Source organism: Meridianimarinicoccus aquatilis (assembly GCF_004358675.1).
Taxonomy (GTDB): domain Bacteria; phylum Pseudomonadota; class Alphaproteobacteria; order Rhodobacterales; family Rhodobacteraceae; genus Meridianimarinicoccus; species Meridianimarinicoccus aquatilis.
This window is the reverse complement of record NZ_SMZO01000027.1, coordinates 1-51,047: the sequence shown is the minus strand read 5'-3', so window position 1 is coordinate 51,047 and position 51,047 is coordinate 1. Positions and strand designations below refer to the sequence as shown.

Here is a 51,047-nt window from a genome sequence, read left to right as displayed (position 1 = left end):
CACCCGCTGCGCGATGTGGAGGCTGCGCGTGCGGCCATAACCTGTCGGCAGCGCTTCTTCCCGGCGTGCTACGGCAGTGAGTTTATCTCCCGCGACCTCGATCTCTGGGCCTATGCGAACGACGTCACGCTCGACTTCTCACGGCCCGGAAAACCCACCGACAACGGCTTCATCGAGGCGTTCAACAGTAAGCTAAGGGCCGAATGTCTGAACGCACACTGGTTCATGAGCCTTGCAGATGCCCAAGAAAAGCTGGAGGATTGGCGTAGACACTACTCCGAGGACAGACCTCACAGCGCGATTGGATACAACGCCCCGATCGCCATGCACTATCCCGATGGCGTCACCAGCCCGTCATCGTGAGACAGCCGGGAAATTCCAGCTTTCGGCGGTCCAAGGTTGGGGACCAGTGCAGAACCTCTTGTACGCGGCAGAACGAGGCCATCGGCGCGACGATATTCGCCCAGGCCTGCGCATAATAGGATTTGAGCGTCGCGTGACCATTGCCTTTATGGTGCAAGACCAGCGCGCAACCTTCCTTCGGATTTTCTACGGTGGGCGTAACTGGGAAGAGGTCATGTCATGATCTTAGGATATGCGCGTGTCTCTACAGATCAGCAAAACCCTGCAGCTCAAACAGATGCTTTAAAGGCTGTTGGTGCAGAGCGCATATTCACGGATAAAATCAGTGGGGCAAAACGAATGCGTCCAGACCTGGACCGCATGTTGGACCAACTCCGCCCTGGTGATGTTGTTGTTGTCACCAAATATGACCGGCTGGCTCGGTCATTGCGTGACCTACTCGACCTGGTTGAAATGATCAAAGAGCGTGAGGCCGGCTTTCGTTCTTTGGCTGAAGATATTGACACAACGACCCCCGCCGGCAGGCTCGCATTTCACGTCTTTGCATCAATAGCCCAGTTCGAACGTGAGCGGATCGCAGAGCGTACAAAAGAGGGGTTACAAGCGGCAAGAGCACGTGGACGGGTTGGCGGACGCCCTCCCGCCCTCACACAAGCTCAAAAAACTGAAGTTCGACATATGCGCGACTAAGAGCAACGCTCTGTCTCAGAGATTGCTCAGCTTTTCAAAGTCAGTACGCAGACTATACGGCGGGCATAGCTCCTGCCCGTTTCCGGCGAGTTAGGCCCAAAGCGGCCAAGCCACCCAAAAGTAAAGGTAAGCCTGCCGGAAGCGGAACTGGTGCAACGCTAATAGTTCCCGAGCTATCCAAAAAAACTCCCGGTCGAAGTGATGTAAGAGGTCGAACCTAGATCGCCAAAAGAGAATACGCCTGTGTTAAAGAAATCAGCTTCTGCTCCCGAAAAAACACCCGTATTTCGAATTTCCGCCCCTTGTGCTAACCTTAGCAAGTACGTGTGTCCAGCTTCCGCATAGAACGATCCATTTATCGAGAACTCTACACTTTGTGAGGTGCCCTGAGCATTGTCGATTACGTCAACTTCGGGCAGAAAACCTATCATACCTGGCGAAGATGCTGTTGACCCGCGCGCCTCTATACCGCGAAAAAACGAAGCTACTTCTTCCGCTTCTGTAAATAGGGACGTCTCATAGACATCGCCTTCAAATGATCTTTCACCAATTGGTTTAATAACGGAATCTAAGCCTGTTACATCCCAAATGTTTAATGCACCTGTTGCATTTGCCCAGTCTGCAGAACTTCGGACCGACAAAATTCCGTCAATTGCGTATGTAAAGTCGATATTGCCACTTTCTGAAAATTGAAATGCTTCGTTTATAACTGCTGTACCAACCGCGAATGCATTTGCAGTTCGACCATCATTAGTGTGTCCTGCGCGGGTCTTTAAAGTTGCGGTCGACGTATCTACGCTAGCGCCAGCCTCAATAGTGAGCCTTTTGGCAGCCGCACTTGCTACCTCAGAACCGGCATCGTTAGAAACATCTTCACTTCCATCAATAACGCGAACCGCTGAAGCAGAAGCTATCGCCTGCCAATCCTCTTGCAACAAGTCAAAGGTCGCCGCTTGACCAGCCGCAGCACTCAAGGCCAATAGAACAGGTACAATCGCACCTGACCCAGCCCCCTGATCCGGGCCGATCAGGTGTAGAATCCGTTCCTGTTTCTTTCTGTTGATATGGTTGCGGTCAAGGCCTGCTGAGCGGAGCCTTTGCGGAGCTCAAGCGAGGCAGGCCGAGTGCGACGGTTGAGATTGGCGTAGACGGCTGGAGCCAGCCCGCCAAGCGATGTGTGTGGCCTCTGTGTGTTGTAGTCGATCCTCCAATTCTCGATGATCTTTCTGGCTTCGGCGAGGTTGCCGAAGATGTGCTCATTTAGACATTCGTCGCGCAGCCTGCCGTTGAAGCTTTCCACGAAGGCGTTCTGCATCGGTTTGCCTGGTGCGATGTAATGCCAGCCAACACCAGTGTCCTGGCACCATCGCAGCACAGCGTGAGATGTCATTTCTGTCCCATTGTCGCTGACAATCATGTCGGGCTGGCCGCGCACGCGGATCAACTCATACAGTTCGCGGGTCATGCGGGCCCCAGACAGGGAGCGATCAACGACGGTTGCCAGCGCCTCGCGCGTACAATCATCCACGATACACAACACCCGGAACCGCTGGCCGTCTGCAAACGCGTCGGACACGAAGTCCAGTGACCAGCGCTGATTGGCGCGATCCGGCACCAGGATTGGCCTGCGCGTGCCCAAAGCTCGCTTACGCGACCGTCTACAGCGCACCGCCAACCCTTCTTCACGGTAGAGACGGAACAACTTCTTGTGGTTCACCTCAAAGCCTTCTCTGGCCAGCAATATACCCAGACGGCGATACCCGAACCGGCGTCGTTCGTTCGCAAGTTCACGCAGTCGCTTGCGCAAGGCATCATCACCCTGATCCTGTTTCTGATATTGAAAGACAGACCTATGCAGATCAGCCAACTCGCACGCCCGACGCTCCGACAAGCCATGTCGATCCATCACGTCCGACACGGCCCTGCGCTTCACATCAGGCGTCAATAATTTTTTGTCGCGAGATCCTTCAGTGCCGCATTGTCGAGCATCGCATCTGCCAACATCCGCTTCAAACGATTGTTCTCGTCCTCAAGCGCCCGCAGCTTCTTGGCGTCCGATACGTTCATCCCGCCAAACTTCGCTTTGTATTTGTAAAACGTGGCATCGCTGATCCCGTACTTCCGGCACAGTTCCTGCGCCTTCACGCCAGCCTCGTATTCCTTGATCATCCCAATGATCTGTTCGTCGCTAAATCTGCGTTTCATAGTCCATCCTTTGCTTGGACGGATTACTAACACCTCAGTGGCCCGATTTCAGGGGGCTGGGTCACACCCGGTTTATACATGCTTAAAATACTCACGGTTCTGCACCCATCCAAAGTCCACACTCTCTTACCGACGGGATCACGGATTAGAGACGATTGTCAATCGGCATTGAACATTGACCCCTGATCGGCGTCCAACTTTGACCCCTCTGGTTCACGAGGACTGTTGCATTAATTAGCTCTGGCTAGATTGGAAGTCTAACAGATTGATTTCATGCGGCTAAGCCAAACAGTTGATAGATGAAGCCGATTTCGCCTTGGACGCCAGATTTCTTGTTGTGGATATGTCCGCGTTTGATGGTTCGGATAGTTTCTATACCGCCGAGGGTTACCTTGGCCGTTCGCAATGATCGGAAACTTTGCCGATACCCTAGGCTCCAGACTCATTGATTTACAGCCAGAACAAAACAGTAGCCGCGAGCGCGATTGCTGAGAGGAATACCGTCGGGATCTGTCGTAGCGGGTGGCAACGCGACGCCAATCCTTCAGTCGCCCGAACATAATCTCGATCCGGTTCCGTCGCTTGTATCGCCGCTTGTCGTATTTGACAGGTTTGTCCCGTGACTTTCGTCCGGGGATGCAAGGCTTGATCCCCTTTTCTACCAGGGCTTCCCGGAACCAATCCGCATCATATCCTCGGTCTCCCAGTAGCCAGTCCGCCGATGGCAGGCTACTCACCAGCGCCCTGGCACCGGTGTAATCGCTGACTTGACCAGCGGTGATGAAGAACCGGATCGGGCGTCCCGAAGCGTCGGTGACGGCATGCAGCTTCGTGTTCATGCCGCCTTTGGTGCGCCCGATCAGCCTTCCACGCCCCCCTTTTTCAACCGCAGGCTGGAGGCCGTGCGATGCGCCTTGAGGTAGGTCGCGTCGATCATGATCGTCTTCCGATCCGTTCCCTCCGAAGCCAACCCCACCATGATCCGGGCGAACACGCCCATGTCGCTCCACCGCTTCCAACGGTTGTAGAGTGTCTTCGGTGGGCCGTATTCCTTCGGCGCATCAGACCATCGCAAGCCATTGCGATTGATGAAGATAATGCCACTCAGAACACGCCTGTCATCGACACGTGGCTTGCCATGGCTCTTCGGAAAGTAAGGTCGGAGCCGCACCATTTGTTCGTCAGTCAGCCAGAAAAGATTGCTCATCACGCCCCCTGAAGTTTGGGAGCTTGAATCAAGATCACGCGGAGACCGCAACCAAATCAATGGGTCCAGAGCCTAACGAAACACGTCCGCATTCGGCGCTTGGTTATGAGACCCCAAAGGAATTTGCAGAACACCGCACAATCGCAACCGACACCCGCGAAGCGCTATTTAAGAGCTCCGCACGGATGCCGGTTGCTCCATCTGCGCCAATCGGCATATCAACTCAAAGGACTCCCGTTCTGGTTGGATGAATGTTCTGTGGCAGGTCAACGGGTGGAAGAGTAATCGTGTGAGGGAACGAATGGGCTTTACGGGATACGCAGTGCGCGGCGTAGTGGTGGCGTTATCACTTTCAGCGGCCACATCAGCCCAGGCTGATTTGCTTGTGACATTTACAGAAGGGGCTCCAAAAGACTCTTTTCGGATTCTGAACACCGGAAATTGCACTCTAAAGGACGTGAAAATCGTAGTTGATCTGTCGACGTCGGTGGGTGGTTTGATTTTTGATGTGACAGAGCAAGGTGAAGGTGTCGAAGTCTTTCAACCTTTTGATCTCACCCAAGGTGCCGACGCGTTGGTTTCAACGCCGACAGTTTCGGATGGGCAATCAGTCGTTGAATTTGACGTGTCCGAATTTCGTGAGGGCAGGGCTATAGCCTTCACAATTGATGTCGACGACACAATTGGAACGCGTCAAATCACCGTTTTAGGGTCTGAAATCGAAGGCGGCATGGTTTCACTGGTCAAGGGAAACACTGTCCAGTCAGGCACTTTTTCGGCAAACGCCAAAGCCGAGCTGCAACTCTCGGGTTGCTAGGCGACTTTCGGAGCGGTCGCTCCACCTGCCGAGATGACAACAACGGCAGGTGGAACGAAAACTTGTTTGAACTGTCGCGTCTGTCAGGGACGTCTAGTCAGCAGGCACCCAATCCGGACCGGGGTCAAATGCGTCAATCCGGGCAGCGATGGCCAGAGTTTCTTCTCCCAAATCCGTTTGAAGCAGAACCCCGTTTTCAGAGATCAGAAAAGTGTTGATCCCAGTTTGGCCATAGGCGGCTGGAACAGCCATCATGGCGTGACCTGAAACCTGGTTGCCGTTAACCAGATACGTCATCTCGCCGCCGGGCGCATTTGAACCCTGCGCATTTAGCATCTGGAAATAGTACCCGTGCAGCGGTTCGGGCGGGAAATCGGTGTTTCCGTCGCTGTACCCTTCGAATGCCGCGCGGGCGATCCGTGCGCCCATTGGGCTTTGTGCGCCCATCCAGAACAGCCCATCTCTTTTACCGGGTTCGGTGGAAAGGATATGGCTGGCGAATTCCATCACACCATCGCCGTCATGGTCGACGCTTCGGTAATCCGCTTGAACAGCCACGTAAGCGCGAAGCAAATCCATGACCTCTAGTTCGTTCAGGCCAATTTCGCGGGCGGCAAGCTCTTCACGACCGGCATCGACGTCAAAGTGCCATACGCCTTCACTGCGCACGATCGGGATTGGAAATGGCCAGCTTTCCGCGCCAAAAAGGATTGTCACGCGCCCGTCGCCATCGGGCAGAAAACGATAGCCTTCCGCGTAGAGCTCCAACATTTCTGCTCTGTTCGCGGCGTTTTGATTTTTGTCGCCCGTGTCCACGATATCGCGGGCATCCTCGCCTAGCACTGCCAGAATCCCGCCACCCCCGATCGGGGTGTTGAGCGCGGCAACGAACCCCTCAAGTGCGTCTTGCGGTGTGGGGAAGTTGGCAGGCTCTGCAAAGGCGCTGGTCGTGGTTAGGACCGTAGACGCGCAAACAAGGCGCACAACTTGGAAAATACCAGTCATCGTTTCAACCTTTTCTTGGCGCCGCCGCCGCGTTTCGATGCAAGAGACGCTTTTCCGCCGCCAGATCGTTTCTTGAGCGCATTTTGCCGATTGGCACCGCCAACGTTCGCCGTGGGTTTGCGCGCCACGGTTGCCTTCTTGACTGCTGCGGGCTTTTTGATGGCATTTCCGCCACCGGTTTTGCGAAGCGCCTCTGCCTTTGCGGCTGCCTCAGGTCGGTTTCCATTCCCAACAGATCTCAAATCACGCCCGGCGGACCCCGCTCCTGCGCGGTTGATTGCGGCGGCGCCAAGCCCGGCGGCGGCGCCACCCTTTGCAATGTCTTGTACGTTGGCTTTGTCCGACAGGCGGTCGCGCAGGGCGTCGGTTCCAGTGTCGGGTTTCTTGATCGGCAGCTTCGTCGCCCCTGCGTCGTCCCGGCGGTTTGCGATCTTGTCGCGCGCTTCAGTTGATTTATCAGGGTCGGGCTTCCATTCGATCTTGTCGCGGTCGATGGACCCGGCGATTGATCCGTTGCCGACGGAGTTTCCGACGTTGACGTTACCGTCCACATCAAGGTCGATATTCGGGTTGCGGATAATCGGCCCACCACCCCAGCCGCCGCAATTTCGGCAGCCCCAATAGTCGTTCCAATCGTCATCATCATCAAAGATTGCGTCGATCAAAGCGAAGGTGCCAAAGCCAATTGCCCCGGCGATAAGCACATCGCTGACGTCAGTCCCGCCATACACCACGTCGGGTTCGTATTGCGGAACGTACACAACTTCGGGGTCAGTAGGTTGAATAACCACGGTTTCATCTTCGACGACTTCAACGGTTTGCGCATCACCGCTGATCAATGCGCCGGAATCGATGGCTTGCTGACGCATCACCTGAATAGCTGCCAGCACATCATCGTCTTGGGCCAGCATCGCGTCGCCCATGGTTTCGGTCCATTCGATATGATCCGCCATATCGACAATTACATCTGGAAACGCGGTGGCAAGTACGGCGACACTGGGGTCCCAGCCCTGATCTTCGATATCGTCCTTCAGACTTTCTGGAGCCACATCTGGATTGGCATCTAGAAAACGCTCGCTTTTGACAATGTCGAGTGGAACGGTCGCTGCCACAAGTATCTGTATAAGCAATGTATCTGGATAGAGCGCAACAGGGGCGACCAGCGTTTGTAACTCTGCATCGGTGAGCAATGCCGCGTCGTCAGCAGGAGCTTCGGTTTCTTCCGGTAGCGCCTCATCTTGAGCGAATGCAGGACCATATGTTGCGGTTACTGCCACCAAGATTAGGGGCCATACGTGTGGCCGCTTTTTCAACTTCCGTCCCTCCCTGATTTATAGGGACGATACTCGTGCGGCAGGGACATTCAATGAAATTTGTGCCTCAGCGTCCGGCAAGATGCATCGGCGACAGACCCCACACCCGTATTGGCGTGGGGTTGGAGTGGCTTTTTAGGCGGCGACGCTGGTTGCGGCCGGACGGGCCGTTTCAGACGGCTTGGCTTCTTTTGCGGGCTGTGTGGCTGTCGTTGGCCGGTCGAGCATATTGGTCACTTCGCGCCCGACAACGCGCTGCGCTTCGGCGCGGCGCATCATTTCGGCGACAGTTTCAAAAAGATCGTCACGCCGGATACCCACAAGGTGCAACTGGTGATCTGACAAGCGATCCAGCGCTGACATGATTGCAGTGATATCGCGCGAAAAGCGCCAGTCATCATATGCAGCCCGGACACGCCCGATAACAGGGGTATTTTTGGACACAGTCGCTGAAATGAGTGTCTTGAACATGAGTGAAGTCCTCCGTTGGGGTGGTGGGTGTGAGATGGTAAGTCAGACGGCCAGAACACTGACCGCTTCTTCAAGCTGCAAGATCGCTCGTTTCATGTAGAAACCTTGCAAAGCCAGATGGTTGGCAAAGATCGACTGGTCGAGGTTGCCGTTCAAAACGACCGTTGGCCGGAGCTGTGATCCCTGGCGCAGACTATCCAGAGCCTGAGCCCAGATCGTGCCAAGATTGCGTTCTCGGATGACCGGGGCGAAGTCCTCCCCCAGTGCTGACAAAGTTATGTAGTAGCCGTAAAGCATGCCTTTGTTCTGATAAAAGGCGTCGTCAGCCTTTGGGCTGAAGATCCACCAACCGGTCCTTTGCGCGCGTTCAAGTTGCGCGGTTTGCGACCCCAGATCAGCAGATATCCGTGCCAACGCGCCCGCAAACGTGTCAGCGCGGCGTTCGAACACAGCCTGACCTTGTGCAAGCCGCGCATTATAGCGCTCAAGCGCTGCCAGTCCTTCGCGGTACTGGCTTTCAGACGAGGCTGTTGGCAACAGCGACCGCGAAGGTTCAAAGACCCAGACATCCGGCGGGAACTGCAAGAAACCAGATGCGCGTTCCAGGTCCGGGTCCGCGCTGGATGACCCACGCGTCCGGGCAATCTGGTCCAGCATTTCAAAGCTGAACCGTCCTACAGCCTTGACGACGCCTGTTTGAAAATTGGGCATGTTGTCCAGTACGGCAGATGGCGAGATCACCGGGTCATTCGGGGTCCAACCGTTCAAATTGACCTCACGGTCGATCAGGGTTGCAGCCACCGCCACGGCAGCACTTGCGCCATCAGGAACAACAGCTGCACGAAGGTCGGGATCGGTATCGATCGAGTGGGTCATCGGCCCGAGAACGCCATAATTCAGAAGTGCCGCAACACTGCCGCCCAGAGCCACATTGCGAAGCATCTTTCGCGTGAACCATCGGCGGGTTTTGCGCGGCCGGACTGGCTGTTGGTCTTGCTCGGCTTCTGCGGGCAAAGGCACTGGTACAAGTATGCCTTCTGTCAGCACTGGTGGATCTGCGGTGTTTGTCAACGACCTTGCTCCCTGCTTGGTTACAACACAAACGCAGGGGAGGGCGGTTTCATCCCAAGATTTTTCTAAACCCGATGATAAATTTTTTACAGCTCGACGGATGAAATTCGCCGGCGGCGCGTATGTAGTGTAATGTCGAAAGGGGAATTGATGGACACACGTCGGGAACTAGAAAGTCGGATACACGAATACGTCGTCAGCTTAAGGCGATATGCCATGGTGCTGACGCGAAATCCAGATGCCGCTGAGGATTTGGTTCAGGAAACTCTGACAAAGGCCATCGCCGCAGCCGAGCAGTGGCAACCGGGAACAGAGTTACGTGTTTGGCTCTTCCGGATTCTCCATAACACGCATGTAAGTGAGCGGCGGCGTCACAAGGTGCGCGAAGATGCGCGGATCATGCTTCCAGAACCGGTGGACACCTCTGACCCGACCGAAAGGATTGAGTTGCAGCAGGTTCTTGATGCTTTGAGCGAATTGCCGGAAGCACAGCGCCTTCCCATCGTCCTCGTGGCATTGAAAGAGATGAGCTACGCCGACGCGGCACGCACGCTCGATTTGCCATTGGGCACATTCTACAGCCGGCTTGGGCGGGGACGTGCGGCACTCAGAAAGATCTTTGACACGGTAAAAACAACCCGGCTGAAGCTGGTAGTGTAACGGAGGGACTGTGATGAGCAATTCCAACACATTGGATTTGAATGCCTATCTTGACGGAGAGATCGGGCCAGACGAGGCGGCCGAGATCGAAGCACAGCTTGAAACCGACAGCGAGGCGCGAAAGCAGTTCGATGCGGATGCCCGGCACAAGAACAAGCTTGGCGAAGCGCTTGCTGCGCTGGACAGGCCCACAACCAACCTGCGCACAGCGCGGCTTGAACGGCGGCTTGCCCATGTGATCGCGCGGCAGATGAATCCGGCGCAACCCTTCAAGATCAGTAACTTTATGCGCTCAGGCGCACGGGTTGCTGCAGTGTGTGCGCTGGTGTCATTCGGCTGGATCGGTCATGCCGTCATCGCGCCGTCAGGGCAGGGTGTACCGGAATACGTATCAGAAGCCGTTGGTGCACATCAGGTTTTTGCAGAAGACATGCTGCACCCGGCAGAATTCACCGGGGCCGCCGTAACAGAAGCCGCAGTTTGGTTTTCCAATAAAATTGGTGTGCCGGTGGCCGCGCCGGATCTGGGCGCACGCGGATTGACTCTGGTTGGCGCACGTCTGTTGGGAACAAAAGAAGGGCCGCTTGCACAATTTATCTACGAAGATGACAGGGGGGATCGCTTGTCTTTGACGTTGGCCAAGCACCCAGACCATCGGCCGATACAACCGCTTCAGGTTGTGGATTATCCGAACCGGGCAGTCGGGTATTGGAGCACGCCCAACCTTGATTATGCGATCGTCGGACATGGCAATTCCGATGCGGTGCAGCTTATCGCGCAGGATGTCGCCAAGAACATCTAAAACGGCACCTGATTGGTGTTTTGTGAAGGGCATCTCTTTGGGGTGCCTTTTTCATTTGTGGCCCGAAGATTTCACCGCCTCCGTGACAGAATGCAGACGCAGAAAAATTTTTAAAAACTCGGGATGAAGTTTCCCCTTCATGCGTTCTTGTCAGGACTGTGGTGCGCAGGTCGCGCCGCTTCAAACATGCAAGGAGAGCACAGGGTCCGGGCCCCTCTGGCAACCGCAAGGCAGCAGGTTGTGATGTCGGAACCTTCTATCAGCGCCAATTGACGCTGCCAAAGGAGATCCGATGAAGGTACGACACGACTTCCCCCATCCCTATGGGCACACTTTGGCTGACAAAGGCGCGACAACCTCGGTTGCCGGGGTAAGTTCCCCTTCAAAATCCGGGCGTCTGCGTGGCGCATTGGGTACGACCCTTGCGTTGACCGCGATTTGGGCCGGATTGCATTGGGATGATCCAAGCAGTTGGGCTGTCGGTGTGCCGACCGTGATCGGTGGTGGTGCGGTGGCCTTGCTCTTGCCAGCATCGTGCCCCCCGCGCCTGTCGTTTTTTGCGGCCGCAGGGTTGGCTACTTTTGCGGCTCTGGGTGTTTTGCGCGGTGCGGTTGATGTCAGCTTTCGCAGCCTGAATCCAAGTGCGCTTCAACCCGGGTGCCTTGAATGGCGCACAACCCTTCCTGAGGGTCGCGCCCGGCGCCTTTTTGCGTTGCTGATCACGCTTATGCCCGGAACGCTGACAGCCAGGTTAAAGGATGATCTTCTTGTGGTTCACGCGCTGAATCCGCCTGAAACCGTGACCGCAGAACTGGCCGAGCTCGAAGCGCGCATCGCGCGGCTGTTTAGAAACCCCAAAGTTGGAGAGGCGTCATGATCATGGAAATGTTGGCATTTTGCACATTGCTCGCCACCTTGGGCGCTGTGCCGCGTCTGATATCGGGACCAACCGGGGCTGACCGGATTGCAGCGGCGCAACTTGCGGGGACCGGCACAGTGGCGACGCTCGTGTTGTTGGGAACTGCGAACGGCGTGCCGGGTTATTTTGATATCGCCCTCGTGTTCGCCGCCCTTTCGGCCGTCGCTGGCGTTGCCTTCGTCGCGTTGCGGAGGCGTGGGTCATGAGCACAGTGCTTGATATTCTGGGCACGGCGATGATGACGGCAGGAACCGGGTTCCTGTTGATGGCGGCGTTCGCCTTTTGGCGTTTGCCTGATTTGCTGTCCCGACTGCACGCCCTGACCAAGGCAGACACAGCCGGGGTGGCGCTGATCGTGTGCGGTGCTGCGTGTATGACCAGCGGGATCGCGGCTGTGCTTTCCCTTGTTCTGTGCGGCGTGCTTGTTGCGCTTTCCGGCGCGACGACCGGCCATCTGATCGCACAAGCCTCCCTTGAAGACGAGGAACGGGCATGACCCAGCTTTTTGACGCGCTTCTTGCGGTTGGGATCGTTGGCGTTGCCGTTGCGGCTCTCTTCGCAAACGACAGGTTTGCGGCCGTCGGGGCCTTCATGGTGATGGGATTTTTGGTGGCCTTGTCCTGGGTGCGTCTTGGCGCGCCTGACGTGGCCTTGGCCGAGGCGGCCATTGGGGCCGGTTTGACCGGCGCATTGTTGCTGCGAAGTGCTCGGCGTTTGCGGGTTGAACCTAAGATGTGCCAATCGCGCTGGTCTGTTGCAGCTTCTGGCCTGATATCCATTGGCTTCGCCGGTCTGCTGTATGCAGCGATCACTTCGGTGCCGACGGTCCCTGCGTACCCGCCCTTGGTTGCCGAGCGCTTGGGCGAAAGCGGCGTGAGCAACCCGGTAACCGCTGTGCTGCTGAACTTTCGTGCCTGGGACACGTTGCTTGAGATCGCGGTGCTTTTCGTGGCCTTGGTTCTTGTGATTGTGGTGCCGGTTTCTCGCGTGCGTCCCGCGCCGTTGGGGGAAATGGTCGTGCCCTTTGCAAAAGTCGTGGTGCCCCTTTCGGTGCTGATCAGCGGCCACTTGTTATGGCAAGGCGCTGACGCGCCCGGCGGCGCCTTTCAGGCGGGCGCTGTTCTTGCTGGCGGTGGGCTTGCGCTTGTGCTTGCCGGAGCGATGCGTCTGAAAAAGCCCCTGCAGGGGGGGATCCTGCGCGCGACAGCCCTGAGCGGCCTCGCTGTGTTTGGCGCAGCGGCAGTCGCGACAGCTGCGCTGACCGGACATCTGCTTGGCTATCCCGACGGGCAGGCGAAGATTTGGATCCTCGGCATCGAAGCCGTGCTGACCCTCGCCATCGCCGCCACGCTTGTACTTCTCTTTCACGGCTCCGTCCGAAGGGTTCCGAAATGACCTCTGAAACCATGTATATTCTTGCGGGTGTGCTGCTGGCCGCGCTTGCGATGCACCGTCTGTGCACTGCGCGCGATGCTCTGGCGCGTATTCTTGCCCTGAATGTCCTGTCGGTTGGCATTGCCATGCTCATGCTGCTGGCCGGGCGGGTGGCTGGGGTCACCGATGCCGTGCCGCAAGCCTTCGTACTGACCGGGATTGTGGTTCTGGTAGCGGTCACAGCCGCCCTTTTGTCACTGGCCGAACGGATTTCCGGAGGCGATGATGACTGAAGCCTATGTTCTTGCATTGCTTCCTTTCCTTGCAGCGGTGGGGGCGGCTGCGACGCCGCGCATGGCGGCCATTTGGGGTCTTTGTGCGACCTTGATAAACCTTGGCGCGTCGATCTTGCTGGCGGCGCGTATCCTTTCGGGCGGCGACATGCGCGCTGATCTGGGGGATTGGCCCGCGCCGCTGGGAATATCGCTTGTGGCTGACGGTCTTGCGGCCGTGATGCTGTCGATGACCGCGATTGTTGCCACCGCTGTGGCGCTTCAGGCGATGTCCTGGGGTCTTGTTCAGCCGCGCGGCGGTCAGCAACGCTCGCGTTTGCAGGCTGGTTTCTGGCCTCTTTGGCTGGCGACGCTTGGGGCGTTGAACGCACTTTTCCTGTCTGGCGATTTGTTCAACATCTATGTCACGTTCGAAATCCTCGGACTTTCTGCAGTCGGTTTGACCGCGCTCACCGGATCCCGCAATTCCCTGCGTGCTGCTTTTGATTACCTGGCCGCCGGGCTTGCCGGGAGCCTTGTGTTTCTTTTGGGTGTTGCACTGGCTTATGCGGCCGTGGGCCGTGTCGATCTGGCGGCGGTCCCGGCGTTGGTGGACACCGCAACCGGGCGGCTGGCCCTCGGACTGATCTTCGCCGGTCTTGCGGTCAAGGCGGCGCTGTTTCCGCTGCACTTCTGGATGCCTGCGGCCCATTCCAGCGCGGCCCCCGCTGCAAGTGCGGTCTTGTCTGCATTGGTGGTAAAGGGCGCATTGTACCTTGCACTGCGGATCACGATTGAGGCCGGGGCGGGCATTGAGGTGCTTCGTATTGCGCTGGCCGTGTTGGGTGCTGCTGGAATGCTCTGGGGGTCATGGATGGCCTTGCGGGCCGAGCGCCTGAAACTTCTAGTGGCCTATTCGACGGTCGCGCAGATCGGGCTTATCACCTTGGCCATCGGCGTGGCGGATGATCCATCGACCAGTGCGATGTGGCAGGCGGCAGCCTTGTTAATGCTGTCTCATGCTCTGGCCAAAGCGGCCATGTTCCTGGCAGTCGGCCGCATTGCCGAAGAGTTGGGCCATGACCGCATTTCCGGCCTGAACAGAACAGATCTGCGTCCGGGTGTTGCGGAATTTGCCTTTGCGATTGCTGCGGTCAGTTTGATCGGTCTTCCGCCGACGGCGGGTTTCATCGGGAAATGGTTGCTGATTGATGGGCTTATCGATCGCGGGGCTTGGGTCTGGATTGCCCTGTTGCTGGGCGGCACGGCGCTCTCGGCTGCGTATCTGTCGCGGGTGGTTTCGCGCTGCTTGCGCGGGGGGCCACATGTTGCGCCCGGCGCGCGCCGACCTGAATGGCGCACGGGCGATGTGGCCGCCCTTGGGCTTGCCACAACTGCATTGGCGCTTGGCCTTGGCTCTGCGCTTCCTTTGACACTTCTAAACGGGACCGCCCTATGACCGAACTGTTGCCACTTGCCATTCTGATGACGTCGCTCTGTGCGGCGCCGATCATTCTGGCAATCCCGGAACGTGCCCGGACGCTGCGCACCACGATCAATCTGACAGCGGCGACGCTGAAGGTCGGGTTGGTTGCGTGGCTTTCCATTGCCGTTGCGGCTGGAGGCGAGTTCAACTTGCGCCTTGGCATCGCACCGGGTCTGGATCTGCATCTGCAGGCCGATGCGCTGTCCGTTCTGTTCCTTGCGCTGTCTGCCGTGCTTTGGTTTCTGACCACGATCTATGCAATTGGCTATCTAGAAGGTGGGGCCGACCGTAGCAGGTTCTTCGGCTTTTTCAGCCTGTGCGTCGCGGCGACAGTCGGCATTGCCATGGCCGGTAACCTGTTCACTTTTCTAATCTTCTTTGAACTACTCACGCTGGCGACCTGGCCGCTGGTCGTGCATCGGGGCACGGCGGAATCGCACCGCGCGGGCCGCATCTATCTAGCCTATACGCTGGGTGGCGGGCTTGCTCTGACATTGGGGACCGTTTGGCTTTATGCCTTGGCCGGAGACGTGCCCTTTGCCCCGCGCGGCGTTCTTGGGGACCTGCCGCAGACTGCGCCGTTGGCTTTGACTGCAATCTTCGTGCTGCTGATTGCCGGTGTCGGCGTCAAGGCGGCTCTTTTCCCGCTGCACGGCTGGTTGCCATTGTCCATGGTTGCTCCAGCTCCGGTAAGTGCGTTGTTGCATGCGGTCGCCGTGGTCAAGGCCGGGGCGTTCGGAATCATGCGGATCGTGTACGACGTCTATGGCGTTGAAACGGTGCAACTGCTTGGGTTGGCCGCGCCTTTGGCCGCCTTGGCTGCGGTAACGATCATCTGGGGGTCTGTGCGTGCGCTTACGCAGGACGATCTGAAAAAGCGGCTGGCCTATTCAACGATCAGCCAGGTCAGCTACATCACGCTGGGCGTCGCGTTGTTGTCACCTGTGGCAGCGGTGGGTGGGCTCGCACATTTGATCCATCAGGGAATTATGAAGATCACACTCTTTCTGGCCGCCGGTAATTTTGCCGAAGGCAGAGGGGTGAAGACCGTCAGCGCAATGGACGGCATGGGCCGGTTGATGCCCGGCGCGACCATCGCGTTCACCATCGGATCGCTTGGCATGATCGGGGTGCCACCGCTCGCGGGCTTCGTCAGCAAATGGTATCTCGGGTCAGGCGGGCTTGATGCAGGGCAACCCATGGTGATTGCGCTTCTGGCGGGGTCGAGCCTGCTGAATGCCGCCTATTTCCTGCCCATCCTCTATCGAGCGTGGTTTCGCGATCCTCCGGAAGGTGCGCCTGTCAAACGGCGTATTGGTTGGATGCTTGCCGTGCCACCCGCCGCGACAGCCGCGCTGATCCTTGCCGCGGGTCTGCTCGCCAATGCCCCGTTCAGCCCGCTCGGCTGGACCCGTTTCATCGTATCACTGGAATACCTATGATCTCGCTTCCTCTTTGGCTTATCCCCGCCGCACCATTGGCCTTGCTGATCCTTCTGTCTCTGAAGGGTGCGCGCGGCGCTGTTCGTGGTCTTGTGCCCTTTGCGCCGGTGCCGGCGCTGCTTGCCGCTCTGGCCGATCCATTGCCCCTGCCGATCACGCTTGATTGGCTGATGCTGGGCACGCAGTTCGCCCTGACAGACTTGGCGGCGACATTTTTGTTGTTCACATCGGTTTTATGGGGGCTTGCGGGTTGGTCCGCCATGCGGATGCTGGCTGCTGATCCTCAGCGCGACCGTTTTGCCGCTTTGTTCCTGTTGGCGATGGCGGGCAATCTGGGTCTGTTGATCGCGCAGGATATTGTGAGTTTCTATGCGTTCTTCGCGATGATGAGCCTTGCATCCTGGGGGCTTGTGTTGCACGGCGGCGGCGCTGCGCAGCGCCGGGCAGGGCTGGTCTACGTTGTCTTTGCCGTGGCGGGCGAAGTCGCCTTGTTTGCCGGGCTGGCGTTTGCTGCTCATGCTGCTGGCGGTATCACTCTGGCTGAATTGCGCGGCTCGGATGTGCCGACCGTCGCGGCGGTGCTGATCGCCGCGGGTCTGTTGGTTAAATTTGGCGCAGTGCCGCTTCACCTGTGGTTGCCGCTTGCCCACTCGGCTGCGCCTTCACCTGCAAGTGCTGTGCTGTCGGGCGCGATGCTGAAGGCTGGGCTTTTCGGGTTGATCGTCCTTTTGCCGCCGGGCCTTGATCCAACTCCGCAAGCCGCCACCCTGTTGGCTGCGATGGCGCTGGCCGGGCTGATTGTGGCGCCGGTTCTGGGTTTGATCCAAGGCGATCCAAAGGCCGTTTTGGCCTATTCCAGTATCGGACAAATGAGCCTGATGGCACTTGGCTATGCCGCAGGATTGGCAGCGCCGCAGGCTTGGCCGGTGATCGCTCCGGCCTTGGTTCTGCTGGCGACGCACCATGCCTTTTCCAAGGCCGCGTTGTTTTTGGGGGTGCCTGTCGTTTGGACGGCAAGGCCGGGTATGGCGCGTGCCGCGATCATTGCCGCACTGCTTCTTCCGGCGTTGGCTCTTGCCGGGATGCCGGGCACCAGTGGTTGGTTCGCAAAAGAAGCGTTGAAGTCGGGACTGTCGGCTGCCCCTGCCGGTTGGGCCGTATGGAGTGGCGCGGCATTGCTTGTAGGCAGCTTTGGGACGGCTCTGTTGATGGTCCGCGCCTTGACGTTGCTATCTGCTACGCCTCACAAATCCGACATTCCTGTTGATACGGCTCTGCCTTGGGGTGCCATGATGGCAGCTGTGATTGTCGGGCTGTCTGTCAGCGGGCTGCAACTACCGGCTCAAAAGCCTGTGCATGTGGGGGATATACTGCCAATTCTTGCGGCCGTTCTGTTGGCTTTTGCTGGTAGTGCTGCATTCCGCTATGGCCGGATCGCGTTTACCCCGCCGCGTCCTGGCGAAATTCTTGCCCTGTTTCAACGCGAACCTGCGCCGACACCCCTGCTTGCGCTTCCAGCGCCCCCAAGAAGCGGTCGTGCGTTGGCGCGGCGGCCCAAGCGGCGGATCGCAGCGCGCCCTGAACAGGGTGGTCTGGCGATCCTTACGCTTGCAGCAGGTTTGGCTCTTGTGGCGTTTCTGGCCGATGCGCCCCCACCAATCGAACTTGGCAATCCATCCGTCGACGTCGCCCCGAAATGAACAGTCAGCCCCTGTTGTGGCCACACGAATGTGGTGGCACTGTGTGACTTAGCCGATCTTGCGCCGGGATCGGACAACGAGACGTCATTGATGCCGAACCGAACACCTGCAGAAAACCGGTCCGAAATGATCTGCGCTGCAATGCGATCTGCCATTCTGGAACGAGCCTTGCTTCCGGGGATGAAGCTTCCCGAAGACTCTTTGGGAGAACGGTTTGGTGCAAGCCGCACATTGATCCGACAAGCTTTGGAACGGCTTGCCGCCGAAGGGTTGGTTGAGTTGCGCCGTAACCGGGGGGCGGCCGTGGCATCACCCAGTCTGGAAGAAGCGCGGGATTTGTTCGAATTGCGTGCCCAGATCGAAGATGTGGTGATTGCTCGGCTTACGGGGGCCCTGAGCGACGCGCAAAAAGCCGCTATCGAGGCGCATATCGAGCTTGAGGCGGCGGCCAGCGATGGGGCAGAGCCGATTTCTATTCGTCTGGCGACCGAATTTCATATCTTGCTTGCCGAGCTGACTGGCAGCCCTGTTCTGATCCGGTATGTCAGAGAGATCGGCTATCGCTGCGGGCTGACGCTGTCTTTGTTTTCGCGTCCGCATTCGACCCATTGTGGAATACAAGAACATCGCGAGATCCTCGCGGCGCTTTTGGCTGGCGATACCGAGGCTGCAAAGACAGTTGCCCGGTCGCATTTGGCCGCTGTATCAGAACGTGCCTTGTTCAAAAGCAGCGATCCGGGCGGTTTTTCGCATCTCGACGCGCTGGAGCCGTATGCCTCGCAGGTTCGCAAACGCTAGGCGATGATGCCCTTGCGAGTCAAAATACGCTCTGCGCTGTCGTTCCAGACATCCATTTTCACGATCTTGCCGTCCGTCACCACGAAACGGTCCACATAGCGGTTACCGTCAAATGGTGTGCCATCTGGCCATTCGCCATAGAGATAGCCGGTGGAATAGACCACGATCCCCTCTGCCCCTTGTGCCACATCGAATTGGCGCATGTCTTTTTTTACCCATGCATACCGCGCCGCGTTCACAGCGGCAGGGCCCGAGGGGTGATCAAAGACTTTGCCGCCGGTAAAAGTGATCAAAACCTTGTCCGCCATGAACGTCGCCGCGCGGACCGGATCGGGCACCATGGATGCTTCGAGAAAGTCATGCACGATCCGGGCTTCTTGGGGCAGGGCATCCAGATCGATTTCAGGGCGAGTGGCAGCAGTGTCGGTCATGGGGCAATCCTTGTCTTGTGCGATTCGTGTCTTGGGTAGCCGCAGGCGGCGGGCACATACTGCATACGATAATATTATACAAAAATTGCATGCAATTTGCGCGTTGGTCGTCAAAGCGGATGAATTTGGCGTCTTGGCAGGCAGTTTGCGTGGGTGAATGTTTGACTTGCGGGCATTTGGCTCACGGCATGGGACAAGACTTGACCCATGACCGCTCCAAAGGAGACCTCCATGACCGCACGCCTTCCTTTCACACGACGCGCCGTACTAGCGGCCGTGACCTCTGTTTTGCTTTCTGCGGGATTGCCTGCGCAGGCGCAGGATGACCCCATCAAAATCGGGCTGGTTGCCGCACTGAGTGGGCAGTCCGCGAAATCAGGCGAGTCTATCACGCGCGGAATTACGATGGCACTTGACAAGATCAACGGCGAAGGCGGCGTTTTGGGGCGACCGCTCGAACTGGTGAGCCGCGATGATGAAAGCAACCCGGGCAAGGGGCTTGTGGCTGCGCGCGAGCTTGTACAGCGCGAGAAGGTGGCCGCGCTGATTGGGGGGCTTGATACGCCCGTCTCGCTCGCGATTGTGCCATTCGTGAATGGCGCGAAGATGCCTTTCCTCGGGCCTTGGGCGGCCGGCACGCCGATCACGCAGAACGGGGCAGAAGAGAATTACGTATTCCGTGTGTCTGCCGTCGATGAAATCGTTGACGAAGCCATAGCCGAGTATCTTGTGGCTGAACGCGGTGTATCCAAACCGGGTATGATTCTGATCAACAACCCTTGGGGCGAGTCCAATGAGAAGGGACTGACCAAAGCGCTGGAGGCGCGGGGGATGGAACATGCCGGGATCGAAAAGTTCGAAAGCAACGATGTCGATGTGGTGCCGCAACTGACACGCTTGAAAGAGAACGGGGCCGACGGTTTGTTTCTTGTGGCGAATGTTGCGCCCTCTGCGCAGGTGGTCAAATCCCTTGACCGAATGGGCTGGGATGTTCCGATCGCGTCCCATTGGGGGCCAGCCGGTGGCCGCTTTACGGAGTTGGCTGGTCCAAGCGGGGAAAAGGTACACTTCATCCAGACCTTCATTTTTACAGACCCGGCGCATCCGCTGTTCATGAAGCTGCAAGAGTCGTTCCCCGAGATCGAAACCCTTGCCGACGTGACCCCGGCCACCGGCATCGCCAATGCGTATGACTCGACGCTTTTGTTGGCGGCTGCGATTGAAGCTGCGGGCAGCACGGATGGCCCGGCAATTCGTGAGGCCATGTATGGTCTGAGCGGCGTAGAGGGCGTGATCAAGACGTATGACACCCCGTTCACTCCTGACAATCAGGATGCGCTTGGGCCCGATGACTATGTGTTCACTCACTTCGTCGAAGGCGAGATTATTCCGCTGGCCAAGTGACTTGTGTCCCCAACTGCGTCCCGGCTCAGGCTGGGGCGCATTTTTAGATCCCTCACATCATTGGTCGGAGTAGCCATGACCCTTTTGATTGCCGCGCTTGTCAGCGGGCTTGGCCTTGGTGCCATGTACGGCCTTGTCGCCTTGGGCTTTCAGATCACATACTCGGTCTGCGGGCGCGTGAATTTTGCGCAAGGGTCTATGGTCATGTTGGGCGCGGTGCTGGGATATGTGCTGACCGTCCGCGCCGGGCTGCCGGTCATTGTTGCTTATCCACTGGCTTTGATCGGATGCGGTCTGATGGGCGTTGTGGTCGAAGCGTTGCTGGTGCGCCCGTTCGCCAATCGCGGGTCCGATGCTTGGCTCATGGCCACAGTCGCCGGAGGGATCCTGCTGGATAACGCGGTTCTGTTCACTTTCGGGAACGAGCCCCGAAGCCTGTCGTCGCCGTTGGTTGAAACAAGCTGGCAGATACTTGGAACCGGCGTGTACCCTCAGCAACTGCTGATCCCGGTTGTTGCTATTGGCGCGGCCTTGGCCTTGCAGCTTCTGTTCCGCCGCACCCGTCAGGGCCGGGCCTTGCTTGCTGTCGTGCAAAACCCGCAGGCGGCACGGCTTATGGGGATCAATACCGGGCTCATGATTTCCGGGTCTTTCGCGTTGTCCGCAATGCTGGCCGGGGCGGCTGGCCTTCTTATTGCGCCGCTGTTTTCAGTGCATTCTGACATGGGCACCCTGTTTGGCATCAAGGCGTTTGCCGTGGCCATCTTGGGGGGAATGACATCTGCTTGGGGGGTGATGCTGGCAGGCTTCCTGTATGGTTTGGTAGAGGCATTTGTGACCACATATCTTGGGTCTTCATATACTTACATCGTTGTTTTCGCGCTGTTGATTGCAGTGCTGGCCATAAAGCCAAGCGGTCTTTTTGGCACCGCTGCATTGCGGAAGGTCTGAGCAATGCGTGTTCCAGCCTCTGCTCTTTTGCTTGATGCGGTAATTGTCGCCCTGACGCTTTGTGCGGTGCTGCTTTTGGGTCTCACTGATGGATACACGCAGTTCGTGCTGGGCATGGTCGCAATCTGGACAATTCTGTGTGTCGGTTTGAACGTCTTGTTTGGGCTGACCGGGCTGGTGTCGTTGGGCCAGGTTGGGTTTTTTGCCATCGGGGCCTATGCCAGCGCAATCGGGTTACAGGCCGGGCTTGGGTTTACGCTGGCACTTCCACTGGCGGCGCTTGTTGCTGGCGCGGTTGGCTGTCTGTTGGCGATCCCTGCTGTGCGTATGGCGGGACCGTTTCTGGCGATGGTCACCATCGCGTTCGCTTTTATCGTCGAACACCTTGCCATTGAATGGCGCGGCCTGACCGGAGGGCAAAATGGGTTGATGGGGTTTCCGGCCCCAGGTTTGTTTGGCTTTCCTTTGGGCGAAAAAGGCCTGATCATTTTTGCAATTGTCTTGGCCGGTGCGATGTTGCTTGCCTACAGGCGCTTCGCATCGAGCGGATGGGGTACTGCCATGGCCGCGCTGCGTGACAGTGATGTCGCTGCGGCGTCATTGGGGTACAATCCCTTTGGGACTAAACTGGCTGCGTTTGCGATCGCCGCCGGCGCTGCCGGGTTGGCAGGCGGTCTGTTCGCACCGCTGATGATGTTCATCGCCCCGAGCAATTTCATCTTGTCGCAATCCATCTTGTTCTTGTTTGCAGTCATTCTTGGCGGCAGCGGGACCGTTCTGGGGCCAGTGGTCGGCGCGTCTGTTGCGGTGTTCCTGCCAGAGCTGCTGTCGGGCTTCGCCGAATATCGTTTGCTGTTCTTCGGGGCGCTGCTGATTGCGGTTCTGTTGGCAGCGCCGCGCGGGATCGTCGGCACAATCGCGGCCTTCCTGCCGCGCAGGCCGAACCGGGCCGCGCCTTCCGCCCGCGAGGATGTGTTGACTTGGCTCGCACCGCAGAAAGGCGGGAAAGGGCTGTCAGTGCACGAGCTTGGCATCGCCTTTGGTGGATTGAAGGCCGTCGATGGGGCGAGTTTCAATGCGAAAGCCGGGCAGGTGACCGCGATCATCGGGCCCAACGGGGCGGGCAAGACAACATTGCTGAACATGATCTCGGGTTTTTATGTGCCGGGAACAGGCCGGATAACATGCGGAACGACGGATGTAACCGGTATGGCGATGCATGTTGCGGCGCGCGTTGGTATCGCCCGGACATATCAGGCGACGCGCTTGTTTGGGGCCCTCACAGCCGAGCAAAACGTCATGGCGGCCTTTGCGCGGGGGGCATTTGGCAGGCCGTTTCGTCCTGTGGCAACATCTGAGGCAAGGGCGCTCGCCCGTGGGTTGTTGTCGTTTACCGGCTATGCCGGTGATGCTGAAACTCTGGCCAGCGACTTGCCCCATGTTGACCGGCGTTTGGTGGAAATTGCACGCGCGCTGGCTATGCGGCCGGATGTTCTGCTGCTGGATGAGCCTGCGGCGGGTTTGATGCATGCCGACAAGATGGCGCTGGCGCAATTGCTGCGCGAAGTCGCCGATCTAGGACTTGCCGTGGTTTTGGTCGAACATGACATGGAAATGGTCATGGGCATCTCGGATGGGATTTTTGCAATGGATGCGGGGCAGCCCATTGCCTTTGGAAGTCCCGAGCAAATCCGCGTCGATGCCCGCGTCATCGCCGCCTATCTGGGCGAGGGGGAGCCCGATGCGCCGACCCGTGCCTTGGGGCATGCTCCGGGAGAAATGGTGACGCTTGTCGCGCGGGGCTTGTGCGCGGGCTACGGTGCGGCGGACGTGCTGCACGATGTCGACCTGACCGTAAAGCGCGGTGAAATGGTGGCGTTGCTTGGCGCAAACGGCGCGGGCAAGTCAACTTTCCTCAATACCTTGTCTGGGTTGGTCGCGCCGGGTAGCGGACGCATCGTTCTGAACAATACCAATATCGAAGGCATCGCGCCTCACCGCATTGTCGAAGCAGGATTGATCCTTGTTCCTGAAGGGCGGCAGGTCTTTCCCGATCTCACAGTCGAGCAGAACATTGAACTGGGAGCCTACCGGCGAAAGTCCCGGCCTGCCGCTTCGGAGTTGGAAGCGTTGTTGACCCGGTTTCCGCGCCTTCGGGATCGATTGAAAAGTCCCGCAGGCTTGTTGTCGGGGGGAGAGCAGCAAATGATGGCGATCGCACGGGGGCTGATGGCACAGCCACAGGTGCTTGCGCTCGACGAGCCGTCGCTTGGTCTTGCCCCTGCGATGGTTGAAGAGCTGTACACCATTTTGGCCGAACTGCGCGACGAGGGCGTGACGATCCTGCTGGTGGATCAAATGGCAACCCTGGCGCTTGCGGTTGCGGATCGCGGCTATGTTTTGGAACAGGGCCGCATCGTCGCAGAAGGTAAGGCAGACGCTTTGAAACAAAACGACGCTTTGATCAAAGCGTATCTCGGCGGGTCGACTGAAAGTCGGGAGGCGGCACAGTGAGCTTTGAATTCGTCGTGCGAAACGCGGTGCTGCAGGATGGGGCCGCACCTGTGGATATTGGCATAAGCAACGGAAAGATTGAAGCAATCGCGCCGGAACTCGTAACTTGCGCGAAGACACTTGATGCGGGGGGTAATCGCGTAATCCGGGGTTTTGCCGACAGCCATCTTCATCTGGACAAGGCGTGCCTGTTGGATCGGGTCAGTAACCCGGCGGGAACTTTGGCAGGGGCGATCGCAGCAGTTACAGTCGCCAAACGTGACTTCACGCAAGAAGACATCTACGCCCGTGGGCGCAAAGTTCTTGAAAAAGCCATTGGTCAGGGCACGACGCTGATCCGTACGCAGGTCGAGATTGATCCCGGCGTCGGGCTTGCAGGGTTCGAAGCGGTTCGTCAGCTCAAAGTGGACTTCGCATGGGCGCTGGACTTGCAGATTTGTGTGTTCCCTCAAGAGGGGCTGCTGAACTATCCCGGTACTGAAGAGTTGCTTAGGGCGGCGTTGGATGGCGGCGCGGACCTGTTGGGCGGATGCCCCTACACCGATACGGACCCGGCGGGGCATATCGCGCGCATTTTCGATATGGCCCGTGCCTATGACGTGGATTTGGATTTTCATCTGGATTTTGATCTTGATCCCAACTGGCGGCACTTGGACGAGGTCGCGCGCCAAACAATTGCCTATGGTATGCAAGGGCGTGTCGCGATTGGCCACGTGACCAAGCTGTCGACTTTGCCGCCCGCGCGGTTAGCCGAAACTGTTGCGTTGATGCGCGATGCAGGGATTGCTTTGACTGTGCTTCCGGCGACCGATTTGTTCATGACGGGACGCGACCATGACCACCTTGTACCGCGCGGCGTGGCACCGGCTCACGCGTTTCACGAGGCGGGCGTGTGCTGCACAGTGGCCACAAACAACGTACTGAACCCGTTCACACCATATGGGGATTGCTCGCTTCCACGTATGGTCAACCTTTTCGCCAATGTGGCGCAATTAGGCAGTGAAGACGCGTTGAGCCGATGCTTTGCAATGATCACCGATGACCCGATTCGGTTGTTGGGGCACGATGCCGCAATTGTTGAGGGAGCGGCGGCCGATCTGGTTGCGCTGCCGGTAAGAACGGGTGCAGCAAATGTCGCAGAAATAGGTCGCCCGCTTTGGGGGATGAAGGCGGGCAGGATGACTTTTGATGCCCCCGCACCCCGTTTGTTTATGCCTTGATGGTGCTCGGCTCAGAATGTGGTCTGGAAATGAAAGACACCGAACCAACGGGGTCCGGTGCCTTACATATTTCATGCGCGATCCGAATTACATCGGTTGCAACAAGGGCTTATGTACCCCTATGGCTGAAAAATTCGCTTAATCGAGGCAAAGGAACAGATATTCCGTATCGCCGTAGTTACCCGATGGCTTTGATGATGCCAATTCAGCTTTCGATTTGCCCGCGCGGTTACAGGTCTTCGCCGCCATTTCATAAGCGGAAGACACCGGAGCGCCCAGAGGAACAGTAATATCAACACTGTCGCCATTGAAGTCTGAAACATAAGGCGCCGGAACGGTGCATCCTGCGATGGCAAGCAGTCCAACGGCTGCTGCAATCGTTACTATTTTATTTTTCATTGTTTTTCTCTCCCTGTGCCCCGCGACCTTAGGCGTATATTCTGACACGGCAACCATTTTGTTAATGTGCGCTAGATTTAGCCACATAAATGGCTGAATTCAGAAGAGAGGATTGGTTAATTTTCGAAACAAACGCTTTGTGTCCGTACAAATCGGCACAGCCTAACAGAGAAATTCGGCGCGATTTCTTAAAATTGACCTTTTTTAGACCACGGCAATTTGTGCCTATCGGTGAAATAAGGAAGACGGTCTCGGGCTAATGCAACTGCTGATTGTTCCAGGCGCGCCCTTAACAAACTGGCATCAGTTCCTGCCCGTGCCAAGGTGGCCCCATTTGGCGCAACGATGCAGCTTCCGCCAAAATATTCCAAATCACCCTCATTTCGACAATAGTTGGCGTAGCACAGAAATACTCCGTTTTCGAATGCACGGGTGGGAATGACACAGTCAGCAACAATCCCCCATTCCGCCCCGAGAGCCGTTGGTACAACAACCAGATCCGCCCCCGCCTGCACGACATGGCGAAGGGTCTCGGGGAACTCCACATCATAGCAGATGACGATTGCAATGGTGAACGCCCCGAGGCTGAACAACCTACACCCGTCGTCGGGGGCAAAGTGATCCCCTTCGAAGCCGGGGGGGAGCAGCAGTTTGCGATGGTGGCCCGCCAACTCGCCGAACGTGTTGATACACAGCGCGGAATTGTACAGCTTGCCTTCAGCGTGTTCGGCATACCCATAGACAATCGCGGTATTGTGCATGCGGGCTAGCGTCGCAATCTTCTGTGCGAAAGGCCCGTCACGGGTTTCGGCCCGTGCGTTCACGCGATCCCCGATATTGTAGCCGCATTGAAACAACTCTGGCAGCACCACTAAATCCAGCGGCTCTGCGTGATGTTCGGACAAAACGGATGCGAGCCAACACAACCGATCTTGCGGCGTATCAAGATCTGCAGGGCATTGAGCCACAGCCGCGTGAAGGTCGTTCGCCAAGGTCAGGCCTTGCTTAACAAAATTTCGCGCGGATAGTCGGTCAAGTATTCTACCCCGGTCTGCGTGACCACGACAGAGTCGCCAATCCGGCCAGCGGTGACGCCATCGACCGAGATCCCTCCGTCCACTGCGAAGGTCATGCCGGCTTGCAACACTGTCTTGTCGCCATGTTTCAACTCTGGCGCTTCAAGATAGGCCACGCCGATGGACCGACCGGTGCGATATCCAGTTTCGTATCCACGTGTGCGATAGACCTCATTGGCGGCGGCAGCCACATCCTCAGCCAACACACCCGGGCGGATCGCGGCAATAGCTGCTTGCTGCGCTTCAATCGCCGCCAATTGAACAGCGCGGTCGCTGTCCCGCACATCGCCAATATGGAACATTCGGTCAAAGCCAAGCTTGTACTGCTTGAATTGCGCCATATTGCAAAAGCAGAAATAGACGGGATCGAAGGTCTGATAGGCACGCACACTCGCGCGGCGGTGCACCATCGAAGCGTCTGCACCGCTTTGCAGGATCTGTAAATTGTGGATCATCGGAGACACAAACCTGTCCCAGCCTTTGTTCGTCAGAAATCCGGCCGCCTTGCGCGATCCCGCATCAATCACGGCGAGCGCGGACTCATATTCCTGTGCACCTTCAACAAGGCTGTCATGGGCTGCAGCCATCATGGCCCCGGCGATTTGGCCAGCTTTCTTCATGATGTCGATCTCAAAAGGCGTCTTGATCATCCGCATCGCGCCCAGCACCGGCGAGATATCGCCAAGGGGAACGCCCGGAAATGTGTCGTCCAGATGGTTTCTGACGATGGCGGGCAGGGTGCCCCTTTCCACCCATATCTTGTCAGGTTTGTCGCCCAGTGCTGCCTCTAGGACACGGCCCCAACTGCGCGGGCCAATGTCGTCCCACACACGAACGTCTTCAACCCAGGTCATGGCGCCGACCATTTCGGATTCCATCAGGGGTGTGATAACGACCGGACCTTCAGTAGCGTCGAGAACAAGCATTGTCGGGCGACCAAATTCGATACCCAAATACCCCCAAATTCCTGCCAGATATGCGATGGAACTTTCATCCGTGAACACAGCTTTGCGGATGTCATGATCCTTCATCCGGTCCTGAAGCTGCCGCGTTCGGATCTTGGCTTCATCAAGCATTGTGGCCTCTTCAGTGTTGGATCGGGTCAACGTGGAACCTGACAGCTGCGCAAAGCGTGCGTTGCCGCTTTTGCACAGGGCAAGCGCTCGTTTTCAAAAACTCTCAGAAGAACGCTTGAAGGCCAGTAATTGCACGGCCAAGGATCAGCGCGTGCACATCGTGGGTGCCTTCATAAGTGTTGACCGTTTCCAGGTTCTGGGCGTGGCGCATCACTTGATACTCTTCTGAAATCCCGTTCCCGCCGTGCATGTCGCGGGCCATGCGCGCGATTTCCAGAGCTTTGCCGCAATTGTTCCGTTTTACGATTGAGATCATTTCGGGTGCGGCGCGGCCTTGGTCCATCAATCTGCCAACCCGCAAGCTGGCCTGTTGACCAAGCACGATCTCGGTCATCATGTCCGCCAACTTCTTTTGGTAAAGTTGTGTTTGTGCCAAGGGCTTGCCAAACTGCACCCGATCAAGGCCATAACTGCGTGCGGCGTGCCAGCATAGTTCTGCGGCGCCAAGAACCCCCCAGCTGATCCCATACCGTGCGCGGTTCAGGCAGCCGAACGGGCCTTTCAAACCCTCTACACCGGGAAGCAGAGCCTCTTCGCTGACCTCGACATCCTGCATCGCAATCTGGCCGGTGATTGACGCGCGCAGGCTCAGTTTACCGCCGATTTTCGGCGCGCTCAGTCCCGGTGTGCCCTTGTCCAGAACGAAGCCGCGGATCTTGCCGCCATGGGCCTCGGACTTGGCCCAGACGATGAACACATCTGCGATAGGGCTGTTGGAAATCCATGTTTTGGTTCCGTTCAGAACATACCCCGCCTCTGTCTTGCGCGCGGTGGTCTTCATGCCGGCAGGGTCCGACCCGGCATCTGGCTCTGTCAGCCCGAAACAGCCGATCCACTCGCCACTGGCCAGCTTTGGAAGATAGTGGTGTTTCTGCGCCTCGGTGCCATAGGCGTTGATCGGATACATCACCAGTGACGATTGCACCGACATCATTGACCGATAGCCGCTGTCGACTCGTTCCACCTCGCGCGCGACAAGGCCATAGCTGACATAAGACGCACCAAGCCCACCGAACTCTTCGGGAACGGTCATCCCCAACAGGCCCATCTCGCCCATTTCCCGAAAGATCGACGGGTCGGTGACTTCGTCGCGGTAGGCGTCCGTAACACGCGGTTGCAGCTTTTCTTGTGCAAAGGCGCGTGCCGCAGATTGCAGCATACGTTCATCTTCGCTGAGTTGATCATCAAGGCGCAGCGCGTCTGACCAGTCAAAACTGGACAGGTTCGGGGCGTCTTTGTGAATCATGTTCATGGCTGTCTCCGGCATTTGGAAGCCCCGTGGCGCCGGGGCAAGTCTTCGGGCACCGCAGGCCCCTTAAAGCACGTCGGCAATACGCTCGCACACAGTCGGTATCATGCCTGCGTTCAAACCGGCAATGTTGATCCGTCCGTCGCCAACAATATACACACTGTGCCGGGCGCGTAGATCCTCCACTTGCCTGGGCGACAGACCCAACCGTGAAAACATGCCCCGCTGGGTGGCTATTGTTGCGAAACGATCCGACCGGGTTTTCTGTTTCAGGCCCGCTGCAAGTTCGCCGCGTAAACTATTGATGCGTATACGCATTCCGTCAATTTCAACTTGCCAGTCCTCGCGAAGTGCCGGGTCGTTAAGCACCATCGTGACAATGCGCGCGCCATGGTCGGGCGGAAAGGAATATGTTTGACGATTGAGATGGGCAAGCGCGCTGCGAAGCGCCGTTGCCTGTTCAGATTTTTCGGCGAGGCCCAACAGCACGCCGGCCCGATCCCGGTACACTCCAAACGTCTTTGATCCGCTCACTGCGACCAACATCTCGGGACAACGTTCTGCCAGCATTCTGACCGGGGCTGCATCAGCGTCAAGTCCGTCCCCGAACCCCAAATAGGCCAGATCCACCAGCGGGAGCAATCGGCCCGCAGCCAAACAATCTGCCACTGCGGACCATTGCGCCCGGTCGGGGTCTATGCCGGTTGGATTGTGACAACAGCCATGCAGCAAAACAACATCGCCTGCTCTTGCAGCCGATAAGTCCTCCAGCATGCCAGCGGCGTCCAACGTGCCGTCCTGCGCTGCATATCTATACCGGTGCACGGGCCGCTTTAGATGCGCAAGAATGCTCTCGTGATTGGGCCAAGTGGGCGCGGGCAACCAGATGGCCGCGTCAGGTGCCGACAGCGCAACCAGGTCGAACGCAATCCGCAAAGCCCCGGTGCCACCGGGTGTGGCCGCAGCGGCAATCCTGCCCGTGCCAAGTGTTCCTAGCACCAGCGATGTCATGGCGTTGGCAAAATCCGGCGCCCCTAACAGGCCCACATAAGACTTTGTGTCTTGGTCTTGCCAAAGCTGTTTTTCGGCCGCCCTGACCGCCCGCATAACCGGGGTGCGGCCTGCCTCGTCGCGATAAACACCCACGCCAAGGTCAATCTTGTCCTTGCGCGGATCGTCACGATACAGTGCCATAAGCCGAAGAATTGCATCTTCGGGGTAGGCGGGCAAAGCAGTGAACATCCGGTGTTCCCTTCGATTAGGTGACGCGCGCACGGGTCTGATACTTGGGGTCGCGCCATATTTCGGTCTGTATCACGTCACAGATATGATCGGCGGCCGCGCTGATGTCGTCTTCATCAAGATAAAGCGGGGTTATACCAAAGCGCATGATGTCGGGCGCTCTGAAATCACCGATGACGCCCCGATCAATCAGCGCCTGAATGGCCGCATAGCCATGGGCAAAGTGGAACGAAACTTGGCTGCCACGCTGCGCGCCGTCGCGGGGCGAGGCAAGGCGCAAGGCTGGGCAACCTGCTTCGACCTTTGCGATGAAAAGGTCAGATAGGGCTATTGATGCCGCACGAATATCGGCCATCGTGACGCCGTCCCAAACATCCAGCGCGGCGTCGAGGATCGACAGTTGTACGACGGGGGGCGTTCCGACGCGCATGCGTTCCGTTGATGGGGCAGGGCGATAGTCAGGGTCCATCGCAAACGGTGCCTCATGGCCCATCCAGCCTGCCAACGCGGGGTTGACCAAGGGCGCGATATCTGGCCGGATGTGGATGAACGCTGGCGCGCCGGGACCGCCGTTCAGGAACTTATAGGTGCACCCGACAGCGAATTCGGGCGCGCAGCCCGCGATATCAAGCGGGACAGCCCCGGCGCTGTGGGCCAGATCCCAGATCATCACCGCGCCAGCGGCATGGGCGCGTGCGGTGATGGCCGCCATATCATGCAACCGCCCTGTGCGATAATCGACCTGCGTCAGCATCACGACGGCAACATCATCGTTGATCGCATCTTGCACATCGTCGGGCGGCGGCGTGCGCAGCACATGGCCCTTGGCCAGTGTGTCGATCAAACCTTGGGCCATGTATAGGTCGGTGGGAAAGTTGCCACTGTCGGACAAAATCACCTTGCGATTTGGTCTCAGCTTCAGCGCTGCGTCGAGCGCCTGATAGACCTTGATCGACAGCGTGTCTCCCATGGTCACGCTTCCCGGTTGCGCCTTGATCAGCGCGGCGACCCTGTCACCGATACGCGCGGGAAGGTCCATCCATCCCGCACTGTTCCATGCCTTGATCAACTCAAGGCCCCATTCCTGCGTTATTGTATGCGCCGCGCGCTCAGCAGCAGAGCGAGGCAGCGGCCCCAGAGAGTTGCCATCAAGGTAGATCACGCCATCGGGCAGATCAAAGTGGTGTTTGCGCAGGATGGTGGTCATCGGCTTTCCCTTGGCAAGTACCCCGTCAAGCCGGGCCTTTGTTATGCTGCGCACCCGGCGAGGCTTCAAGCAAAGCTGTGCAATAATTCCTGTGCGTCTTGGTACGATCCATGTCGAAAACGGTTCCGGTTTGAGCCGTGGGCGGGTAAGTTCATCAAATGAAAGACGATAGCCATACCGACGCTGCACAATCTGGTGACGGCGCTGCGCCGCGCAAAGTGCACAGTACGCATATCGCCGCCGAGTTGGAGGCCGAGATTATCTCGGGTGACATCACGGCCGGAACCCGGTTGGATGAGCAAAGCCTGACCCGCCGCTTCGGGGTGTCTCGCACGCCGGTGCGCGAGGCATTGCACACTCTTGTTGCGCGCTCGCTGGCCGAACGAATCCATTATCGCGGGGTCGTCGTGACCGAGATCACGCGGGATCGGGTTGAACAGATGTTTGACGCCATGGGTGAAATAGAAGCCATGTGCGGGCGTCTTTCTGCTGAACGCATGAGCATTGGCGAACGTGCCGGGCTGGAAGACCTGCACCGCCGCATGGGCAAAATGATGGCACAGGGCGACACAGCGGATTATGAGACAGCGAACGGCGAGTTTCACACCATGATCTTGGAGGGCACGCACAATCCGGATCTGATAGAACTTGGAAACAAGCTGCGGCTTAAGCTGGCCCCGTTCCGCAAATCACAGTTGCGCAGCGCAGAGCGGATCGAAAAATCCAACGCGGAGCATGCCGCGATCGTCAATGCGATTTTGGATCGCGACCCTGCCGAAGCAGACCGCACGCTGCGGCGCCATCTGATCAGCGCCGCACGCGAAGTGCTTGCACGCATGCCTTAACCCAACAGCCCCGACAACATTCGCAGGGATGTCAAAAACAGGAACACTGCGAAAATCCGCTTGATCCAGACCGTATCCAGCCCGTGCGCGATACGTGCCCCGATCGGCGCGAAGCTGACTGAAAATGGCAGGATGACCGCGACACCGATCAAGTTGACATAGCCGAGCGACAGGGGCGGTCTGTCCGGCACGCTCCAGCCCGATATCACAAAACCGAAGACGGCGGGCACCGCAATCAAAAATCCGAACGCTGCTGCCGTTCCAACGGCTTTGCGCATCTCGACCGAAAACGCTGCCAGTATAGGAACCGACAGCGTTCCACCGCCAATGCCCATCAACGCCGACAGCAATCCAGTTACGGCAGAAATGGCAGCATTCACTGCCCGCGATCCCGGCAGGTTCGCAGACAGTACAAGGGTTTTGGGCGTAGCCATATTCACCGCTACCAAAAGGGCTATCCCGCCAAAGACCGCTTTCAATCCATCCGCATCAATGAACCTTGCGACAAGGCCGCCCGTCAATGCGCCCAAAACGATTCCCGGCCCCCATAGCCGCAGCAGGCCGCGATCAACCGCGCCGCGCCTGTCATGGGCCCGTGCCGAAGACACCGACGTAAAAATGATTGTCGCAAGTGATGTTGCCACGGCCATATGCATGGCAATGTCGGGCGGAAATGCGGTAAAAGACAAAATCCAGAACAGGACCGGCACAAGGACGATCCCGCCCCCAACGCCAAGAATCCCTGCCATTAGTCCAGCGGCAACGGCCGCGATAACGAGGCTTGCGGTCAAAGCGGCAAGATCAAATGTCGAGAGGTGTTCCATAGGGATCAGTCTGCCAATGCTGCGCCGTCGGCCCGTGGGTCGCTGGCGGCTTCGATTAATCCGGCGCTGTGGCGCACGACGGCGCCGGCATGTCCGGCCAAATCGGAAAACGGTTGGATCATGTCAATCTGGTGGCCCGCTTGCTCAAGTGCGCTCACCAAGGCCGGATCGAACCGGTCTTCAAGTTTAAGCGACGTCGTTCCTGCGCCCCAAGTTTTGCCTAATAGCCAGCGCGGGGCGGTAACTGCCTCTTGCAGGCCCATCCCGAAATTGGCGTAGCGGGTGAAAACTGCGGCTTGTGTCTGCGGCTGACCTTCGCCGCCCATGGTGCCATAGGCCATCGTGCGCCCGTCCGACAGTAACGCCAGCGCCGGGTTCAACGTATGGAATGGCCGCTTTCCGGGTGCGAGTTGGTTCGGTCCCGGTGCAATCGAAAAACCCGCGCCGCGGTTCTGAAAACAAACGCCAGTGTCCGGACAGGTCAAGCCAGACCCGAATTCCCAAAAGACGCTTTGGATGAAGCTGACGGTTGTACCATCGGCATCTGTGGCCCCCATCCAGATTGTGTCGCCTTGCTTCGGCTCATACGGCCAAGGCAGGGCGCGGGTCATGTCGATGTGTCCTGCAAGCCGGTCCAATTCCGAAGTGCCTAACCAGCGGTCAGCCACGGTGCGCATGGACTGCGTATCGCCCAGTTCCGAATTGCGCAGGATGAAGGCTTGCTTTGTTGCCTCAACCAAACCGTGAATGTGATCGAACCCTTCGCCCGCCGCGACACCAAGCCGGTCAAACATCCCCAAGATCATCAAGGATGAAATGCCCTGCGTCGGCGGGGTCATATTGTAGAGAAGCCCTTGCGATGTTTGTACAGTCAGCGGCCGGACTTGCTGTGCCTTGTAGGCCGCAAAATCGCTTTCCCTCAAAGGGCTTCCGTGCTGTTCCAGATAGGCCGAATGTGTCTTGGCAATCGGTCCTTCGTAATAACTCCGCAGGCCATTTTCCGCCAGCGACCGGAAGGTTTGCCCCAGTGCGGGATTGGTCATGCGGCTCCCGCGGGTCGGGACGGCGCCATCCTGCAAATATGTGTCTGCAAAGCCCGGCACATCTTTCAGGCCGTCCAGTTTGTCCGCAGTGCAAGCAAATTGGTTGCCGGTCACTGCAAACCCGTGTTCGGCATGGTGCGTGGCTGCGGCAAGCAATTGGCTCAGCGGCAGTGCACGGTCCGGCGCGACGAGAGACAAAGCTTCTTCCCAGCCACCAATCGTGCCCGGCACAGTCAAGGCCGCCAAGCCGCCCCGTGTTGGGATTGCATCCTCGTGCCCTTGCTGTGCGTACCAATCCGGCGTTGCAAGGTGCGCCGCGTGACCGCCGGCGAATATTCCGATTGGCGCTGTTCCGGGGCGGTGGATCAACCAAAACCCATCGCCGCCAACCGTGTTCATGTGCGGATAGACGACAGCGATGGTGGCAGCCGCCGCGACCATGGCTTCAATCGCGGTGCCGCCTGCAGTCATCACATCGCGCCCGGCCATTGCGGCGGCATGATGCGGTGCGCTCATCGCGCCACGAAATCCTGTTGCAGCTTGAAGCATGGCTTACCACCCAATCGTTTCAGGCAGCCATGTGGCGAGCCCGGGGAAGAAAAAGACAAGGGAGAGGGCGATAACCTGCAATCCGATAAAAGGCAGTACGCCGCGGTAGATCTGCGCTGTCGTGACGCTGGGCGGCGCGACGCCTTTCAGAAAGAACAGCGCCCATCCGAAGGGCGGCGTCAAGAATGACGTTTGCAGGTTCATCGCCACAAGGATCGCGATCCACGCCATATCGGCACCTGACGACAAAAACACAGGCAGGAAGAGCGGCAGAGCGATATATGAAATTTCGATCCATTCCAGGAAAAAACCCAGAACGAACAAGAGCAGCATAAGGAAGAAGATCTGCCCGTTGAACCCCCCCGGCACGTTCCCAAAGGCCGTTTGAACCAGATGCTCGCCGCCAAGGCCCCGAAAGGCCAGTCCGAAGGGTTGTGCGAAGATCAGGATCAAGAAGACCATGGCCGAGGTCACAAATGCCGCGCGCACGGCATCGCGCAAAATGGTGAAATTCAGTCGGCCTGAAAGCGCGGCAAGGACAATCGATCCAAAGGCCCCCATGGAAGCGGCTTCGGTTGGGGCCGCGACGCCGCCAATGATTGAGCCGAGAACAAGGAAGATCAAGACCAGCGGCGGCAGCACAACCTTGAACAGCTTCAGTGCAAGATCGCGGCGCGTATATTGGGCGCGTTCCGCTTGCGGGATTGCAGGGACTGCCTTGGGGTTGATCACTCCGAGCAGCAGAACATAGGCCACAAATAGACCTGCAAGCATCAAGCCCGGAAACAAGGCTGCGGCGAACAAGGTGCCGACACTTTCGCCCATGATGTCAGCCAGCAGGATCAATACTAGACTGGGCGGAATGATCTGACCCAGCGTGCCCGAGGCGCATATCACTCCAGATGCCACGCCCGCATCGTAGCCACGATTGATGATCGGCCCAAGTGCGATCAGCCCGACAGTGACAACTGTCGCCCCGACAACGCCGGATGCCGCGCCCATCAGGACACCGACCAGAATGATGGCAAGTGCCATACCGCCGCGCAAGCCGCCCATAGCCAAGCCGATGACTTCAAGCAGATCTTCGGCTATTCGGGATTTTTCAAGCATTATCCCCATGAAAATGAACAATGGCAGCGCCAACAGGGTGTAGTTGGTGACAACCCCAAAAATCCGCGCCGGCATCAGTGTGAACAACATTGGCCCGAACCCGGCATACCCAAAGGCAAAGCCGGTCACACCAAGGCAGACGGCGACGGGGATGCCCCCTAACAGCAGGACGAAAAACGCCCCGATCATACAGAGCGCGAGAATTTCGGTATAGGGCATGGGGGCGTTATTCCGGGTCGGTTTCGGGGAGGGGCCGTTGGCCGGTCAGTTGCAAAATTCCGTGCAGCACCATGGCCAGCGCTTGGATGGACAACAGGGCAAAGGCGATTGGCAGGGCAGCCTTGAGGACATAGCGATAGCCAAGCCCGCCAGGATCAGGTGATCCTTCGTTGATCGAATAGCTGGCCTGCACATAGGCAATGCACAGGTATGCAATGATCAGCGAAACAGCGAGCAAACCGATATGCGCTATGAGGTCGACAATCGCCTTTGTCCGGGGACGGAACCCGGAATACAGCACATCAACCCGAACTTCGCCGCCTTGGTTCAACCCATAGGACATGCCGAACAGAGCAGTGACAGCCATCAGGTGCCACTCCATCTCTTGAAGCGCAACTGTGCCGTAGCCAAAGAGGTACCGCGCAAGCACATTGAAAGCCACGAGCAAAACAAGGGCGAGGCCGCTCCAGGCCGCGATGTGGCCGACGATGCGGACGGTGCAAGATGCCCCGTCCGAGATCCGTGATATCATGACTGACATTTCGCCAATCAGAGGCTGTAAAGCGGCTTTTCGGAAACCGCAGCCCAAGCCCCGTGTTCCGCTTTGAACGCCATGAAGGACTCGTGCACCTTTGCAAGCGCCGGGTCTGCGGCCGCGCCGTCGCTGAGAACCTGATCTGTCACAGCCTTGAGTTCCGCCACCACATCAGAAGGCAGCACATCGGCAATGACGCCTTCGTTTTCGACCAGATCCTTGAGCGCCGCAGCATTGTTGGCTTCGCACCAAGTGTGGCTTTCAAGGTTGCACGCCATGGCGGCTGTTTTCACGATTTCCTGAAGATCAGCAGGCAGGCTTTCCCAAGCGGATTGGTTCATGAGCAACTCGGTGACGTTTGATGGCTCGTGCCAACCGGTCGAGTAATAGTACTTCGCTGCATTCTGAAGCCCCAGGCGGCGGTCCTGATAGGGACCAACAAATTCGGCCGCATCAATCACACCGCGCTCTAGCGCCGGGAAAATCTCGCCGCCGGGCAGGAGTTTTACGTCAACACCGAGTTGCGCGTATACTTTGCCTGCAAGGCCAGGAATGCGCATTTTCAAGCCGTCGAAATCCGCTGTGCTTGTGATGGGATCCCTGAACCAGCCCGTCATCTGAACGCCAGTGTTGCCCATGGGCAAGGCTTTCAGCCCGAGCGGTGCGTAAAGCTCGTCCCACAAATCCATGCCGCCGGCGTGATAGAGCCATGCATTCATACCCTGAAAATTCAAGCCAAACGGAACCGTAGTGAAGTACTGTGCGGCTGGCAGTTTGCCCGCCCAAAAATACGCATTTGCAGCGTTCATTTCGACGGCGCCGGATCTTACAGCGTCGAAACCTTCGAGGGCAGGGATCAACTCACCTGCTGCGAAGTGTTGGATCTTCAGCCGGCCATCCGACATAGCTTCGACCTTTTTGCAAAAGTCGGTCGGGCTACCGGGTCCTTCGACATAGAAAGGCGATCCGGGACCGTAGGCGTTGGTCATTTTCCAGTTAAAACTGGTTTGCGCCCGCGCGATCGAAGGTGCGGCAAGCGGGGCGGCAGCAAGCGTTGCACCTGTGGCGATAAATTTGCGTCTATCCATGTCTGAGCCTCGTCAGTTGCGTGTCTGATGACTGTCAGAAAGTGCGCGCACCGCTGATGGTCCAGAAAGAGCACATGCAAAATTCCATGATTTTTAAATTTTGTATACAAAGTATATCAAATGAGGCGTGCTTGTTCGTAAAATCAGCAGTCAAAGAACAGAACCAATGCTGCAGCGCCGCATTCTCGTTATTTTAGTGCTAGGCTAGGGTGCTCGGGTCATTTGGCGTGGTCGGTTGGCTTGACCGACCCGGCGAGCTATCGGAAAGCACTGAGTGTTCTGCGCGATACTCAGTCGGTGTTAGGCCAAGGTTTGCCCGAAAGCTGCGGATCAGATGTGGGGCGTCGCAGAATCCCGTGGCCAAGGCGATCTGTGTCACCGTCGACTCGGTTTGCAACAAAAGCGCGCGGGCCTTTTCAAGTCGCATCCCATGGGCCGCCCGAAGCGGCGTTGTTGCGATGTCTTCGCGGAAGCGCCGTTCAAGCTGACGCCGGCTCACCCCCAAAGCGAACGACAGCTCGCCTATGGTTTCTGGTGCGTCGATGCTTTGCTGCATTCTCAGCAGAGCGCGCCGGACCAAGGCATCTTGTGCCTTGAGGTTCAAAGGTGCGCCGGGTTGCGGTTTGTCCGCACCAAGAGGGCTGTCGATGATCATGATGCTCAGGCTTTTGGTCGCTGCGGACTGGCCAAGGTGCCGTTCGACGAGAAACGCCGCCAAATGCGCCGCGCTATGCCCGCCCGAACATGTCAGGCGATCACGGTCGACCACGAAAATCTGGTCAGACACCGGCTGCGCGCCCTCAAACCTGTCCAGAAAGTCCTGATGGTGAAACCAACTGACGCATACGCGATACCCGTCAAGAAGCCCGGCCTCGTGCAACAGAAACACGCCTGTACATAACCCGACGATCGGAACTCCGGTAGCTGCCGAGGTGCGAAGCCAGGTGATCAACTCGGGGGGCAAATTGCGGGCCTCGCCCATCAGTCCTCCCACGACGACGATGTAGTCATACCGTCCCGCATGACGCAGGCGACGGTCGGGCGTGACCTTGACCCCGCAACTGGAACGAACCGGCTCCATATCCGTCGACAGAACGGTCCAGTCACAGAAGATCGGGCGCGAACGGTCATCTTCGTCCGCGGCTAGTCGAAGGACATCGACGAAGTTTGCAAACGCCGACAGTGTGAAGCGATCAGCCAGCAGAAAGGCGACAGACAGGCGCTTGCGGGGCGCTGTGAGTTTATCTGAATTCATGGCGCAATTGTACAATGAATGCGTCGCATTTATCCAGAGCATGGTGGCGCTTCCATGCTAATCGCGATCAATAATGATTGTGAAAGGGCCTTCACGATGACCCGCTTTTCTGCACTCTCGCTTTTGAAGAACGCTGTGACCGGTCACAAGGGATGGACCGAGCAATGGCCCGATAGCCAACCAAAAGCGGAATACGATGTGGTGGTCGTTGGTGCTGGTGGGCATGGGCTTGGCGCGGCGTATTATTTGGCCAAGGAACATGGCATCACAAACGTCGCTGTCATCGACAAGGGCTGGCTTGGCGGCGGTAATACCGGACGAAACACAACCATTATCAGGTCAAATTACCTCTATGATGAGAGTGCGCGGCTGTACGATCACGCACTGGATTTGTGGGAGGGGCTGAGCCAAGAGTTGAACTACAACGTCATGTTCTCTCGCCGGGGCGTGATGATGTTGGCGCATAATCAGCACGATATTCAGAGTTTCCAAAGACATATCCATGCAAATCGGCTGAACGGTGTCGACAATAAATGGCTGTCCGCGAAAGAGGCCAAGGCTTTCTGTCCGCCGCTGAATATTGCGCCGGATGCGCGGTATCCGGTTGTTGGTGCTGCACTTCAGATGCGGGCGGGAACTGCGCGGCATGATGCGGTGGCGTGGGGCTATGCTCGCGGTGCAGCGGCGCGCGGCGTGGATATCATCCAGAACTGCCCGGTTACATCAATTCGGCGCGGCCCTGATGGGGCCGTCGAAGGCGTTGAGACCGCACGGGGATTCATCAAGGCCAAGAAGGTCGCTGTTTCAGCGGCTGGGCATACCAGTGTTTTGATGGACAGTGCCGGTGTGCGAATGCCGCTGGAAAGCTATCCGCTGCAGGCGCTTGTGTCTGAGCCCGTTAAGCCGATCATGCCGTGTGTTGTCATGTCCAACACTGTCCACGCCTATATCAGTCAATCGGATAAGGGCGAGTTGGTCATTGGGTCCGGGACGGATCAGTACACCAGCTATTCTCAACGCGGCGGTTTGCCCTTGATCGAGCATACCGTGGCCGCGATCTGCGAGGTGTTTCCCATTTTCAATCGGATGCGGATGCTGCGCAAATGGGGCGGTATTGTGGATGTTACGCCAGACAGGTCCGCTATTCTGGGTAAAACTCCGGTGAAGGGTCTGTATGTAAATTGCGGTTGGGGAACGGGAGGATTCAAGGCCACGCCCGGCGCGGCGCATGTGCTTGCGCATACTGTTGCCAAGGACGAACCGCACGCCATAAACGCCCCATTCACATTGGAGCGGTTTACCACCGGAAGGTTGATCGACGAAGCGGCCGCTGCCGCTGTTGCACATTAAGGACGACCGTTATGCTTCTGATTAAATGCCCTTATTGTGACGAAACTTTGCCAGAGCTAGAGTTTGCATACGCGGGCGAAGCGCACATCACACGTCCACCGACCCCGGCTGAGGCCAGCGATGAAGAGTGGCGTGATTTCCTGTTCATCCGGTCCAACGTGAAAGGCGCACATTACGAGCGGTGGCGACATGTGCATGGCTGCGGGCGGTTTTTCAACGCAGTCCGTGACACGGTCTCTGACCGGTTCTTGGTCACCTATCCCGCGGGAGGGCTTCGGCCAGCGGTGGATGATGTAACAGGATCGAGCAAATGACGAACTTTCGTGTGCCGGGAAAAGGCCGAGTAGATCAAAGACGACCTGTAACGTTCAGTTTTGACGATAAAGAGTTCACGGCGGCAAAAGGTGATACAGTCGCGTCCGCTTTGCTTGCCAACGGCGTTCATTTGATGGGGCGTTCCTTCAAGTACCATCGTCCGCGCGGTCCAGTCGCTGCGGGTTCAGAAGAGCCTAACGCATTGATCGGGACGCGTCGTGGAAAGGGCCAGTTCGAGCCGAACACACGCGCCACGGTTCAAGAGGTTTACAAAGGTCTGGCAGCGACGAGCCAAAACAAGTTTCCAAATTTGAAATTTGATATCGGCGAAATCAACGACAAAGCCTATATGCTTTTGTCTGCGGGGTTTTACTACAAAACCTTCATGTGGCCGCGATCTTTTTGGGACAAGGTCTATGAGCCTTTTATTCGTGCTGCCGCGGGTTTGGGTGTATCGCCAACCGAGGAAGACCCAGATCACTACGCGTCGCGTTATCTGCACACAGACGTGCTTGTTGTGGGGGCAGGTCCTGCTGGTCTGGCGGCGGCGCGCAGCGCTGCAGAAGCTGGCCTGAGGGTTACGCTTGTAGATGAGAATTCGGAGGCTGGCGGGACGCTTCTGAGCGAGCCGCAGGCCCTGATCGAAGGCGCACCCGCGTGGGACTGGCTGGCGGCGGAACTCGCTGCACTGACGGACCTGGGCGTCAAGATCATGACGCGGACCACGGCCATCGGGTATTACCATCAGAACATGGTCGGGCTGTGCGAAAAACTGACCGACTACGTGGCAACACCTGAAGCAAATATCCCGCGGGAGCGCATGTGGCGTGTTCGTGCGGGTCAAGTGATTTTGGCGCAAGGCGCGCTGGAAAAGCCTTTGGTCTTTGATGGCAATGACAGGCCCGGGGTTATGCTGGCCGGATCTGCGCAGACCTATTTGAACCGGTACGGCGTACGTGTGGGTGATCGTGCGGTTGTCGTGACAAGCCATGACAGCGCTTATCACGCGGCGTTCGATTTGGTGGAGAGTGGCACAGCGATCCGTGCCATTGTGGATACTCGGGCGATGCCACCCGAAGACTTGGTATCGCAGGCCCGGATCAGGTCCATTTTGGTTCTGACCGGCCACACGGTGACTGGTACATCTGGACGACTGCGCGTGAAGTCGGTGCGCGTGAACCCGGTGCGAGACGGTTGGGTCGGCGAAGCGCGAGAGTTGCTATGCGATTGTGTATTGATGTCAGGCGGATGGACGCCGTCGTTACATCTTTTCTCGCACACGAAGGGCAGCTTGAAATGGGATGCGGAGCAACAGACGTTTTTGCCGGATCGCATGACGGAAGCGTGCCTGATTGCTGGTGCAGGGCGTGGCCTTTGGGGGATTGAGGCCGCTTTGACCGACGGTGCAGAAATGGGAGCTGTCGCCGCTCGGGAACTTGGAAAACCAATAGAAGCCAAGCGTTTAACCGTTGAGCAGGATCGGACCGGCACCGGAGAGAGCAACACTGAGTTGCCTAGCGATTTGAGCCAGGGCAAGGCTCGCGCCTTTGTGGATTATCAAAACGACGTGACAGCGAAAGATCTTCGCCTTGCGGTGCGCGAGGGCATGCGCTCCATTGAGCATGTGAAACGCTACACCACGAATGGCATGGCCACTGATCAGGGTAAAATGAGCAATATCAATGGATTGAACATTGCTTCTGATGCACTTGGCAAGCCGCAGCCGCAGGTTGGTCTGACAACGTTTCGGCCGCCTTATACGCCAACAAGTTTTGGTGCCTTCGCTGGTTATCACCGAGGAGACCATTTCGAAGCCACTCGGAAGACTCCAATTGACATTTGGGCTGAAGAGAACGGTGCGGCCTTTGAGCCGGTCAGCCAATGGCGCCGTGCGTGGTATTTCCCGCGCGCTGGCGAAACAATGGACGCCGCCGTGCAGCGCGAATGCAAAGCAACGCGGGAAAGCGTGGGCATGTTCGATGCGTCCACCTTGGGCAAGATTGAGGTTACGGGCCCCGATGCGGTGGAATTCATGAACCGCATGTATACGAACCCGTGGACGAAGTTGCAGCCCGGACGCGCCCGCTACGGTCTTTTGCTGGGCGATGATGGGTTTATCCGGGATGACGGCGTCATTGGGCGGCTGTCTCAAGACCGGTTTCATGTCACGACCACCACGGGCGGAGCCGCGCGTGTTCTCAATATGATGGAGGACTATCTTCAGACGGAATGGCCCGATTTGAAGGTCTGGCTGACATCCACCACCGAACAATGGGCAACGATTGCGTTGAACGGGCCGAATGCGCGCAAAGTGATCGAGCCGTTTGTTGAAGGGCTCGATATTTCAGCAGAAGCCTTTCCGCATATGTCTGTGGCGGAGTGTACAGTTGCGGGCTTTCCCGCCCGGCTTTTCCGGATCAGCTTTACAGGCGAGTTAGGCTTTGAGATCAACGTTCCCGCGCGTCATGGTCTTGAGCTTTGGGAAACGCTTTATGCCGCCGGTCGGCCGTATGATCTTTGTACATACGGCACCGAAACCATGCATGTTTTACGCGCTGAAAAGGGTTACATCATCGTTGGCCAAGACACAGATGGCACCGTGACGCCATTTGATGCGGGGATCGGCTGGGCAGTTGGTAAGGCCAAACCGGACTTCGTGGGGATGCGCGCACTCAAGCGGCCAGATCTTGTGGCAGATGGGCGCAAACAGCTTGTGGGGTTGCTGACCGAGGATTCCACGACGAAGTTGGAAGAAGGAGCGCAGATTGTTCTGGATCCGGCCCAACCTGTTCCCATGAAAATGGTTGGTCATGTTACATCGTCGTACCACAGCGTTGCAGCCGGAAGGCCAATTGCGATGGCATTGATCGCAGGCGGGCATGGCCGGATGGGCGAGACTGTGCACATCCCGATGCCGGACGGAGTGATCCGGGCGACCGTCACGTCGCCAGTGTTCTATGATCCCGAAGGCGCGCGCCTTGCCATTTGAACCGGAGTATTCGCGATGACGCAGCTTCCAACCCACTTTGAGTCCGGCCAATTAAGCGCCACATCTGCCGCACGCGTTACGGTTGTCGAGCCTATGGCGCGTTTTTCCCTGAGGGCCGGGCAGGGGGACGTTACGGCCATTTCTGAGGCGCTTGATCTTGCGTTGCCCACAAAGATTGGTCAGCGCACCAAGGCGGGCGCGACCGAGGCGATGTGCCTTGGCCCGGATGAATGGGTCATTATCGCCCCGGATAGTGAAGCCGTACGATTAGAGTCGGCATGCACCGCCATCTATGATCAGGCGCCACACAGCCTGACAGCGATCAGTGATCGAGAGATTACCGTCCGGATTGATGGGCCTAGAGCTGCCGATCTTTTGACTTTGGGGTGCCCGCGGGATTTGGATGCGATATTGCCAAACGAAGGCCGCCGCACTGTATTCGACGGCGTGACGGTGGTTTTGTGGCGCGATGCAGAGCAAGAGTTTCGATTGGATGTGTGGCGGTCATTCGCGCCGCATGCCTTGTCCCTACTCGTAACGGGGTGCACGGAACTGGCGCTTGAATAATGCTTCCACAGCCCCTGAATTGTGCTGAAATGAAGTCATAGGAGTGTACCAAGGGTTTTGAGTGTTGGGCTTAACTCGCTTGCGTCGGTAGAGTGAAAAGCGATGCTCAACCTGGCTATTGGAGCTATTTGGATGTCGGCGGTCAAAGCGGTTTAAGCGCCGCGATTTCCTGAGTGCATGACGCAACAATACGTAAGCAAGGGGTATTCATTCGGCGCATCCCGTTTATATCACGGTCTGAAAATAACAGATACACGTGGATATGAGTGATGACAGGCCCGACCGACTACACACCCGATGAAGTCTGGACATGGAACGCGCCCAGTGGTGGGACGTTTGCAAGCATCAATCGCCCGGTGGCTGGAGCGACGCACGATGCGGACCTGCCAGTTGGGGCGCACCCCCTGCAACTATATTCGATGGGCACGCCGAATGGTGCCAAAGTGACGATCTTGCTGGAAGAACTGTTGGCGCTTGGTGAAACACAGGCCGAATATGACGCGTGGCTGATCCGCATCAGCGAGGGCGAGCAGTTTTCCAGTGGGTTTGTCGCTGCAAATCCGAATTCAAAAATCCCCGCCTTGTTCGATCACAGTACGGAAACGCCAACCCGCGTTTTTGAAAGCGGCGCTATCCTGTTGTACCTTGCTGAAAAATTCGGGCACTTTGTGCCGTCTGACCCGGCGGAGCGAACAGAGACGTTGAACTGGTTGTTCTGGCAAATGGGGTCAGCGCCCTATCTTGGTGGCGGCTTTGGACACTTCTATGCCTATGCCCCAGAAAAATTCCAATATCCGATTGACCGTTTCACGATGGAAGTGAAGCGCCAACTTGATGTTCTGGACCGGTGTCTTGCCGAAAGAGAGTATGTTGCAGGCAATTCGTACACGATTGCGGATATCGCAATTTTCGCGTGGTACGGGGCACTTGTTCTTGGCGACCTTTATAATGCTGCGGCCTTTTTGTCAGTCAAAGACTATGCGCATGTCACAAGATGGGCAGCAGCTATTGCTGCGCGGCCAGCGGTACGGCGCGGTCGAATGGTGAACCTGACATGGGGGCCGCTTGAAGGTCAGCTGCACGAACGGCATGCCGCTTCGGATTTCGACACCAACACGGAAGACAAACGTCAGGCGCAAAACGGCGATGCTGAATAATTCGACGAGGGTTTGGTGCGCGTCTTGTTATTGGGTCTGCGTTTGACCTTGCTATCCGTTCTGAATTGAAAATCCGTGCGCTGTGCTTTGCCTTGGCTCTGGACAGCGCGCCGTAAAGAACTTGTTTAAAGGATATCGCCCCGTGACCCACGTTATCGATTACTATTTCGCACCGATCTCTGGCTATGCATATCTTGGGCACAGGCCGTTTATGGATCTTGCTGCAAAAGCCGGGGCCATAGTGCGATTCCACCCGATCGAGATCGCCAAGGTGTTTGCCGCTGCCGACACAACGCCGCCTTTCGCGCAAAACCCGGTGCGACGTAGCTATCGGATGCAAGACCAGGCGCGTTTGGCGGCGCGGCAGGGGCTTGAGATCACACCATTGCCGGCTCATTGGCCGACCCCCCCAGGCTTGGCCTGCCGCGCGATCCTTGCGGCCGGTGTTCTGGGGTTTGATCAAGATGCAGCGAGTTTCGCCTGCTTAAAGGGTGTTTGGGCTGAGGAGCGAAACATCGCAGATGCAGAGCAACTGTCCGCTGCGCTGGACGCGGCCGGATTGCCAGCAGCGGCTATTCTGAACCATGCTGAAACAGACGATATCTCAACACTGGCAGATACTTGCACCCAAGATGCAATTGACGCCGGTGTTTTTGGATCGCCGACATATATCTTTGGGCAAGAACGGTTCTGGGGTGGTGATCGGCTCGAGTATTTAGCAGACGCACTTTCGATAAGCTCACAATAGCCCACATGCCATTAGGTGTTCAGTCCCGGCATCTTGTGGATCGCCACTGACTCTGTCTGCCTTTGAAGTCCAGATTTTCCAGATGTGCTCGTAGAGAGTGAAGCGTCTGAATTTCTTCAAGAGTCGAGCGAAGTTGCAGGCCGCCATGGCGTCAGCGAAGTGCGTGCGATGCTCGAACCTGTTATCGGTTGGGATCGTGTGGAACCGGTTTGGAACCGTGGGAACAAACGCTTAGTGGTCTGTATAAAAGTGCAAGTTTTGGCGTCCATAACCCTATAAAGCGACTTTCGAAATTCTCTTTCATTGACATAATCAGGATTCCATAACTATGTGGCCAGCCACGGGTACACTCCATTTTGGATTGCATCACTGGACAAATTCCTGAGGTGCTTGGCCGTGATCGCTCTACACTCCATCGTGAGGTCAAGCGTAACTGGTGGCATGATGAAGACGTTCCGCAGGCTGATGGCTTTTGGCATTTGACAGCGCAGATGCTGGCGGATCGGCGGTACATGAAACGCCGCTGCAATTTGGTTGTGATCCCGCCGCAGCATCCTGTCGCCTCGTCTGACGAAGAATGTGTTACAACCAAACATGGCTCGAAATCTTATTCGTGACCCGTTCTAGATCATCGCAAAACCTGCGGGACGCGCCAGTGAGCCATGTCAAAGAAAGCGCCTGACAATGTCGGTATCTCTTGGGCTCGCAACTCTTCGAAGGAACGGAACCCTGTGGTAGGATTGATCGATCATTTTTCTTTATCTAACCTTGGCATGCCTGTGACGGCCTCGGAAGTCCGGTCGTCATGACACGCTATTTTCTGCCTGCCGTTATCGGGACCCTCTTGCTGGCTTTCTGGATCAGCCCCGACGCTCAGGAAATCGCGGCGGGAGTTGCGATCTTTCTTTTCGGCATGCTCATGCTTGAGGATGGGTTCAAACTCTTTGGTGGCGGCGCGCTTGAGCGGATGCTTAAACGCGCGACGGCCTCGACGCCTAGAGCCATCTCTTTTGGGGTATTGTCGACCACAGTTTTGCAATCCAGTTCTTTGGTTTCGGTTATCACCATCTCGTTCCTAAGTGCCGGTCTCATTTCGCTGATTGGGGGCGTGGGAATTATTTTCGGTGCTAATATCGGCACGACAACCGGCGCTTGGCTGGTCGCAGGGTTCGGTTTGAAAATCGATATCGCCGCCTATGCAATGCCTATGATCGCGCTCAGCATCGTTTTGGTCTTCCAGAAATCCAAACCCCTGCGGGGTATCGGTTACGCACTCGCCGGGCTGGGATTTTTGTTCCTCGGCATCCATTACATGAAAGAGGGGTTCGAGGCGTTCAAGGACCAGATCGACCTGACACGGTTTGCGATGACAGGGCTGCTCGGTCTTTTCGTCTATTGTCTTATTGGCACAGCGGCGACTGTCATCATGCAGTCGAGCCATGCCACGATGGTCCTGATCCTCACCGCTTTGGCCGTAGGGCAAATCAGCTACGAGAACGCGCTGGCGCTTGCAATCGGAGCAAATATCGGCACGACGATTACCGCTGTTATTGCGGCTCTGGGGGCAAATTTTCAGGGCAAGCGGCTTGCGGTCGCACATTTGATCTTCAATGCGGTGACAGCGCTTGTCGCGCTAATTTTTATTGCGCCCTTGCGTGAGGCGGTGGATTGGATCAGCGATCTGGTCCGCATTGCACCGGATGAATACGCAATGAAACTTGCCGTGTTTCATACGATCTTCAACGTGCTGGGCGTTGCGCTGATGCTCCCCCTCCTCAACCGGCTTATCACCTTTCTTGAGCGCCGGATCGTCGAGCCTGTTCCGGACGTGAGCCGTCCGCGTTATCTTAACGAGGCCGTGGACGATTTCCCCCAAACCCTTGAAATCGCACTTCGTAAAGAAGTGATGCACCTTTATGAGAATGCAGTCGAATTGATCCTGCACGGGCTCAACCTTCATCGAGACGGAGTGTTTGCAACTGATAATGTGGCAGAGTTGGTGCGCAAAAGCAGAACGCCCTTTCAGCTTGATCTCGATGAAGGCTACGAACGCCGTGTGAAAACGCTCTATGCAGGCATTGTGGAATTCTCGACGCGGGTCGACGACAAACAGGTCGATCATGGCATCACTGAACGGGTTTACGCGCTGCGCGACGTGGCGAGTGATATTGTTCACGCGGTGAAGTCCGTAAAGCACCTGCGCAAGAACGTTTTGCGTTACACGGTACGGCCTCACGGGGCCACAACTGAACTTTATGACGAACTTCGGACTGAAATCGCTCGGATTGCGGTTGAGATCAGGAAGCTTGGTTTGAGTGAACCTGAAAATCGCAGCGCGCTTTGGCTGGATCAGGAACGCGTCCAGATCGAGGAAGACGCGCGCATGACATCGCATCGGGTTGATTTTCTTATTCGAAAGGGTTCGCTGAATGCCATTGAAGCCACGTCGTTCATAAATGACTCTGGATACGCATACGGTGCCATGCGTGATCTGATCGAAGCGGCACGCAGCTATTACATCGAACGCGAAAGCGCGATGGCAGAGGTGGAACGCCTCTTGTCGCTTGATGAAGAAGAACTCGGCGAGGCAGTCACCGAACACAAATGAAACAGGGTGACAATCGGTCAGAAGCGTCTGTCATGAAACTGTCGTGAAGAACGTCGAGGGTTGTCCACGCTATCAGGATTGGGGAAGCAAAGATGGGTCTGAAAAAATTGGCTGAGAAAGTCGAAGACTACAACGCGCGTCTCGAAAGCGGAAAGGCGAGCAAGATCAGACCCAGTCACGTGGAAAAGGTCTTGCGAAAGCTCCGCGTCAAAGCGCGCGATCTAGAGGCCGAAATTGCCACCGTATCTTCGGCTGACAAGAAGGCCCGGCTCAAGGGAAAGCTTGCCATCGCACAAACGCACATATCCCGCGCAGAATGGTTACTGAGAGAATTGGCCTAGCACGCCAAAGCGCACGGTCGGTGCGTAGCGCCGCATCAGTCTGATGCGACCTTCGCTGCTGCGCCCGATGGGCATTTGCCTCATCGTTTTATCCTGTCCCACACAGTTTGAGCGTTGGCAATCTGGCGCAACCGATGGCTAAAAAAACGCCAGTCTGCGCGCATGATATTCCAAAATATCAATGGACTTTCCAATCTACGACGCCCCCATTCGTCCCTCATTGCATAACCTCCATTGCCTTCTGAAAAACGGCGGCAGTGATGAGTTGTGAGGTCGGAACGTAAGTGGGAGCAGACCATTTGGGTTGGTCCTTGCTCATGACGATTTTGAGAAACACCGCAGGCTGTTTGAAACACAGCGTCTCGAGTTCCGACCAGCGCCGATTGGGTAATTTCTATCGCCGGACTTCCACATCGAAAGGATACTCGCTTTGGTCATGCCTGCCCTTTTGGCTGGACCCTTGACTGCCCTGAGGCCAGTAGGGTCGACGCCAGATGCAGTGCTTTGGGGCTGAAATGACGTCATGGTATGCTCGGGTATCATGGTCGATCTATGGGGCTGTGGCGCGGACGATTGTGCCCGCGGACCGCCCTATACAAAGACCTTGTTAGCTTATCGGGCTGTTACGCCATAAGGTTCAGGCTGTTTGGACCAAACCATCTGTGTTGAACGAGCCGGCTTTCGGGGCTTTTTGAACGCTGGAGCTGCCGTGTTAGCTTGCGACGAGGCGGCGGCGAGTTTAGTCAGAATTTCATCTCGGGGTCCGAATGCCTTTTGTGCGCCGTCCTCCAGGATCATGACCTTGTCACAAGTGCGCAGCACGTTCGGGCTGTGCGTGATGACAATCGCCGATTTTCCTGCCGCAGTTTGGGCTTTGATCAAAGAGGCGATAAGCGCTCCGGATTCCTGATCTCGGCCTGCGTTCGGTTCGTCAAGGATCAGGATATTCGGCTTGCCGTAGACGGCCCGCGCTAGGGAAATCTGCTGCAAGGCGCCTGCTGACAAGATGTCCTGGGCAAGGCGCATGTCGGTCTGAAGGCCTTTGGGGAGTTGCTCAATCTCGGTCATCGCGTTCACAAGTTCCGCCGCTTCAACCACATCGGCAATCGTCATGTCAGGATCGTATCGGGCAATATTCTCGGCCACGGTGCCGTCAAAGAAGGTGAGAAATTGCGGCAAATATCCGATGTGCTGCGACACGGCGCGTTCGGACAATTCAAACAATGGAAAGCCGCTCAGGGTCACTCTGCCCATGGTGGCGGACGTGCCACCGGTCAGCAGACGCACAAGAGAGGATTTTCCCGCCCCACTGCGCCCCACGATCGCCAGCGCTTCGCCGGGTTGGACATCAAATGACAGACGGGTGAGCACTGGGTGGTTCCGCTCGCGCGGCTTAAAGGTCACGTTGCTGACGCAAAGCGCGCCGGGCTTTTCTGGCAGAGCCGCCGAGCGACGCGCGCGCAGATCGGCCGACGAGCGGGACAGGTTCCGTTCCAGGCGGCGGGCGCCGGCGAGGGTCGTCTGTAGGTTGGTGACGTTGTTCACAACCGCTTCGAGGGGCGCGAGCGCTTTGCCCAGCAGGATCGATCCGGCGATCATCGCGCCGCTGCTCAGATCGCCGATCAGGACCAGATGTGCACCGACGGCCAGCATCGCGGATTGCAGGAAGATCCGAAAGGTTCGTGTGGCTGACACCATGACCCAAACGCGTTCATCGACCTTGACCTGATTTTGCAGAGAGCTGGCGCGGAATTTGAGCCAACGGTTGTCAAACCCGTCTTCCAGACCCAGCATACGTTGCGCGCTGCCCGACTCTTCTGCGGCGCGGACAGACTTCAACCATTTGGCATTGAATTTGCTTGCGTACCAGGCGGGGCGGCGTGTGATCAAACGCTTGATCATGGCAAGGCCCATGATGATGACCGCTGCGGTTGCACCAACCCATCCCATCATGGGGTGAAAGACGAACAAGAGCCCAAAGTAAAACGGCATCCAAGGAAGGTCGAACAAGGCAAGCGTGCGTATTTCGCGGAACTTGGGCAGTGATTTCACGCGATCTCGGGCACGCGTTTCAGGCCAT

48 protein-coding genes and 4 pseudogenes are annotated in these 51,047 nt (G+C 57.4%); 29 read left to right on the top strand and 23 right to left on the bottom strand.

The window, feature by feature from the left end; translation table 11 throughout:
- The 3 genes and pseudogenes from E2L05_RS12585 to E2L05_RS21095 form a co-directional block, all read left to right on the top strand.
- Positions 1–363, top strand: a 363-nt coding sequence (locus E2L05_RS12585; protein WP_243721964.1) for an integrase core domain-containing protein, incomplete at its 5' end; no start/stop codon positions are given.
- A gap of 219 nt (positions 364–582) precedes the next feature.
- Positions 583–1,053 carry a recombinase family protein gene (locus E2L05_RS12575; RefSeq protein WP_243721963.1) on the top strand — a complete coding sequence of 157 codons (471 nt, stop codon included), beginning with the start codon at positions 583–585 and terminating at the stop codon, positions 1,051–1,053.
- Positions 1,054–1,062: 9 nt separating this feature from the next.
- Positions 1,063–1,122: pseudogene (locus E2L05_RS21095) on the top strand (DeoR family transcriptional regulator); the annotation flags it as partial.
- On the opposite strand, the gene E2L05_RS21335 reads toward E2L05_RS21095, so the two are convergent.
- The 5 genes and pseudogenes from E2L05_RS21335 to E2L05_RS12550 all read right to left on the bottom strand — a co-directional run bounded on the left by E2L05_RS21335 (position 1,106) and on the right by E2L05_RS12550 (position 4,465).
- A complete protein-coding gene (locus E2L05_RS21335; protein ID WP_133343257.1) occupies positions 1,106–1,234 on the bottom strand; it encodes a VPLPA-CTERM sorting domain-containing protein in 129 nt (42 codons plus the stop codon). The pseudogene E2L05_RS21095 and the gene E2L05_RS21335 overlap by 17 nt on opposite strands.
- Positions 1,227–2,027 carry a hypothetical protein gene (locus tag E2L05_RS12565; RefSeq protein WP_133343256.1) on the bottom strand — a complete coding sequence of 267 codons (801 nt, stop codon included), beginning with the start codon at positions 2,025–2,027 and terminating at the stop codon, positions 1,227–1,229. The genes E2L05_RS21335 and E2L05_RS12565 overlap by 8 nt, the downstream gene beginning before the upstream one ends.
- A gap of 53 nt (positions 2,028–2,080) precedes the next feature.
- A protein-coding gene (locus E2L05_RS12560) for an IS3 family transposase (protein WP_394346554.1) occupies positions 2,081–3,258 on the bottom strand; the annotation gives its coding sequence in 2 pieces (ribosomal slippage) (positions 2,081–3,012 and positions 3,012–3,258; 1,179 coding nt in all).
- 271 nt (positions 3,259–3,529) lie between these two features.
- Positions 3,530–3,691 (bottom strand): annotated as a pseudogene (locus E2L05_RS21425) (IS6 family transposase); the annotation flags it as partial.
- Positions 3,692–3,708: 17 nt separating this feature from the next.
- A pseudogene (locus E2L05_RS12550) lies at positions 3,709–4,465 on the bottom strand (IS5 family transposase).
- A 301-nt stretch (positions 4,466–4,766) separates the two neighbouring features.
- On the opposite strand from E2L05_RS12550, the gene E2L05_RS12545 reads away from it, so the two are divergent.
- The gene (locus E2L05_RS12545; RefSeq protein WP_133343254.1) at positions 4,767–5,282 is read left to right on the top strand and encodes an aggregation factor core; all 516 of its coding nucleotides are present in this window, start codon (positions 4,767–4,769) and stop codon (positions 5,280–5,282) included.
- A gap of 93 nt (positions 5,283–5,375) precedes the next feature.
- Here the strand turns inward: E2L05_RS12545 and E2L05_RS12540 are convergent, their stop codons facing one another.
- The 4 genes from E2L05_RS12540 to E2L05_RS12525 all read right to left on the bottom strand — a co-directional run bounded on the left by E2L05_RS12540 (position 5,376) and on the right by E2L05_RS12525 (position 9,142).
- On the bottom strand, positions 5,376–6,287 hold the full coding sequence (locus E2L05_RS12540; RefSeq protein WP_133343253.1) for a DUF2950 family protein: 912 nt from the start codon (positions 6,285–6,287) through the stop codon (positions 5,376–5,378).
- Complete coding sequence (locus tag E2L05_RS12535; protein WP_165971752.1) at positions 6,284–7,600, bottom strand: DUF3300 domain-containing protein; 1,317 nt, start codon at positions 7,598–7,600, stop codon at positions 6,284–6,286. Before E2L05_RS12535 ends, E2L05_RS12540 begins: the two co-directional genes overlap by 4 nt.
- 135 nt (positions 7,601–7,735) lie before the next feature.
- A complete protein-coding gene (locus tag E2L05_RS12530) occupies positions 7,736–8,071 on the bottom strand; it encodes a hypothetical protein (protein ID WP_133343251.1) in 336 nt (111 codons plus the stop codon).
- Between the two features lie 42 nt (positions 8,072–8,113).
- Positions 8,114–9,142: a DUF2333 family protein gene (locus E2L05_RS12525; RefSeq protein ID WP_243721962.1), complete on the bottom strand. Its 1,029-nt coding sequence runs from the start codon at positions 9,140–9,142 to the stop codon at positions 8,114–8,116.
- A gap of 150 nt (positions 9,143–9,292) precedes the next feature.
- Here E2L05_RS12525 and E2L05_RS12520 point away from each other — a divergent pair, with 150 nt between their 5' ends.
- From E2L05_RS12520 to E2L05_RS12470, 11 genes are all read left to right on the top strand, one after another.
- Entirely contained in the window at positions 9,293–9,802 is a 510-nt protein-coding gene (locus E2L05_RS12520; protein ID WP_133343250.1) for a sigma-70 family RNA polymerase sigma factor, read from the top strand.
- 13 nt (positions 9,803–9,815) lie between these two features.
- Positions 9,816–10,604, top strand: coding sequence for an anti-sigma factor family protein (locus E2L05_RS12515; RefSeq protein ID WP_133343249.1), 789 nt, complete (start codon positions 9,816–9,818; stop codon positions 10,602–10,604).
- 292 nt (positions 10,605–10,896) lie between these two features.
- A complete protein-coding gene (locus E2L05_RS12510) occupies positions 10,897–11,481 on the top strand; it encodes a Na+/H+ antiporter subunit E (RefSeq protein WP_133343248.1) in 585 nt (194 codons plus the stop codon).
- Positions 11,478–11,729 (top strand): monovalent cation/H+ antiporter complex subunit F, encoded by a 252-nt coding sequence (locus tag E2L05_RS12505; protein ID WP_133343247.1) that lies wholly within the window; start codon positions 11,478–11,480, stop codon positions 11,727–11,729. The genes E2L05_RS12510 and E2L05_RS12505 overlap by 4 nt, the downstream gene beginning before the upstream one ends.
- Positions 11,726–12,019, top strand: coding sequence for a monovalent cation/H(+) antiporter subunit G (locus E2L05_RS12500; protein WP_133343246.1), 294 nt, complete (start codon positions 11,726–11,728; stop codon positions 12,017–12,019). The genes E2L05_RS12505 and E2L05_RS12500 overlap by 4 nt, the downstream gene beginning before the upstream one ends.
- Positions 12,016–12,918 carry a hydrogen gas-evolving membrane-bound hydrogenase subunit E gene (mbhE, locus tag E2L05_RS12495; RefSeq protein WP_133343245.1) on the top strand — a complete coding sequence of 301 codons (903 nt, stop codon included), beginning with the start codon at positions 12,016–12,018 and terminating at the stop codon, positions 12,916–12,918. The genes E2L05_RS12500 and mbhE overlap by 4 nt, the downstream gene beginning before the upstream one ends.
- A complete protein-coding gene (locus tag E2L05_RS12490; protein ID WP_133343244.1) occupies positions 12,915–13,190 on the top strand; it encodes an NADH-quinone oxidoreductase subunit K in 276 nt (91 codons plus the stop codon). The genes mbhE and E2L05_RS12490 overlap by 4 nt, the downstream gene beginning before the upstream one ends.
- Positions 13,183–14,628, top strand: a complete 1,446-nt coding sequence (locus E2L05_RS12485) for a complex I subunit 5 family protein (RefSeq protein WP_165971751.1) — start codon at positions 13,183–13,185, stop codon at positions 14,626–14,628. Before E2L05_RS12490 ends, E2L05_RS12485 begins: the two co-directional genes overlap by 8 nt.
- Positions 14,625–16,097 (top strand): complex I subunit 5 family protein, encoded by a 1,473-nt coding sequence (locus E2L05_RS12480; RefSeq protein ID WP_133343242.1) that lies wholly within the window; start codon positions 14,625–14,627, stop codon positions 16,095–16,097. Before E2L05_RS12485 ends, E2L05_RS12480 begins: the two co-directional genes overlap by 4 nt.
- Positions 16,094–17,797, top strand: coding sequence for a complex I subunit 5 family protein (locus E2L05_RS12475; protein WP_133343241.1), 1,704 nt, complete (start codon positions 16,094–16,096; stop codon positions 17,795–17,797). Before E2L05_RS12480 ends, E2L05_RS12475 begins: the two co-directional genes overlap by 4 nt.
- Before the next feature lie 90 nt (positions 17,798–17,887).
- Positions 17,888–18,595 (top strand): GntR family transcriptional regulator, encoded by a 708-nt coding sequence (locus tag E2L05_RS12470; RefSeq protein WP_133343240.1) that lies wholly within the window; start codon positions 17,888–17,890, stop codon positions 18,593–18,595.
- On the opposite strand, the gene E2L05_RS12465 is transcribed toward E2L05_RS12470, so the two are convergent.
- Entirely contained in the window at positions 18,592–19,026 is a 435-nt protein-coding gene (locus E2L05_RS12465) for a nuclear transport factor 2 family protein (protein WP_133343239.1), read from the bottom strand. The genes E2L05_RS12470 and E2L05_RS12465 overlap by 4 nt on opposite strands.
- 231 nt (positions 19,027–19,257) lie before the next feature.
- Between E2L05_RS12465 and E2L05_RS12460 the strand changes: the two genes are divergently transcribed.
- The 4 genes from E2L05_RS12460 to E2L05_RS12445 all read left to right on the top strand — a co-directional run bounded on the left by E2L05_RS12460 (position 19,258) and on the right by E2L05_RS12445 (position 25,115).
- A complete protein-coding gene (locus E2L05_RS12460; RefSeq protein ID WP_133343238.1) occupies positions 19,258–20,430 on the top strand; it encodes an ABC transporter substrate-binding protein in 1,173 nt (390 codons plus the stop codon).
- A 75-nt stretch (positions 20,431–20,505) separates the two neighbouring features.
- The gene (locus E2L05_RS12455; RefSeq protein WP_133343237.1) at positions 20,506–21,381 is read left to right on the top strand and encodes a branched-chain amino acid ABC transporter permease; all 876 of its coding nucleotides are present in this window, start codon (positions 20,506–20,508) and stop codon (positions 21,379–21,381) included.
- A 3-nt stretch (positions 21,382–21,384) separates the two neighbouring features.
- Positions 21,385–23,895 carry a branched-chain amino acid ABC transporter ATP-binding protein/permease gene (locus tag E2L05_RS12450; protein WP_133343236.1) on the top strand — a complete coding sequence of 837 codons (2,511 nt, stop codon included), beginning with the start codon at positions 21,385–21,387 and terminating at the stop codon, positions 23,893–23,895.
- Positions 23,892–25,115: an amidohydrolase family protein gene (locus tag E2L05_RS12445; RefSeq protein ID WP_133343235.1), complete on the top strand. Its 1,224-nt coding sequence runs from the start codon at positions 23,892–23,894 to the stop codon at positions 25,113–25,115. The genes E2L05_RS12450 and E2L05_RS12445 overlap by 4 nt, the downstream gene beginning before the upstream one ends.
- A gap of 138 nt (positions 25,116–25,253) precedes the next feature.
- Here the strand turns inward: E2L05_RS12445 and E2L05_RS12440 are convergent, their stop codons facing one another.
- The 6 genes from E2L05_RS12440 to kynU form a co-directional block, all read right to left on the bottom strand.
- The gene (locus tag E2L05_RS12440) at positions 25,254–25,514 is read right to left on the bottom strand and encodes a hypothetical protein (RefSeq protein WP_133343234.1); all 261 of its coding nucleotides are present in this window, start codon (positions 25,512–25,514) and stop codon (positions 25,254–25,256) included.
- 188 nt (positions 25,515–25,702) lie between these two features.
- A complete protein-coding gene (locus E2L05_RS12435; RefSeq protein WP_133343233.1) occupies positions 25,703–26,506 on the bottom strand; it encodes a carbon-nitrogen hydrolase family protein in 804 nt (267 codons plus the stop codon).
- Positions 26,507–26,508: 2 nt separating this feature from the next.
- Positions 26,509–27,666 carry a M24 family metallopeptidase gene (locus E2L05_RS12430; RefSeq protein WP_133343232.1) on the bottom strand — a complete coding sequence of 386 codons (1,158 nt, stop codon included), beginning with the start codon at positions 27,664–27,666 and terminating at the stop codon, positions 26,509–26,511.
- A 103-nt stretch (positions 27,667–27,769) separates the two neighbouring features.
- Entirely contained in the window at positions 27,770–28,978 is a 1,209-nt protein-coding gene (locus tag E2L05_RS12425; RefSeq protein ID WP_133343231.1) for an acyl-CoA dehydrogenase, read from the bottom strand.
- Positions 28,979–29,041: 63 nt separating this feature from the next.
- Complete coding sequence (locus E2L05_RS12420; RefSeq protein WP_133343230.1) at positions 29,042–30,217, bottom strand: amino acid aminotransferase; 1,176 nt, start codon at positions 30,215–30,217, stop codon at positions 29,042–29,044.
- A gap of 16 nt (positions 30,218–30,233) precedes the next feature.
- Positions 30,234–31,424: a kynureninase gene (gene kynU / locus E2L05_RS12415; RefSeq protein ID WP_133343229.1), complete on the bottom strand. Its 1,191-nt coding sequence runs from the start codon at positions 31,422–31,424 to the stop codon at positions 30,234–30,236.
- A gap of 158 nt (positions 31,425–31,582) precedes the next feature.
- Between kynU and E2L05_RS12410 the strand changes: the two genes are divergently transcribed.
- Entirely contained in the window at positions 31,583–32,269 is a 687-nt protein-coding gene (locus E2L05_RS12410; protein ID WP_133343228.1) for a GntR family transcriptional regulator, read from the top strand.
- Here E2L05_RS12410 and E2L05_RS12405 read toward each other — a convergent pair.
- The 6 genes from E2L05_RS12405 to E2L05_RS12380 form a co-directional block, all read right to left on the bottom strand.
- Positions 32,266–33,093: a sulfite exporter TauE/SafE family protein gene (locus E2L05_RS12405; protein WP_133343227.1), complete on the bottom strand. Its 828-nt coding sequence runs from the start codon at positions 33,091–33,093 to the stop codon at positions 32,266–32,268. The genes E2L05_RS12410 and E2L05_RS12405 overlap by 4 nt on opposite strands.
- A gap of 5 nt (positions 33,094–33,098) precedes the next feature.
- Complete coding sequence (locus E2L05_RS12400; RefSeq protein WP_279512637.1) at positions 33,099–34,652, bottom strand: gamma-glutamyltransferase family protein; 1,554 nt, start codon at positions 34,650–34,652, stop codon at positions 33,099–33,101.
- Between the two features lie 36 nt (positions 34,653–34,688).
- Positions 34,689–36,014: a TRAP transporter large permease gene (locus tag E2L05_RS12395; protein ID WP_133343225.1), complete on the bottom strand. Its 1,326-nt coding sequence runs from the start codon at positions 36,012–36,014 to the stop codon at positions 34,689–34,691.
- A 7-nt stretch (positions 36,015–36,021) separates the two neighbouring features.
- Positions 36,022–36,546 (bottom strand): TRAP transporter small permease subunit, encoded by a 525-nt coding sequence (locus E2L05_RS12390; RefSeq protein ID WP_243721961.1) that lies wholly within the window; start codon positions 36,544–36,546, stop codon positions 36,022–36,024.
- A 17-nt stretch (positions 36,547–36,563) separates the two neighbouring features.
- On the bottom strand, positions 36,564–37,637 hold the full coding sequence (locus E2L05_RS12385) for a TRAP transporter substrate-binding protein (RefSeq protein ID WP_133343223.1): 1,074 nt from the start codon (positions 37,635–37,637) through the stop codon (positions 36,564–36,566).
- 199 nt (positions 37,638–37,836) lie between these two features.
- The gene (locus E2L05_RS12380) at positions 37,837–38,934 is read right to left on the bottom strand and encodes a GlxA family transcriptional regulator (protein ID WP_243721960.1); all 1,098 of its coding nucleotides are present in this window, start codon (positions 38,932–38,934) and stop codon (positions 37,837–37,839) included.
- A 54-nt stretch (positions 38,935–38,988) separates the two neighbouring features.
- Here E2L05_RS12380 and E2L05_RS12375 point away from each other — a divergent pair, with 54 nt between their 5' ends.
- The 9 genes and pseudogenes from E2L05_RS12375 (at position 38,989) to E2L05_RS12340 (ending at position 48,967) form a co-directional block, all read left to right on the top strand.
- A complete protein-coding gene (locus E2L05_RS12375; protein ID WP_133343222.1) occupies positions 38,989–40,242 on the top strand; it encodes a sarcosine oxidase subunit beta family protein in 1,254 nt (417 codons plus the stop codon).
- An 11-nt stretch (positions 40,243–40,253) separates the two neighbouring features.
- Complete coding sequence (locus E2L05_RS12370) at positions 40,254–40,556, top strand: sarcosine oxidase subunit delta (protein ID WP_133343221.1); 303 nt, start codon at positions 40,254–40,256, stop codon at positions 40,554–40,556.
- Entirely contained in the window at positions 40,553–43,546 is a 2,994-nt protein-coding gene (locus E2L05_RS12365) for a sarcosine oxidase subunit alpha (protein ID WP_133343220.1), read from the top strand. Before E2L05_RS12370 ends, E2L05_RS12365 begins: the two co-directional genes overlap by 4 nt.
- Before the next feature lie 15 nt (positions 43,547–43,561).
- Positions 43,562–44,113, top strand: a complete 552-nt coding sequence (locus tag E2L05_RS12360; RefSeq protein WP_133343219.1) for a sarcosine oxidase subunit gamma — start codon at positions 43,562–43,564, stop codon at positions 44,111–44,113.
- Between the two features lie 269 nt (positions 44,114–44,382).
- Positions 44,383–45,270, top strand: coding sequence for a glutathione-dependent disulfide-bond oxidoreductase (gene yghU, locus E2L05_RS12355; RefSeq protein WP_133343218.1), 888 nt, complete (start codon positions 44,383–44,385; stop codon positions 45,268–45,270).
- A 142-nt stretch (positions 45,271–45,412) separates the two neighbouring features.
- Positions 45,413–46,018, top strand: a complete 606-nt coding sequence (locus tag E2L05_RS12350; RefSeq protein ID WP_133343217.1) for a 2-hydroxychromene-2-carboxylate isomerase — start codon at positions 45,413–45,415, stop codon at positions 46,016–46,018.
- A 374-nt stretch (positions 46,019–46,392) separates the two neighbouring features.
- Positions 46,393–46,542: pseudogene (locus tag E2L05_RS21420) on the top strand (IS30 family transposase); the annotation flags it as partial.
- A gap of 281 nt (positions 46,543–46,823) precedes the next feature.
- Entirely contained in the window at positions 46,824–48,626 is a 1,803-nt protein-coding gene (locus E2L05_RS12345; protein ID WP_133343216.1) for a Na/Pi cotransporter family protein, read from the top strand.
- Between the two features lie 92 nt (positions 48,627–48,718).
- A complete protein-coding gene (locus tag E2L05_RS12340) occupies positions 48,719–48,967 on the top strand; it encodes a hypothetical protein (protein ID WP_133343215.1) in 249 nt (82 codons plus the stop codon).
- Positions 48,968–49,579: 612 nt separating this feature from the next.
- On the opposite strand, the gene E2L05_RS12335 is transcribed toward E2L05_RS12340, so the two are convergent.
- Positions 49,580–51,047: ATP-binding cassette domain-containing protein (locus E2L05_RS12335; protein ID WP_208016255.1), on the bottom strand; the 1,468-nt coding region annotated here is incomplete at its 5' end.

What these genes read in the sequence shown, in the direction of transcription:
- E2L05_RS12575 (WP_243721963.1), top strand. Translation starts at nt 583, where the DNA reads ATGATCTTAGGATATGCGCGTGTCTCTACAGATCAGCAAAACCCTGCA.
- E2L05_RS12545 (WP_133343254.1), top strand. Translation starts at nt 4,767, where the DNA reads ATGGGCTTTACGGGATACGCAGTGCGCGGCGTAGTGGTGGCGTTATCA.
- E2L05_RS12540 (WP_133343253.1), bottom strand. Translation starts at nt 6,287, where the DNA reads ATGACTGGTATTTTCCAAGTTGTGCGCCTTGTTTGCGCGTCTACGGTC.
- E2L05_RS12530 (WP_133343251.1), bottom strand. Translation starts at nt 8,071, where the DNA reads ATGTTCAAGACACTCATTTCAGCGACTGTGTCCAAAAATACCCCTGTT.
- E2L05_RS12520 (WP_133343250.1), top strand. Translation starts at nt 9,293, where the DNA reads ATGGACACACGTCGGGAACTAGAAAGTCGGATACACGAATACGTCGTC.
- E2L05_RS12515 (WP_133343249.1), top strand. Translation starts at nt 9,816, where the DNA reads ATGAGCAATTCCAACACATTGGATTTGAATGCCTATCTTGACGGAGAG.
- E2L05_RS12510 (WP_133343248.1), top strand. Translation starts at nt 10,897, where the DNA reads ATGAAGGTACGACACGACTTCCCCCATCCCTATGGGCACACTTTGGCT.
- E2L05_RS12505 (WP_133343247.1), top strand. Translation starts at nt 11,478, where the DNA reads ATGATCATGGAAATGTTGGCATTTTGCACATTGCTCGCCACCTTGGGC.
- E2L05_RS12500 (WP_133343246.1), top strand. Translation starts at nt 11,726, where the DNA reads ATGAGCACAGTGCTTGATATTCTGGGCACGGCGATGATGACGGCAGGA.
- mbhE (WP_133343245.1), top strand. Translation starts at nt 12,016, where the DNA reads ATGACCCAGCTTTTTGACGCGCTTCTTGCGGTTGGGATCGTTGGCGTT.
- E2L05_RS12490 (WP_133343244.1), top strand. Translation starts at nt 12,915, where the DNA reads ATGACCTCTGAAACCATGTATATTCTTGCGGGTGTGCTGCTGGCCGCG.
- E2L05_RS12485 (WP_165971751.1), top strand. Translation starts at nt 13,183, where the DNA reads ATGACTGAAGCCTATGTTCTTGCATTGCTTCCTTTCCTTGCAGCGGTG.
- E2L05_RS12480 (WP_133343242.1), top strand. Translation starts at nt 14,625, where the DNA reads ATGACCGAACTGTTGCCACTTGCCATTCTGATGACGTCGCTCTGTGCG.
- E2L05_RS12475 (WP_133343241.1), top strand. Translation starts at nt 16,094, where the DNA reads ATGATCTCGCTTCCTCTTTGGCTTATCCCCGCCGCACCATTGGCCTTG.
- E2L05_RS12470 (WP_133343240.1), top strand. Translation starts at nt 17,888, where the DNA reads ATGCCGAACCGAACACCTGCAGAAAACCGGTCCGAAATGATCTGCGCT.
- E2L05_RS12465 (WP_133343239.1), bottom strand. Translation starts at nt 19,026, where the DNA reads ATGACCGACACTGCTGCCACTCGCCCTGAAATCGATCTGGATGCCCTG.
- E2L05_RS12460 (WP_133343238.1), top strand. Translation starts at nt 19,258, where the DNA reads ATGACCGCACGCCTTCCTTTCACACGACGCGCCGTACTAGCGGCCGTG.
- E2L05_RS12455 (WP_133343237.1), top strand. Translation starts at nt 20,506, where the DNA reads ATGACCCTTTTGATTGCCGCGCTTGTCAGCGGGCTTGGCCTTGGTGCC.
- E2L05_RS12450 (WP_133343236.1), top strand. Translation starts at nt 21,385, where the DNA reads ATGCGTGTTCCAGCCTCTGCTCTTTTGCTTGATGCGGTAATTGTCGCC.
- E2L05_RS12440 (WP_133343234.1), bottom strand. Translation starts at nt 25,514, where the DNA reads ATGAAAAATAAAATAGTAACGATTGCAGCAGCCGTTGGACTGCTTGCC.
- E2L05_RS12430 (WP_133343232.1), bottom strand. Translation starts at nt 27,666, where the DNA reads ATGCTTGATGAAGCCAAGATCCGAACGCGGCAGCTTCAGGACCGGATG.
- E2L05_RS12425 (WP_133343231.1), bottom strand. Translation starts at nt 28,978, where the DNA reads ATGAACATGATTCACAAAGACGCCCCGAACCTGTCCAGTTTTGACTGG.
- E2L05_RS12420 (WP_133343230.1), bottom strand. Translation starts at nt 30,217, where the DNA reads ATGTTCACTGCTTTGCCCGCCTACCCCGAAGATGCAATTCTTCGGCTT.
- kynU (WP_133343229.1), bottom strand. Translation starts at nt 31,424, where the DNA reads ATGACCACCATCCTGCGCAAACACCACTTTGATCTGCCCGATGGCGTG.
- E2L05_RS12410 (WP_133343228.1), top strand. Translation starts at nt 31,583, where the DNA reads ATGAAAGACGATAGCCATACCGACGCTGCACAATCTGGTGACGGCGCT.
- E2L05_RS12405 (WP_133343227.1), bottom strand. Translation starts at nt 33,093, where the DNA reads ATGGAACACCTCTCGACATTTGATCTTGCCGCTTTGACCGCAAGCCTC.
- E2L05_RS12400 (WP_279512637.1), bottom strand. Translation starts at nt 34,652, where the DNA reads ATGAGCGCACCGCATCATGCCGCCGCAATGGCCGGGCGCGATGTGATG.
- E2L05_RS12395 (WP_133343225.1), bottom strand. Translation starts at nt 36,014, where the DNA reads ATGCCCTATACCGAAATTCTCGCGCTCTGTATGATCGGGGCGTTTTTC.
- E2L05_RS12390 (WP_243721961.1), bottom strand. Translation starts at nt 36,546, where the DNA reads ATGATATCACGGATCTCGGACGGGGCATCTTGCACCGTCCGCATCGTC.
- E2L05_RS12385 (WP_133343223.1), bottom strand. Translation starts at nt 37,637, where the DNA reads ATGGATAGACGCAAATTTATCGCCACAGGTGCAACGCTTGCTGCCGCC.
- E2L05_RS12380 (WP_243721960.1), bottom strand. Translation starts at nt 38,934, where the DNA reads ATGCTCTGGATAAATGCGACGCATTCATTGTACAATTGCGCCATGAAT.
- E2L05_RS12375 (WP_133343222.1), top strand. Translation starts at nt 38,989, where the DNA reads ATGACCCGCTTTTCTGCACTCTCGCTTTTGAAGAACGCTGTGACCGGT.
- E2L05_RS12370 (WP_133343221.1), top strand. Translation starts at nt 40,254, where the DNA reads ATGCTTCTGATTAAATGCCCTTATTGTGACGAAACTTTGCCAGAGCTA.
- E2L05_RS12365 (WP_133343220.1), top strand. Translation starts at nt 40,553, where the DNA reads ATGACGAACTTTCGTGTGCCGGGAAAAGGCCGAGTAGATCAAAGACGA.
- E2L05_RS12360 (WP_133343219.1), top strand. Translation starts at nt 43,562, where the DNA reads ATGACGCAGCTTCCAACCCACTTTGAGTCCGGCCAATTAAGCGCCACA.
- yghU (WP_133343218.1), top strand. Translation starts at nt 44,383, where the DNA reads ATGACAGGCCCGACCGACTACACACCCGATGAAGTCTGGACATGGAAC.
- E2L05_RS12345 (WP_133343216.1), top strand. Translation starts at nt 46,824, where the DNA reads ATGACACGCTATTTTCTGCCTGCCGTTATCGGGACCCTCTTGCTGGCT.
- E2L05_RS12340 (WP_133343215.1), top strand. Translation starts at nt 48,719, where the DNA reads ATGGGTCTGAAAAAATTGGCTGAGAAAGTCGAAGACTACAACGCGCGT.